The sequence below is a fragment of the Demequina sp. NBRC 110051 genome, from assembly GCF_002090055.1.
In the GTDB taxonomy this organism is placed as follows: Bacteria; Actinomycetota; Actinomycetes; order Actinomycetales; family Demequinaceae; genus Demequina.
The window spans coordinates 1-56,710 of record NZ_BBRH01000020.1 but is presented as its reverse complement, the minus strand read 5'-3'; the positions used below and the strand labels follow the sequence as shown (position 1 = coordinate 56,710).

The 56,710-nt window shown below is 69.9% G+C and carries 56 protein-coding genes and 1 tRNA gene (1 of these 57 cut by a window edge); 12 read left to right on the top strand and 45 right to left on the bottom strand.

The window, feature by feature from the left end; translation table 11 throughout:
• Positions 1–963: the 3' end of a LamG-like jellyroll fold domain-containing protein gene (locus B7K20_RS11940; RefSeq protein WP_234985824.1), read on the top strand. 1,431 nt of this gene lie to the left of the window's left edge; 963 of the gene's 2,394 nt are visible here — the last part of the coding sequence; its start codon lies off the left edge, out of view; its stop codon occupies positions 961–963.
• A gap of 59 nt (positions 964–1,022) precedes the next feature.
• Here the strand turns inward: B7K20_RS11940 and B7K20_RS11935 are convergent, their stop codons facing one another.
• From B7K20_RS11935 to B7K20_RS11855, 17 genes are all read right to left on the bottom strand, one after another.
• The gene (locus B7K20_RS11935; RefSeq protein ID WP_084102745.1) at positions 1,023–1,562 is read right to left on the bottom strand and encodes a GNAT family N-acetyltransferase; all 540 of its coding nucleotides are present in this window, start codon (positions 1,560–1,562) and stop codon (positions 1,023–1,025) included.
• Between the two features lie 90 nt (positions 1,563–1,652).
• Positions 1,653–1,725 (bottom strand) — tRNA-Ala (locus B7K20_RS11930).
• 103 nt (positions 1,726–1,828) lie between these two features.
• The gene (locus tag B7K20_RS11925; protein ID WP_159449408.1) at positions 1,829–2,434 is read right to left on the bottom strand and encodes a histidine phosphatase family protein; all 606 of its coding nucleotides are present in this window, start codon (positions 2,432–2,434) and stop codon (positions 1,829–1,831) included.
• A complete protein-coding gene (locus B7K20_RS11920) occupies positions 2,431–3,054 on the bottom strand; it encodes a histidine phosphatase family protein (protein ID WP_084102743.1) in 624 nt (207 codons plus the stop codon). Before B7K20_RS11920 ends, B7K20_RS11925 begins: the two co-directional genes overlap by 4 nt.
• A 9-nt stretch (positions 3,055–3,063) precedes the next feature.
• Positions 3,064–3,420 (bottom strand): ribosome silencing factor, encoded by a 357-nt coding sequence (gene rsfS, locus B7K20_RS11915; protein ID WP_084102758.1) that lies wholly within the window; start codon positions 3,418–3,420, stop codon positions 3,064–3,066.
• Positions 3,420–5,159, bottom strand: a complete 1,740-nt coding sequence (locus B7K20_RS13110; protein ID WP_159449407.1) for a hypothetical protein — start codon at positions 5,157–5,159, stop codon at positions 3,420–3,422. Before B7K20_RS13110 ends, rsfS begins: the two co-directional genes overlap by 1 nt.
• Complete coding sequence (nadD, locus tag B7K20_RS11900; RefSeq protein ID WP_144018667.1) at positions 5,152–5,748, bottom strand: nicotinate-nucleotide adenylyltransferase; 597 nt, start codon at positions 5,746–5,748, stop codon at positions 5,152–5,154. Before nadD ends, B7K20_RS13110 begins: the two co-directional genes overlap by 8 nt.
• A 26-nt stretch (positions 5,749–5,774) precedes the next feature.
• Positions 5,775–5,924 (bottom strand): hypothetical protein, encoded by a 150-nt coding sequence (locus B7K20_RS13155; RefSeq protein WP_200809095.1) that lies wholly within the window; start codon positions 5,922–5,924, stop codon positions 5,775–5,777.
• 55 nt (positions 5,925–5,979) lie between these two features.
• On the bottom strand, positions 5,980–7,266 hold the full coding sequence (locus tag B7K20_RS11895) for a glutamate-5-semialdehyde dehydrogenase (protein ID WP_084102740.1): 1,287 nt from the start codon (positions 7,264–7,266) through the stop codon (positions 5,980–5,982).
• 77 nt (positions 7,267–7,343) lie between these two features.
• Complete coding sequence (locus tag B7K20_RS11890; RefSeq protein ID WP_234985823.1) at positions 7,344–8,627, bottom strand: sugar ABC transporter permease; 1,284 nt, start codon at positions 8,625–8,627, stop codon at positions 7,344–7,346.
• On the bottom strand, positions 8,624–9,376 hold the full coding sequence (locus B7K20_RS11885) for an ATP-binding cassette domain-containing protein (protein WP_084102739.1): 753 nt from the start codon (positions 9,374–9,376) through the stop codon (positions 8,624–8,626). Before B7K20_RS11885 ends, B7K20_RS11890 begins: the two co-directional genes overlap by 4 nt.
• 119 nt (positions 9,377–9,495) lie before the next feature.
• Positions 9,496–10,620 (bottom strand): sugar ABC transporter substrate-binding protein, encoded by a 1,125-nt coding sequence (locus B7K20_RS11880; RefSeq protein WP_084102738.1) that lies wholly within the window; start codon positions 10,618–10,620, stop codon positions 9,496–9,498.
• Between the two features lie 185 nt (positions 10,621–10,805).
• Positions 10,806–11,921 carry a glutamate 5-kinase gene (gene proB / locus B7K20_RS11875; RefSeq protein WP_200809094.1) on the bottom strand — a complete coding sequence of 372 codons (1,116 nt, stop codon included), beginning with the start codon at positions 11,919–11,921 and terminating at the stop codon, positions 10,806–10,808.
• A gap of 67 nt (positions 11,922–11,988) precedes the next feature.
• On the bottom strand, positions 11,989–13,515 hold the full coding sequence (gene obgE, locus B7K20_RS11870) for a GTPase ObgE (RefSeq protein WP_084102737.1): 1,527 nt from the start codon (positions 13,513–13,515) through the stop codon (positions 11,989–11,991).
• 123 nt (positions 13,516–13,638) lie between these two features.
• On the bottom strand, positions 13,639–13,893 hold the full coding sequence (gene rpmA / locus B7K20_RS11865; protein ID WP_084102736.1) for a 50S ribosomal protein L27: 255 nt from the start codon (positions 13,891–13,893) through the stop codon (positions 13,639–13,641).
• 14 nt (positions 13,894–13,907) lie between these two features.
• Complete coding sequence (rplU, locus tag B7K20_RS11860; protein WP_084102735.1) at positions 13,908–14,216, bottom strand: 50S ribosomal protein L21; 309 nt, start codon at positions 14,214–14,216, stop codon at positions 13,908–13,910.
• A gap of 133 nt (positions 14,217–14,349) precedes the next feature.
• Positions 14,350–16,824, bottom strand: a complete 2,475-nt coding sequence (locus B7K20_RS11855; protein WP_084102734.1) for an Rne/Rng family ribonuclease — start codon at positions 16,822–16,824, stop codon at positions 14,350–14,352.
• Between the two features lie 465 nt (positions 16,825–17,289).
• Between B7K20_RS11855 and B7K20_RS11850 the strand changes: the two genes are divergently transcribed.
• The 5 genes from B7K20_RS11850 to B7K20_RS11830 all read left to right on the top strand — a co-directional run bounded on the left by B7K20_RS11850 (position 17,290) and on the right by B7K20_RS11830 (position 24,743).
• Complete coding sequence (locus tag B7K20_RS11850) at positions 17,290–18,762, top strand: cytochrome ubiquinol oxidase subunit I (RefSeq protein WP_084102733.1); 1,473 nt, start codon at positions 17,290–17,292, stop codon at positions 18,760–18,762.
• Between the two features lie 13 nt (positions 18,763–18,775).
• Positions 18,776–19,816 (top strand): cytochrome d ubiquinol oxidase subunit II, encoded by a 1,041-nt coding sequence (gene cydB / locus B7K20_RS11845; protein WP_084102732.1) that lies wholly within the window; start codon positions 18,776–18,778, stop codon positions 19,814–19,816.
• Positions 19,817–19,877: 61 nt separating this feature from the next.
• Positions 19,878–21,458 (top strand): ABC transporter ATP-binding protein/permease, encoded by a 1,581-nt coding sequence (locus B7K20_RS11840; RefSeq protein WP_084102731.1) that lies wholly within the window; start codon positions 19,878–19,880, stop codon positions 21,456–21,458.
• The gene (cydC, locus tag B7K20_RS11835; RefSeq protein ID WP_159449406.1) at positions 21,455–23,131 is read left to right on the top strand and encodes a thiol reductant ABC exporter subunit CydC; all 1,677 of its coding nucleotides are present in this window, start codon (positions 21,455–21,457) and stop codon (positions 23,129–23,131) included. Before B7K20_RS11840 ends, cydC begins: the two co-directional genes overlap by 4 nt.
• Complete coding sequence (locus B7K20_RS11830) at positions 23,124–24,743, top strand: GAF domain-containing protein (protein ID WP_084102729.1); 1,620 nt, start codon at positions 23,124–23,126, stop codon at positions 24,741–24,743. The genes cydC and B7K20_RS11830 overlap by 8 nt, the downstream gene beginning before the upstream one ends.
• A gap of 3 nt (positions 24,744–24,746) precedes the next feature.
• On the opposite strand, the gene B7K20_RS11825 is transcribed toward B7K20_RS11830, so the two are convergent.
• From B7K20_RS11825 to B7K20_RS11765, 13 genes are all read right to left on the bottom strand, one after another.
• Positions 24,747–25,364: a response regulator gene (locus B7K20_RS11825; RefSeq protein WP_234985822.1), complete on the bottom strand. Its 618-nt coding sequence runs from the start codon at positions 25,362–25,364 to the stop codon at positions 24,747–24,749.
• Positions 25,365–25,398: 34 nt separating this feature from the next.
• Entirely contained in the window at positions 25,399–26,343 is a 945-nt protein-coding gene (mutM, locus tag B7K20_RS11820) for a bifunctional DNA-formamidopyrimidine glycosylase/DNA-(apurinic or apyrimidinic site) lyase (RefSeq protein WP_084102727.1), read from the bottom strand.
• A 14-nt stretch (positions 26,344–26,357) separates the two neighbouring features.
• Positions 26,358–27,071 carry a ribonuclease III gene (gene rnc, locus B7K20_RS11815; RefSeq protein ID WP_144018666.1) on the bottom strand — a complete coding sequence of 238 codons (714 nt, stop codon included), beginning with the start codon at positions 27,069–27,071 and terminating at the stop codon, positions 26,358–26,360.
• 37 nt (positions 27,072–27,108) lie between these two features.
• Positions 27,109–27,303: a 50S ribosomal protein L32 gene (gene rpmF / locus B7K20_RS11810; protein ID WP_084077790.1), complete on the bottom strand. Its 195-nt coding sequence runs from the start codon at positions 27,301–27,303 to the stop codon at positions 27,109–27,111.
• 2 nt (positions 27,304–27,305) lie between these two features.
• Entirely contained in the window at positions 27,306–27,857 is a 552-nt protein-coding gene (locus tag B7K20_RS11805) for a DUF177 domain-containing protein (protein ID WP_084102726.1), read from the bottom strand.
• A gap of 110 nt (positions 27,858–27,967) precedes the next feature.
• Positions 27,968–28,447, bottom strand: a complete 480-nt coding sequence (gene coaD, locus B7K20_RS11800) for a pantetheine-phosphate adenylyltransferase (protein WP_084102725.1) — start codon at positions 28,445–28,447, stop codon at positions 27,968–27,970.
• Positions 28,444–29,019 carry a 16S rRNA (guanine(966)-N(2))-methyltransferase RsmD gene (gene rsmD / locus B7K20_RS11795; protein ID WP_084102724.1) on the bottom strand — a complete coding sequence of 192 codons (576 nt, stop codon included), beginning with the start codon at positions 29,017–29,019 and terminating at the stop codon, positions 28,444–28,446. The genes coaD and rsmD overlap by 4 nt, the downstream gene beginning before the upstream one ends.
• A 21-nt stretch (positions 29,020–29,040) precedes the next feature.
• Positions 29,041–29,910 (bottom strand): hypothetical protein, encoded by an 870-nt coding sequence (locus B7K20_RS11790; RefSeq protein WP_084102723.1) that lies wholly within the window; start codon positions 29,908–29,910, stop codon positions 29,041–29,043.
• A complete protein-coding gene (locus B7K20_RS11785) occupies positions 29,907–30,503 on the bottom strand; it encodes a hypothetical protein (protein ID WP_084102722.1) in 597 nt (198 codons plus the stop codon). Before B7K20_RS11785 ends, B7K20_RS11790 begins: the two co-directional genes overlap by 4 nt.
• Positions 30,500–31,039: a signal peptidase I gene (locus B7K20_RS11780; RefSeq protein ID WP_084102721.1), complete on the bottom strand. Its 540-nt coding sequence runs from the start codon at positions 31,037–31,039 to the stop codon at positions 30,500–30,502. Before B7K20_RS11780 ends, B7K20_RS11785 begins: the two co-directional genes overlap by 4 nt.
• A 22-nt stretch (positions 31,040–31,061) precedes the next feature.
• Complete coding sequence (locus tag B7K20_RS11775; protein ID WP_084102720.1) at positions 31,062–31,610, bottom strand: hypothetical protein; 549 nt, start codon at positions 31,608–31,610, stop codon at positions 31,062–31,064.
• A gap of 129 nt (positions 31,611–31,739) precedes the next feature.
• The gene (locus B7K20_RS11770; protein WP_084102719.1) at positions 31,740–33,962 is read right to left on the bottom strand and encodes an ATP-dependent DNA helicase RecG; all 2,223 of its coding nucleotides are present in this window, start codon (positions 33,960–33,962) and stop codon (positions 31,740–31,742) included.
• Entirely contained in the window at positions 33,959–35,461 is a 1,503-nt protein-coding gene (locus B7K20_RS11765) for a DAK2 domain-containing protein (protein WP_084102718.1), read from the bottom strand. Before B7K20_RS11765 ends, B7K20_RS11770 begins: the two co-directional genes overlap by 4 nt.
• Positions 35,462–35,661: 200 nt before the next feature.
• Between B7K20_RS11765 and rpmB the strand changes: the two genes are divergently transcribed.
• Positions 35,662–35,853 (top strand): 50S ribosomal protein L28, encoded by a 192-nt coding sequence (gene rpmB / locus B7K20_RS11760; RefSeq protein ID WP_061962473.1) that lies wholly within the window; start codon positions 35,662–35,664, stop codon positions 35,851–35,853.
• A 96-nt stretch (positions 35,854–35,949) separates the two neighbouring features.
• Here rpmB and B7K20_RS11755 read toward each other — a convergent pair whose 3' ends face one another.
• A complete protein-coding gene (locus tag B7K20_RS11755) occupies positions 35,950–36,885 on the bottom strand; it encodes a thiamine-phosphate kinase (RefSeq protein ID WP_084102754.1) in 936 nt (311 codons plus the stop codon).
• Positions 36,886–36,942: 57 nt separating this feature from the next.
• On the opposite strand from B7K20_RS11755, the gene B7K20_RS11750 reads away from it, so the two are divergent.
• On the top strand, positions 36,943–37,410 hold the full coding sequence (locus B7K20_RS11750; RefSeq protein WP_084102717.1) for a DUF3515 family protein: 468 nt from the start codon (positions 36,943–36,945) through the stop codon (positions 37,408–37,410).
• 4 nt (positions 37,411–37,414) lie between these two features.
• Here B7K20_RS11750 and B7K20_RS11745 read toward each other — a convergent pair whose 3' ends face one another.
• The 5 genes from B7K20_RS11745 to murA form a co-directional block, all read right to left on the bottom strand.
• On the bottom strand, positions 37,415–42,496 hold the full coding sequence (locus tag B7K20_RS11745; RefSeq protein ID WP_084102716.1) for a PQQ-dependent sugar dehydrogenase: 5,082 nt from the start codon (positions 42,494–42,496) through the stop codon (positions 37,415–37,417).
• Between the two features lie 132 nt (positions 42,497–42,628).
• Complete coding sequence (locus B7K20_RS11740; RefSeq protein ID WP_084102715.1) at positions 42,629–43,720, bottom strand: D-alanine--D-alanine ligase family protein; 1,092 nt, start codon at positions 43,718–43,720, stop codon at positions 42,629–42,631.
• Positions 43,720–44,721, bottom strand: a complete 1,002-nt coding sequence (locus B7K20_RS11735; protein ID WP_084102714.1) for an NAD(P)H-dependent glycerol-3-phosphate dehydrogenase — start codon at positions 44,719–44,721, stop codon at positions 43,720–43,722. The genes B7K20_RS11740 and B7K20_RS11735 overlap by 1 nt, the downstream gene beginning before the upstream one ends.
• Entirely contained in the window at positions 44,718–45,431 is a 714-nt protein-coding gene (locus B7K20_RS11730; RefSeq protein ID WP_084102713.1) for a 1-acyl-sn-glycerol-3-phosphate acyltransferase, read from the bottom strand. The genes B7K20_RS11735 and B7K20_RS11730 overlap by 4 nt, the downstream gene beginning before the upstream one ends.
• A 2-nt stretch (positions 45,432–45,433) precedes the next feature.
• Positions 45,434–46,744: a UDP-N-acetylglucosamine 1-carboxyvinyltransferase gene (murA, locus tag B7K20_RS11725; RefSeq protein WP_144018665.1), complete on the bottom strand. Its 1,311-nt coding sequence runs from the start codon at positions 46,742–46,744 to the stop codon at positions 45,434–45,436.
• A 74-nt stretch (positions 46,745–46,818) separates the two neighbouring features.
• On the opposite strand from murA, the gene B7K20_RS11720 reads away from it, so the two are divergent.
• The gene (locus B7K20_RS11720; protein ID WP_084102711.1) at positions 46,819–47,718 is read left to right on the top strand and encodes a PfkB family carbohydrate kinase; all 900 of its coding nucleotides are present in this window, start codon (positions 46,819–46,821) and stop codon (positions 47,716–47,718) included.
• Here the strand turns inward: B7K20_RS11720 and B7K20_RS11715 are convergent.
• The 5 genes from B7K20_RS11715 to leuC all read right to left on the bottom strand — a co-directional run bounded on the left by B7K20_RS11715 (position 47,715) and on the right by leuC (position 52,752).
• Positions 47,715–48,296 (bottom strand): nucleoside/nucleotide kinase family protein, encoded by a 582-nt coding sequence (locus B7K20_RS11715; protein ID WP_200809093.1) that lies wholly within the window; start codon positions 48,294–48,296, stop codon positions 47,715–47,717. The two genes, B7K20_RS11720 and B7K20_RS11715, sit on opposite strands and share 4 nt — an antisense overlap.
• On the bottom strand, positions 48,293–49,156 hold the full coding sequence (locus B7K20_RS11710) for a type II CAAX prenyl endopeptidase Rce1 family protein (protein ID WP_084102753.1): 864 nt from the start codon (positions 49,154–49,156) through the stop codon (positions 48,293–48,295). Before B7K20_RS11710 ends, B7K20_RS11715 begins: the two co-directional genes overlap by 4 nt.
• Before the next feature lie 142 nt (positions 49,157–49,298).
• Positions 49,299–50,585, bottom strand: a complete 1,287-nt coding sequence (locus B7K20_RS11705) for an MATE family efflux transporter (RefSeq protein WP_159449405.1) — start codon at positions 50,583–50,585, stop codon at positions 49,299–49,301.
• Between the two features lie 83 nt (positions 50,586–50,668).
• Positions 50,669–51,307 (bottom strand): 3-isopropylmalate dehydratase small subunit, encoded by a 639-nt coding sequence (gene leuD / locus B7K20_RS11700; RefSeq protein ID WP_084102709.1) that lies wholly within the window; start codon positions 51,305–51,307, stop codon positions 50,669–50,671.
• An 11-nt stretch (positions 51,308–51,318) separates the two neighbouring features.
• A complete protein-coding gene (leuC, locus tag B7K20_RS11695; RefSeq protein ID WP_084102708.1) occupies positions 51,319–52,752 on the bottom strand; it encodes a 3-isopropylmalate dehydratase large subunit in 1,434 nt (477 codons plus the stop codon).
• Positions 52,753–52,805: 53 nt separating this feature from the next.
• Here leuC and B7K20_RS11690 point away from each other — a divergent pair, with 53 nt between their 5' ends.
• Positions 52,806–53,525, top strand: coding sequence for an IclR family transcriptional regulator (locus B7K20_RS11690; protein WP_084102707.1), 720 nt, complete (start codon positions 52,806–52,808; stop codon positions 53,523–53,525).
• A gap of 63 nt (positions 53,526–53,588) precedes the next feature.
• Positions 53,589–54,125, top strand: coding sequence for a hypothetical protein (locus tag B7K20_RS11685; RefSeq protein ID WP_084102706.1), 537 nt, complete (start codon positions 53,589–53,591; stop codon positions 54,123–54,125).
• A gap of 19 nt (positions 54,126–54,144) precedes the next feature.
• On the opposite strand, the gene B7K20_RS11680 is transcribed toward B7K20_RS11685, so the two are convergent.
• The 4 genes from B7K20_RS11680 to B7K20_RS11665 are packed head-to-tail and all read right to left on the bottom strand — an operon-like array spanning position 54,145 to position 55,861.
• Positions 54,145–54,534, bottom strand: coding sequence for a hypothetical protein (locus tag B7K20_RS11680; protein WP_084102705.1), 390 nt, complete (start codon positions 54,532–54,534; stop codon positions 54,145–54,147).
• Entirely contained in the window at positions 54,531–54,911 is a 381-nt protein-coding gene (locus tag B7K20_RS11675) for a hypothetical protein (protein WP_084102704.1), read from the bottom strand. The genes B7K20_RS11680 and B7K20_RS11675 overlap by 4 nt, the downstream gene beginning before the upstream one ends.
• On the bottom strand, positions 54,908–55,459 hold the full coding sequence (locus B7K20_RS11670; protein ID WP_084102703.1) for an ATP/GTP-binding protein: 552 nt from the start codon (positions 55,457–55,459) through the stop codon (positions 54,908–54,910). Before B7K20_RS11670 ends, B7K20_RS11675 begins: the two co-directional genes overlap by 4 nt.
• Positions 55,460–55,516: 57 nt before the next feature.
• A complete protein-coding gene (locus B7K20_RS11665; RefSeq protein ID WP_234985821.1) occupies positions 55,517–55,861 on the bottom strand; it encodes a hypothetical protein in 345 nt (114 codons plus the stop codon).
• A gap of 217 nt (positions 55,862–56,078) precedes the next feature.
• Between B7K20_RS11665 and B7K20_RS11660 the strand changes: the two genes are divergently transcribed.
• Positions 56,079–56,570 (top strand): thiol-disulfide oxidoreductase DCC family protein, encoded by a 492-nt coding sequence (locus B7K20_RS11660; protein ID WP_084102701.1) that lies wholly within the window; start codon positions 56,079–56,081, stop codon positions 56,568–56,570.
• Positions 56,571–56,710: the final 140 nt, after the last annotated feature.

The following is a 56,710-nucleotide window of genomic DNA, read 5'->3' as shown; positions in this document are numbered from 1 at the left end:
ACCACGACGTTCTCGGTCCTCACTGACAACGGCGCGTCTCTCTGGGGCCGCCAGGTCGACAGCCTGTCGGCGGCCGATGCCGTGGCCGCCGTGGCAGGCGAGCTCACCTTGGGTGACACCACGGCCGTCGTGGCCGACCTGGCGCTGCCGACCACCGGCACCTCGGGCACCACCATCGCGTGGACCTCGTCCGACCCTGCCGTCGTCAGCGCCGCGGGCGAGGTCACCCGACCTGCCGCGGGCCAGGCCGATGCCGTCGTCACTCTGACCGCGACCGTCACCAACGGCGACGTCGTGGAGACGGTCGACTTCGAGGTGACGGTCAAGGCCCGCGCCCTGGGCGGCGTGGTCGGCACGTGGTCCTTCGAGGACACGCTGGCGGACAACGCCGGCGCCCTCGCCGAGCCCACCGTGACCGGCAACCGCGCCAACAACACCGGAGGCGCCGTGTCCTACGTCGCCGACGGCGCGAGCGGCTCCGCCCTCCACCTGGATGGCACCAGCGGCGTGCGCCTGCCGGACGGCCTGGTGCAGGGCGACACGTACTCGGTGAGCATGTGGCTGCGGCCGCAGACGCTGACCCAGTTCACGTCGGCATTCTTCGCGGCGAGCGCCAGTAACCAGTGGCTCAGCATTGTTCCCCAAGGCTGGGACGGCAATACGATGCTGTGGTCCAACGTCGCTCCCGAGCCCTTCTACGACGGCCAGACGGGCCAGCTCATCCCCATCGGCGAGTGGACGCACGTGGCGGTCACGGTCGACGAGGGTGACGTCGTGTTCTACCTCGACGGTGAGGTCGCGCACTCGGGCACCGGCTTCCTCGATGCCCTCACGAGCCCCTCGGCGACGTTTGCCCTGGGCGTGAACTACTGGGACACCCCGTTCCACGGTGACATCGACGAGCTCACGGTCTCCTCGGCGGCACTCACGCCCGCCGAGGTCGCCGCGCTCGCCGGAGCTTAACCCCAGACCACGGAGGGCTGATGCGGTGGGGTGACTCCCGCATCGGCCCTCCGTGCGTGTCACTCGAGAATGCGCTGGAACAGGACGTGGTCCTGCCACGTGCCGGCGATCTGGAGGTAGCGCGGCGCGAGGCCGATGCGTTCGAACCCTGCCCGCGTGAGCACCCCCTGCGACGGCTCGTTGCGCTCCAGCGTCGCGGCCTGGAGTCGGTGAAGCCCCAGATCGTCGCGCGAGAACTCGGCGATGGCGCCGACGGCGGCCGTCATGAGCCCTCGCCCCGTCCATCCCGCGTCGAGCCAATAGCCCAGGTTGGCGCTGAGAAACGGGCCGCGCAGGATGTGCGAGACCGTCGCCTGGCCGATGACCTGCGCACCGTCCGTGAGCACGAAGGCCGCGGCGCTGCTCGTGGCGAACTGCGCCCGCATCTCGGCCACGAAGTCCTCTTGTCGCTCCGTCGTGGCGTATCCCGGCTCACGGATCGGGTCCCAGGGCGCGAGGTGCTCGGCATTGCGTGTCAGCGCGGTGGACAGGGCAACGCCGTCGCCTGTTTCGACAAGGCGCAGGGCCACGTCATCGGCGAGGGCGAAGACAGCAGGCATAGCGCGATGGTACCGAGCCATCGCCTACCCCGGACAAGCGAAAAGCCGCCCCGAAGGGCGGCTTTTCTACGATGCTGTCTCAACACATCGTGGAGCTGAGGGGACTCGAACCCCTGACCCCCTGCATGCCATGCAGGTGCGCTACCAGCTGCGCCACAGCCCCGTGATCTTGCGATCCCGTGCCCCTGAGGGCGAATGAAATACTAGCCCAGATCTCGGCAGAAACCTAATCCGCTCCCCCGACCATCGCATCGGCCGTGAAAACCCTACGGCGCACCGAGCCCGTAGTGCTCCAGATGCCACGCGCCGGACTCCACCTGGGTCACCACCGACCACGACGCGTGCGGCACGTGGCCGAGGATCCGCGACGTGGGCTCCTGGCCGATGAGGTCCAGCAGGCCCAGCATGATCGCCGATCCATGGCTCACCACGACCACCGGAGCGTCCTCACCGGCGAGGGACCGCAGGCCCGCTCCCACGCGCGCGGCCACCTCTGCAGCCTTGCCCCAACCCTCGATGGCCGGGTCCTCGCCCCGGCGCCGCGCGGCGAGTTCATCGGGCCAGTCGCGCTCGATCTCGTCCCAGGTGAGGCCCTCCCAGATGCCGTAGGAGCGCTGCGAGAAAGCCGCATCGGTCTCGACGGGCACGCCGCCCTCCGTGAGCGCCGACAGGGCACGCGCGGAGTGGTGAGCGCGCGCCAGCGGCGACGAGACGATCCGTGCGGGCTGCCCGTGGGTCTCGAGCAGCACGCGACCGGCGGCGGTGGCCTGGGCGTGACCCGCGTCGCCCAGCGGGATGTCGAGGCCGCCCTGCAGGCGGCCCTCGGAGTTATACGCGGTGCGGCTGTGGCGCCACAGGATGAGCGTGGTCACGCGGCCGCCACCGTCGCGGCCGTCACGTGGTGACGGTCGAGCGTCCAGTCGCCGCGCTCTCGCCGGGTGAGCTGCGCCCACGCGGCGTTGCCCAGGTTGCCGATGGTGCGATGCTCGAGCGGCAGGTCCAGCAGACCGTGGAGCCCCACGCGGACACAGCTGCCGTGCGCAAACGCGACCAGGGTGCGCCCCTCGGCCTCGGCGCGATCGGCCCAGTCCTCCAGGCCCGCAACCATGCGTGAGAGGACCAGGTCGTGGTTCTCGAATCCCGGGATGGGGGCGTCGCCGTGGGTCTTCCACTGGACGACCTCGTCGGGCCAGCCCTGCTCGCGCTCCTCAGGAGTGATCCCCTCCCATACGCCATACGCGCGCTCGCGCAGGCGGTCGTCGGAGTGCACCTCGATGCCCATGCGGTCGCCCAAGGCGTGAGCGGTGTGCAATGCACGCTCGAGCGGAGAGGCGACGATCAGCGGCCGCTCCCCCACGCGGGTACTGAGCGCCGCGGCGGCGACCTCCGCCTGCTCGAGGCCCAGTTCCGTGAGCGGAATGTCCGACGAGCCCTGCAGCAGGCCCTCGACATTCCACTGCGTTTGGCCGTGGCGGACGAGGAACACCTGCATGGCGGCGCCTTACGCGTCCAGCGCGACGACCGGGCAGTCCTTGTACAGGCGCTCGAGGTCGTAGAACACGCGCTCCTCCTCGTGCATCACGTGCACGTAGATCTCCGCGAAGTTGATCACGATCCAGCGTCCCTCGCGCTTGCCCTCGCGCGCGAGCACCTTGGCGCCCATCTCGTGAAGAGATTCCTCGACGGCATCCGCGATAGCAGCGACCAGTCGCTCGTTGCTGGCCGAGGCCAAAACGAAGATGTCGGTCAGCGGGGTCTGCTGACTGACATCGAGCGCGAGGACGTTCTCGGCCTTTTTGTCGGTCGCGGCGGCCGCTGCGGCGCGGGCCAGTTCGATCGCTCTATCTGTTGCTGTCATCATCCCAACTCTGCCACGTTCCACACGACCACACCGAGGACGAAGGCCACGGCACCGAGGACGGCCACCTGTGCCCATCCAAAGTGCCTGACTCCACCCGCGGGCCCCAGGTCGGGACGCTCACGGCGCTCCACCTCGATCTGCCCGGTCGGCACCGGCTCCACGGGCGCGAACTCGCCGGTCTGGGTCGACGTCAGCGGACGTACTCCGGACAGGTCGGGACGCGGCAGGGGCTCGCTTTCGAGCTCGTCGGGGTCGATGTCGACCTGGTCCGTCACCTGCGGAATCGCCGAGGTCGACAGCGGGTGGTTGTCCCACACCGACGGCACCGCGGCGGGCAGCACCGAGCTCACGGGCGCGAAGGGCGCCGAGGCCTGGCTCGGTGCGCTCAGCGGCGCAGACGTGTTCGACGGGGCGACGGGCGAGGTGCCGGTGCCCAGGATCGCCTCGAACGAGGGGGCGTCCTGGTCGGCGGCGCTCGGCGCCACGGGCGCATCGGTCTCGAGGGCCGATGCCGGCGTGGGGTTCGCGCTCCACGGCGCCACGGGCGCGGGCTCGGGTTCCGTGACCTCGTGGGCTTCGGGTTGGGTCTCGAACTCGGGCTCGGGCTGTGCGGGCGAACCGGCGGCCGTCACGTGCCACGAGGGGCGCAGCGGCGACTCGCTCGCAGGTGCCTCGGGCTGCGACGCGGCGGCGGGCGCGGCCGGGCTCACGCTCGCCCACGAGGGAGCGAAGGTGTGCTCGTCGGACTCCGTGGTGGCGGACTCGGCATCCTCGGCCGCGGCTGGCTCGGGCTCGGGCTCGGGCTCGGGCTCGGGCTCGGGCTCGGGCTCGGGCTCGGGCTCGGGCTCGGGCTCCGGCTCCGGCTCCGGCTCGGGCGAAGCGTCGCTCGGCTCGTCTGCCTCGGGAGCCGCGTCATCGGCGGACTGGTCCTCACCCGCGTCTGCGGCGGCATGTTCGGCCTGCTGCTCCATCAAGCGACGCTGGAGCGAACCCGGAGGAAAGAGCGCCTCGAACATCTCGGGCGACATGCCCGGAGGCATGCCGAGCGGAGCGGCCGGCGACTCCGACTCAGGCTCGGGCTGCACGTCCGACTCAGCCTCAGCCTCAGAATCAACTTCGGGTTCGGGCTCGGCTCGATCCTCGGACTCGTGGGCCGACTCCACCTCGTCAACGACGACTTCGGACTCGGGCTCGTCCTCGACGACAGTCTCGACGTCCGCGATAGCGTCGGGCGCGGCAACGATGTCGTCCTCAACCGTCGCGTCAGGCTCGGGCTCGGGCTCGGGCTCGGGCTCGGGCTCCGGCTCCGGCTCCGGCTCGGGCTCAGGCTGGGCGGCTTCGGGCTCGCCGGACTCAGCATCCGGCATCACCGAGGCGCGCACAGGCGCCTCGGGCTCGTCCTCGACGACGGGCTGCGCGGCGGTCTCTGCCTCGCGCTGAGCCTGCTCGGCCCGCTCGCGCTCCACGCGCTCCTGCTCGGCGATACGCTCGGGCGTCATCGTGGGGATCTGCCCTGTAGCGAGCATCTCCTCTTCCGCGGTCCACGTCTCGACGGGACTGTTGAGGCGTTCCAGGCGACGGCGCTCGCGACGGCTGAGCATGGTGCCCTCCGTCATCGGCATACCGGCGGTGTCCAGCCCCGCCTCGAGCGGCGTGGTGTCCTCGGTGCGGGCGGCGTCGCGCAGTTCTTGCGCGCGCCGCTCACGGCGTGAGAGCGGTCGGCTCTCGTCAGTCATCGATTCCTCCCGCGTACAGGTCATGCTTCGCGATGTAGTCGGCGACCGCCCGAGGGACCAGGTAGCGGATCGGCGCTCCCGTCCTCACCCGGCGGCGAACATCGGTCGAGGATACCGCCATCGCCGGGACTTCTACCAGCGTGTGTGGCATATCCACGTCCGGCAGCGAGTGGCCCGGGCGGGTTACCCCAATGAAACGTGCGAGCGACGTCAAACGCTCCGCATCTTTCCATTCGTGCAGGCGCGCGAGCGCGTCCGATCCGGTGATGAAAAACCACTCGGCCCCAGGCTCCTGCTCGTGCAAATCGGTGAGCGTGTCGAGGGTGTACGTCACTCCCCCACGCACCACGTCGACGTCGGAGACGGCCAGGCGTTCGTCCCCCTCGACCGCCAGGCGACACATCGCCAGCCTGTGCTCGGGCGCCGCCGCGAGGCTGTCCAGTTTGAACGGCTGGCTATGCACCGGCACCAGCAACACCTGATCCAGGTCGAGCGCCGCCGCGACCTCGGAGGCCGCGGCCAGGTGCCCGTGGTGAATGGGGTCGAACGTTCCTCCCAGGACGCCGATGCGTCGCTGCGAGTGCGGCACGGAAGCGGAGTGGATGCGCGCGGCCGTTAGTGGCGCGTGTGGATGCTGCGGAAGGCGTACGTGATGCCCAGCAGGCCCATCAGGGCGCCGAACGCGATCAGGCCGAATACGGGGGCGGGGAACGGCAGCTCGTTGACGACGTGCTCGGCGGCCTCGGCGATGACGACGGTGCTCACAGGTGGGACTTCCTCTCGTGACGTTGGGTGCGATTATTCCACGGTCGCGAGCGCCTCAGGGGCGCACGTGGCCGTCGCCGTAGGCGATCCACTTGGTGGTGGTGAGCTCCGCCAGTCCCATCGGGCCGCGGGCGTGGAGCTTTTGTGTAGAAATGCCGATTTCCGCTCCCAGCCCGAACTGTGCGCCGTCGGTGAAGCGGGTCGAGGCGTTGACCATCACCGCGGCGGTGTCGAGGCGCGAGGAGAACTGTTCGGCGGCACCGATGTCCTCGGTCACGATTGCCTCGGTGTGGCCGGTCGAGTAGCGCTGAATGTGCGCGATTGCCTCGTCGAGGTCGTCCACGACCTTCACCGCGATGTCGAGGCTGAGGTATTCGGTCGCCCAGTCCTCGTCGGTGGCTCCGACCGTGGGCACGCCCTGGGGAGCGAGGGCCGATGCTGCGGCATCGGCGTGCAGCACCACGTTCGCCTCGTGCAGGGCCGCCAGCACGGCGGGCAAGACGGTCGGGGCCGCGTCGCGGTGCACCAAGAGGGTCTCGGCGGCATTGCAGACGCCTACGCGCTGGGCCTTGGAGTTGAGCACGATCTCGACGGAGCGCTCGAGCGGCGCGGAGGCGTCCAGATACACGTGGCAGTTGCCCTCACCGGTCTCGATGGCGGGCACGGTGGAGTCGCGCACCACCGCCTGGATGAGGTCGCGGCCGCCGCGAGGCACCAGCACGTCGACGAGCCCACGCGCGTTCATCAGCACCCGGGCGCCCTCGCGGCCAAAGGCGTCGATGGACTGCACGGCGTCGCGCGGCAGCCCGGTCGCCTCAAGCGCGTCCTGCAGCACCGCGACGATGACCTCGTTCGAGCTGGCCGCCGCGGAGCCGCCGCGCAGCACGGCGGCGTTGCCCGACTTCAGGGCGAGCCCGGCAGCGTCCACGGTCACGTTGGGGCGCGCCTCATAGATCATGCCGACCACGCCCATGGGCACGGCCTTCTGAATCAGCCGCATGCCGTTGGGCAGCGTGGAGCCGCGCTTTACCTCGCCCACCGGGTCCGGCAGCGCCGCGAGGTAGCGCAGCGCGTCGGCGATGGCGCCAATGCGCTCCTCGGTCAGCGCCAGGCGGTCCAGGAGACCCGGCGACATGTCGTTCGCACGCCCGCGGGTGAGGTCCTGCTCGTTGGCCTCGATGATGCGCGGGGCCTGGGCGACGAGGGCATCGGCCATCGCGGCGAGCGCGGCGTCCTTGACGGTGCGTGTGGCGGTCGCGAGGGCGCGCGAGGCCACCTTGGCGCGCTGGCAGGCCTCGAGAACGGAACGCTCGACGTCGGCAGAAATCGCGGTGTCGGTCATAGGGCCGAGTCTAGTCAGCGTCTGCGGCGCGCGAGGAGGGGCACCGCAGCGTGCGGCGCCCCTCCTCGACGCGGTGGCTACGTGACGGCCACCCCGCCCGAGCGACGCCGCGCCAAGGCGTCGACGGTCGCGGCGAGAATCAGCACGCCGCCGGAGACCGCGAGCACGGTGCCCGCGGGCAAACCGAGCAGGCCCATGCCGTTCTGGATGGTCGCGATGACGAGCGCGCCAATGATCGCGTGCACCAGCCGGCCGCGCCCGCCGAAGAGACTCACGCCGCCGACCACGGCAGCGGCGACGCCGGACAGAACGATCTCGCGCCCCATCCCGGCATCGGCCGACCCCACCCGCGAGACATAGAAGAGTCCCGCCAGCACCGCGACCGTGGAGCACAGCACGAAGGCCGTCCACCGCACCGCCGTCACGTTGATGCCGGCCCTACGCGCGGCCTCCCTGTTGCCGCCGATGGCGTACAGGTAGCGGCCGTAGCGCGTGCGGTCGAGCAAGAACGTGGCGACCATCGCGAACCCCAAGACCACGGGTACGACGATCGGCACGCCGCGGATGGGGATGGCCCCGCTGCCGCGGTCCTGGCTGAGGAACCACACGGCCGCGATGCCCACCACAGTGATGCCCGCGAGCTTGGCCAGCATGATCGACAGCGGCGGATTGGGGGCGCCGGCGGCGCTGCGCCGCGCGCGATCCCACAGCGCGACTCCGGCGAGCAATGCGAGGACTCCGATCAGCATGAGCCACCCGGCCCAGACGGGCAGGTTGGAGGTGTTGAGCGCCTTGATGGGTGCGGGAATCAGCCGGTACGCCCCGGCATCGCCGATGATGACCAGCAGCACTCCCTGCAGCCCCAGGAACATGCCGAGCGTCACGACGAAGGACGGGATGCCTACCCGCGCCACGAAGAAGCCGATGAACCCGCCGATCGCGAGCCCGATCCCCAGCGCTACGGCGAGGGCGACCGGCCACGCGAGCCCATCGGGCTGGGTGAGCCGGACGAACGACGCCATCGAGACGCCGAAGGTCACTCCCGCCGACAGGTCGATCTCGCCCAGGAGCAGGACGAACACGAGCGCCATGCCCAACATCACGAGCGGCGCCGCCTGCGTCAGCAGGTTCGCCATGTTGCGCTGAGACAGAAACAGGTCGTGCGCAAAGCCGAACACGATGAAGAGCACCACCAGGCCGCCGATGGCGGGCAGGGCTCCCATCTCACCGCCGCGTACGCGCCGCACATATGCGCGGAAGTGGTCGCGGACGCCGTCCTCCATCCCCTTGCCCAGCAGGCTGTCCTCTGGCCGGGCCTGAGCGGCCTCGCGCGCCACCGGATTGTCGACGTTCGCGCTCACGCCACCGCCTCCATCGTCTTGGTGCCGGTGATGTAGCCCACCACGTCCTCGCGGGTGGTGTTCGCGACCTCGATCCGCGCGGTCATGGTGCCGAGGTACAGCACGGACACGTCGTCCGCGACCTCGAACACGTCCTGAAGGTTGTGGGAGATCATGATGACGGCCACCCCGTGATCCGCGAGCCGCCTCACGAGCGCCAGCACCTGCGCCGTCTGCGCCACACCGAGCGCCGCCGTCGGCTCGTCGAGAATCACGACCGAGGCCTGCTTGACCACCGCACGCGCGATCGCGACCGTCTGGCGCTGACCGCCGGACAGCGACGACACCTTTTGGCGCAGCGACTTCACGGTCTTCACCGACAGGGACTGCAGCGCCGCGGCCGCCTCGACCTCCATCTGCCCCTCCTCGAATGTCCCCAGCCTGCGCTCCTCACGGCCCAGGAACATGTTTTGGACGATGTCGAGGTTGTCGCACAGCGCAAGGTCTTGGTACACGACCTCGATGCCATGCTTGGCGGCGTCGCGGGGATGGTCGAGCCGTACCGGCTCGCCTCCAAAGAGCACGTCGCCGCCGTCGTAGGGCTGCACGCCCGCGAGGCCCTTGATGAGGGTGGACTTGCCGGCGCCGTTGTCGCCGACGAGGGCGGTGACGCGGCCGGCGTGTGCCGCGAAGTCCACCCCCTTGAGCACGTCGACCGGCCCGAAGGACTTCGTGACCGCGCGCAGCTCGATGATCGGTGGATGAGCCATACACACTCCTTTGTGAGTCAAGGTGGGCGGCCTGTGCCGTGGTCACCACGGCATCGGCCCTCGTCACGCGGCGAGTGTCGGGTGGGCCGCGGACGGCCCACCCGACACTGGCGCTCGCGTCAGGACGCCGGGGTGAGCCCCACCTCGTCGCATGCCGCCATGACATCGCCGGAGCAAATCTCGTCGTACGCGGCGTTGCCGTCATCGATGACCTGCTGAACGCCGTCACGGCCCACCGAGATGGGCTCGACCGCGATGAACGGCGTGCCGTCGTCGAGCGTCATCGACGCCTCGGGCGACTCTCCGTTCAGCAGGGCGATCGCGAGGTCAGAGGCCGCGGCGGCCTCGACCTGGAACGGCTTGTAGACCGTGCCGTATTGCTTGCCGAGCAGCACGTTCTGCAGACCAGCCACCGACGCGTCCTGACCCGAGACGGGAACGGTCAGCCCGTTCTTGTCGAGGATCGAGATCACGCCCGCCGCATTGGTGTCGTTCGCGGCCCACACGGCATCGACCTCGCCGCCCAGGTCGGTCAGCGCCTGCTCGAACGCCGTGGCGGAGTACTCGCCGTCCCACTTGCCCGGAGGCTCGGCGGCCGGAGTGATGCCCGCGTCGGTCATGACGCTGTTGGCGCCCTCGTAGAACATCGCGGCGTTACCGTCGGCGGGGTCGCCGCCGATGTAGACCACGATGGCCTCGGCGGGGTCGATGCCCGCGTCGTTCAGGCCGTCGACGACCATCTGGCCCTCGAGCTCCCCGACCTTCACGTTGTCGAAGGAGACGTAGTAGTCGGCGCCCGCGATGGGACGGTCGTAGGCGATGACGGGGATGCCCTGCGCCTGCGCGTTCTCCATCACGGCCACGGCGGCGCCCTGGTGGTCCACCAGCAGCATCACGCCACAGCCCTGCGTGAGCATCTGCTCGGCGATAGTCGCGTACTTCGACGTGTCACCCTGCGCGTTCTGAATGTCGGCCTCGAAGCCCGCGCCCGTGATGGCCTCCTCGAGGGCGGGACGGTCGCCGTTTTCCCAGCGCGGGGAGGAGACGGCGTCGGGCAGGATGACGCACGCACGGGCATCGACTGCGGCCTGCTCCCCTTCGCCGCCGGTCTCGGTACCCGTCGTCGCGGTCGACTCGGGTTCCTCGGACATCGATTCTTCGCCGGGATCCGACGAGCATCCCGCGAGGACGAGCGCCGTCGCGCTCGCAGCCGTCGCCAGTGCAATCCAGGAATTTTTCTTCATCACGCACCTCTCTGTGCTGCTGAAAAAGAGGGTTGCCCCTCACCACTCGTCATTGAGTGGCCTTTGTCACACTAATCGCGGCGAGGTGCGCCCGGTAGGCCTACTTTCTGACCAGAAGGCTATTTTTGGTTGCAGTTTTGTAACGAGCCCCCACAAATCGAATCGTTGCGGTCGTGAGGGGCGTCTTACATCACCACGAGGTCATCGATGTGGATGAGCTCGCGCGCGTAGTGCTCGCCCAGCGTCGAGCCCAGAACCTCGGTTGTCAGACCCTTCATCGCCAGGGCCTCGTCGGCGCTGAATCCGGCAAAACCACGCGCGACAACGGTGCCGTCGGGACCCACGAGGTCCACGGGCTCGCCCGCCTCGAAGGCTCCGGTGACCTCGGTGACGCCCGCGGCCAGGAGCGAGGCGCGCCTGCCGCGCAGGGCACGCGCGGCGCCCGCGTCGACGATGATGGTGCCGCGCGTGCGCGCGGCGTGGGCCAGCCACTGCAGGCGCGTGGTGTCGCGCTTACCCGTGGGATGAAAAAGGGTGCCGACCCGGCGACCCGCCACGGCATCGGCCGCCTGAGGCGCCGCCGCCAACACAACCGCGATACCAGAGGTGGTCGCGATCGAGGCCGCCTCGAGTTTGGTGATCATGCCGCCGGTGCCCAGCGCGCTACCGCGGCGCGACACGTCCACGCCGCCGATTTCCTCGGGCGAGTGCACCTCGTCGATGCGCTCCGCTCCGGGTGTGCCGGGGGCGGCGGTGTAAAGGCCGTCGACGTCGGTGAGGAGCACAAGTGCATCGGCGTGGACGACGGTGGCGACGAGAGCGGCCAGGCGGTCGTTGTCGCCGAAGCGGATCTCGTCCGTCGCAACGGCGTCGTTCTCGTTCACGATCGGGACGACGCCGAGGTCGAGCAGCCGATTGAAGGCGCGCTGGGCGTTGTTGTAGTGCGAGCGCCTGCCCATGTCGACGGCGGTCAGCAGCACCTGACCCACGGTGATGCCGTGGTCCTCGAAGGCCGCGGTGTAGGCGGCGACAAGCGCGCCCTGACCCACCGACGCCGTCGCCTGCGCCGTCGCCAGGTCCTTGGGGCGAAGGGGAAGCCCCATGGGCGCGAGTCCGGCAGCGATGGCACCCGAGGTGACGAGGACCACCTGCCTGCCCTCGGAACGCACGTGCGCGACCACATCGGCCAGGCGCCTGACGGCGCCGCCAGAGAGGCGCCCGTCCGCTCCGGTCAGCGACGACGAGCCGATCTTCACCACGACACGTCGCGCTCGCGCGATGGACTCCCGCACCTCGGTCACGTCACTCCCTTATCTCCCGCGACTCGACTCGCCGCGCGCCTCTATCCTGGCGCATCGGCGCGGCACCTTAGTCGTCGGCTCCGGGGTCCGTCCAGATTCCCGCGTCGCGCTCGCCGCGCAGCTCGTCGCGCGCGGCGCTCTTGGCGTCCATGCGCTCCTTGTGCTCGGCACGCTTCTGGGCGCGCGTGGCGCGCCCCTCTCCGCGCTCGTGCTGCTCCACACGTAGGTCGGAGCCACGCGAGCCCAGCAGCTCCGCGCCGGTGGCCATGGTGGGCTCCCAGTCGAAGACCACACCGCCCTCGCGCGGCCCGATCAGGACCTCGGAGCCTGGGACGGCGCCAGCGCGGAACAGTGCATCCTCGACGCCGGCCTTCGCGAGCCGGTCGGCGAGGAAGCCGACGGCCTCGTCGTTGGCGAAGTTGGTCTGCTTGACCCAGCGCTCGACCTTCGCGCCGCGTACCTCGAAGTAATCCTCGGCGCCGTCGCGTACGTGGCGCACCGTGAAGCCGCCGTCGTCGACGGCCTTGGGGCGGATGACGATCGGGGCCGCCTCGAGCTCGGGCTCCTCGGCGCGGTGTTCGGCGACCAGCGCTGCGAGGGCAAACGACAGGTCTCGGAGACCCTCGTGGCTGACCGCGCTCACCTCGAACACCGGCATGCCGGTCTCCTCGAGCTCCTCGCGCACCATGGCGGCGAGCTCGCGGCCGTCGGGCACGTCGATCTTGTTGAGGATGATGATCTGGGGCCGCTCCGCGAGCGGGATGCCGCTGATCGCCTCGTCCCCGGTGTAGGCGCGCAACTCACCGGCGATCACCTTGAGGTCCTTCACGGGGTCGCGGTCGGTCTCGAGCGTGGCGGTGTCGAGGACGTGAGCGATCACCGCGCAGCGCTCGATGTGGCGCAGGAAGTGGTGACCCAGGCCCTTGCCCTCGGACGCGCCCTCGATGAGGCCGGGGACATCGGCCATCGTGAAGCGGCCCTCGCCGGCCTGGACCACGCCGAGGTTGGGGACCAGGGTCGTGAACGGGTAGTCGGCAATCTTGGGTCGCACGGCGCTCATGGCGGCGATCAGCGAGGACTTCCCGGCGCTCGGGTAGCCCACGAGCGCGACATCCGCGATCGACTTCAACTCGAGAAGGACTGTGGCCTCCTCGCCGGGCTCGCCGAGCAGCGCAAAGCCGGGCGCCTTGCGCTTGGTCGTGGCGAGGGCGGCGTTGCCCAGCCCCCCGCGGCCGCCCTGGGCGATGACCACCTCGGCGCCGTCGCCGACAAGGTCCGTGATGACCTCACCGTCCTGCGTCTTCACGATGGTGCCGTTCGGCACGCCCAGGCGCAGGTCCTTGGCGTTGGCGCCGTGGCGCATGTCGCCGGCGCCCTGGTTGCCGTTGGGCGCCACCTGATGCGGCGCGTGGTGGTAGTCCAACAGGGTGGTCACCTGGGGGTCCACGAAGAGGACCACGGAGCCGCCACGGCCACCGTTGCCGCCGTCGGGGCCGCCCAGCGGCTTGAACTTCTCGCGGTGGACGGAGGCCACACCGTGGCCACCCTTACCTGCCGTCACGTGGAGCACCACGCGGTCGACGAACGTCGCCATGCTCGTGCCTCCTGTCGGGACTTGCGCAAAAAAGATCAGGAACGGGGCGTCCGTCCCAAGATAGACGTCAGGGGCGCCGCCGGTAACGGCGACGCCCCTGACGGGAAAACTGCGTGAGCGGAATTAGCCCGCTGCGACCACGTCGACGACCTTGCGGCCACGACGGTTGGTGAACTCCACGACGCCGGCCTCGAGGGCGAACAGCGTGTCGTCCTTACCGCGGCCCACGTTGAGGCCGGGGTGGTGGTGGGTACCACGCTGGCGGATGATGATCTCGCCGGCGTTGACGGTCTGGCCGCCAAAGCGCTTCACGCCCAGGTACTGGGGGTTCGAGTCGCGGCCGTTGCGCGAGGAGCTCGCGCCCTTCTTGTGTGCCATGAGTGTCTCCTCGCTTACTTGATACCGGTGACCTTCAGGCGCGTGAGCTCCTGACGGTGACCAATACGCTTGCGGTAGCCGGTCTTGTTCTTGTACTTCAGGATGTCGATCTTCGGGCCGCGCTCGTCACGAATGACCTCGGCGGTCACCTTGACCTTGGCCAGCGCCTTCGCGTCGGAGGTGATCTTGTCACCGTCGACGAGCAGCACCGGGGCGAGCTCGACGGTCGAGCCCTGGTCGGCCTTGAGACGGTCGACGACGAGGATGTCGCCCTCGGAGACCTTCTCCTGGCGGCCACCCGCCTTCACAATCGCGTACACCATGAATCTGTCCTTCAAAGCTTGGGGTTTTTCCTGCCGCTGCCATGCGAGGCGCAGGCAGGTCTCGGCGCTCGCGCGCCGACGTACAAATATACGCCCCGCTCCCCCGCCCGGTCAAACCGGGCGGGGCGCGTGTCTAGTCCTCGCGGACCTCGGGCTCGGCCGATGCCGCGGCGGCCTGGTCGGTCGCCTCGCCTTCGGTCGTGGTGGCGGTCGGTAGTTCCACCTCGGGAACCACCACCTCCGCGGGCACCTCGGTGCCGTGCTCGTCGCCGTGGTGGGCCTTTTCGGCCGCCGCGGCGATGGACGCGAGCGTGGCCTTGACGGCCGCGCGCGCCTCCTCACGGTCGTCGAGGGCGTGGGTCTCACCGTGTGACGCCGCGTGAGCGTGAGTGTCGTCCTGCTCCGGCTGCTTCTTCGCCGGCTGCTGCTGGGCCTGCTGCTGGCCACCGCCGTGGTTGTTGCCGCCGCCGCTGTTGCCGCCGCCGGAGTTGCCTCCGCGACCGCCGCGCCGGCGCGGCTCGGGCTGCTTCTCGCTGGCCTCGGCCACGGGCTCGCCGTGGACCAAGAAGCCGCGGCCCTTACAGTGCTCGCAGGTCTCGGAGAACGCCTCGACCAGGCCCTGGCCCACGCGCTTGCGGGTCATCTGGACCAGGCCCAGCGACGTGACCTCGGCCACCTGGTGCTTGGTGCGGTCGCGCCCCAGGCACTCGATGAGGCGGCGCAGCACGCGGTCGCGGTTGGCCTCGAGCAGCATGTCGACGAAGTCGATGACGATGATGCCGCCGATGTCGCGCAGGCGCAGCTGGCGCACGATCTCCTCGGCCGCCTCAAGGTTGTTGAGCGTCATCGTCTCTTCGAGCGTGCCGCCCTTGCCGACGAACTTGCCCGTGTTGACGTCAATGACGGTCATCGCCTCGGTGCGGTCGATCACGAGTGAGCCACCCGAGGGCAGCCACACCTTGCGGTCCATGCCCTTGGTGAGCATCTCGTCCACCCGGTGCTCGGCGAATACGTCGCCGTCGCCGGTGAACTTGTGCAGGCGCGCCATGAGGTCGGGAGCAACCTGGCCCACGTAGGCGCTCAGGGAGTTCCAGGTGTCGTCACCCTGAATGGTGAGCGACTCGAAGTCCTCATTAAAGATGTCGCGCACCACGCGGATCGCCATGTCCGGCTCGCCGCGCAGCAGTTTGGGAGCCTTGCCGTTCTCGGCCTCGGCCTGGATGTTGTCCCACTGGCGCTTGAGGCGCTCGACATCGGCGCGCAGCTCCTCCTCGGAGGCGCCCTCGGCCGCGGTGCGGACAATCACGCCGGCGTCCGCAGGGATGACCTCGCGCAGCAGCTTCTTGAGACGCGCGCGCTCGGTGTCAGGCAGCTTGCGGCTGATGCCGGTGACGCCGCCCCCGGGCACGTAGACCAGGAAGCGGCCGGCCAGCGAAATCTGCGAGGTGACACGCGCGCCCTTGTGGCCGATGGGGTCCTTGGTGACCTGCACCATGACCGTGTCGCCCTGCTTGAGCGCGAGCTCGATGCGGCGCGGCTTACCTTCGAGGCCCGCGGCGTCCCAGTTCACCTCGCCGGCGTACAGCACGGCGTTGCGGCCGCGGCCCACGTCGACGAACGCGGCCTCCATGCCGGGCAACACGTTCTGCACGCGGCCCAGGTACACGTTGCCGGCCATCGACTGCTGCGCCTGGTGCGACACGTAGTGCTCGACGAGGACGTCGTCCTCGAGCACGGCGATCTGCACGCGGTGGTCCTTCTCGCGCACGATCATGTCGCGCTTGACGGACTCGCGGCGGGCGAGGAACTCGGCCTCGGAGATCACGGGGCGGCGGCGCTGGCCGTCGCGGGACTCGCGGCGGCGCTGGCGCTTGGCCTGCAGGCGCGTGGAGCCCTGAAGCTGGTCGTCGGAACCGGAGCTGGAGCCTGACGAACCGGAGGACGAGGAGCCACCGGAGCTCGAACGCGAGCCGCGACGGCGACGGCGACGGCGCGACGAGCCGGAGCCCTCGCTGTCATCGTCGCCCTCGGACGCGCCGGAGTCGTCTCCGTCCTGCGCGGGAGCGTCGTCGGTGCCGTCGTGGGAGGCGGCATCCTTCGAGGCCGGAGCCTCATCCTCGGCGGGAGCCTCGGAACCATCGGTCTCGGGTGCATCGCCGCCCTCGCCCTGGACGCGCTTCTTGCCGCGTCCGCGGCCACCGCGGCGGCGACGACGCTTGGCGCCGCTGCCGTCGCCGGCATCACCCTCGCCCTCGCCGGCCTGGTCGTGGGAGGAAGCGTTGGGCTTCTCGGTCGGCTCGGCTCCGCCCTCGGGCTTGTCCGCCTGAGCGGGCTGGTCCGCCTTGGGCTTCTTCTTCGCCTTGGGCTTGGCGGGAGCGTCCTGCGACGCGTCGGCGGAGCCGCCGTCGGTCGCGGGCGCCGCCTTCTTGCGGCGCGGCTTCGCGGGCGCGGACCCGCCGTCGGAGGCGGGCTCGCTTGCCTTCGCACGGTCGGCGGCGCTCGCCGGCGGTCCGGCGGGGGCCGATGCCCGGCGCGGTCTGGCCGGCTCGGGCGCCTGGAAGATCACGGCCGTCGTGGGGTTCTCAGGAGTGGTGTTGTCCTCGCTCAACGCGGGTACCTCGGATCAACGCGCCCACACTGCGCGTCGACTATGTCGTCGTTCGTGGTCCACGGTTGTGGCCACCCAAGTCTTCAGGTCGCGGCGGACAGCGGCGCCTGCGTGGAAGCGCCTATCCCCGATGTCTCCGCCTACCGGCTGTAGCCCGGCGGGACCGTGACGGGACTGGCAGCTGCGCATTCGCTGCGTCTGTCGCGCGGTTGGCGCCCCCGTGTGGAGGGACGCGGACCTGCGCACCATTGTGACACACGGGCGCGCGAACGCCATGAAGCCCCTGGCAGCGCGTGTCAGGTGCCTACGGAAGCCAGCCACGGCATCGGCCGTCGTCAAGGAAACGCGAGGTGCCCCAGTCCACCATCGTGACCGAACCGTGACGACACCCGGGACCTAGGTCCCGGCGTCCGAAACGTGGGCTTTCGATTAGGTTCATACCCATGGGATCGGAAGGGGCTCTCAGTGGATGTTCTTGACCTCGCACGGTGGCAATTCGGCATCACCACCGTCTATCACTTTGTCTTGGTGCCGCTCACCATCGGCCTGTCGACGCTTGTCGCGATCATGCAGACCGCGTGGAACGTCACCGGCAAGGAAAAGTACTTCCGACTGACCAAGTTCTACGGCAAGTTGCTGCTGATCAACTTCGCTCTCGGTATCGCCACGGGAATCGTGCAGGAGTTCCAGTTCGGCATGAACTGGTCCGAGTACTCGCGGTTCGTGGGCGACGTGTTCGGCGCCCCGCTCGCGATGGAGGCGCTCGCGGCGTTCTTCCTCGAGTCCACGTTCCTCGGCCTGTGGATCTTTGGCTGGGACCGCCTGCCGCGCAAGATCCACCTGATGACGGTGTGGGCGTTCGCCATCGGCTCGCTGCTGTCGGCCTACTTCATCATCGCCGCGAACTCGTGGATGCAGCACCCCGTCGGTGCCGAGTACAACCCGGAGACGGGCCGCGCCGAGATGACCGACATCTGGGCGGTGCTGACCAACAACACCACCCTGGTCGCCTTCCCCCACGTCATCGCGACCGCGTTCCTGGTCGCCGGCACCTTCGTCGCCGGCATCGCCGTGTGGTGGATGGTGCGTCACGCTCGCAAGGACAAGGATCACGCGGACATCCCGATGTACCGCACCGCCGCGCGCTTTGGCGCCGTCGTCATGCTGATCTCGGGCGCCGCCGTCATCATCACTGGCGACGAGCAGGCCAAGCTCATGTTCGAGCAGCAGCCCATCAAGATGGCGGCGGCCGAGGCACTCATTGAGACGCCCGACGGGCCCGCCCCCTTCTCGATCCTGTCCATCGGCAACCCCGCGGGCGACGATCCGTCCTCGGTCAAGCACGTCATCGAGATCCCCGGACTCACCTCGTTCCTCGCCACGGGCGACTGGAACGGCGAGGTGTTGGGCGTCAACGACCTGCAGGAGATCTACGCGGAGCGATACGGCGCGGTCGACGCCAACGGCGACGAGATCGAGTACCGGCCCAACCTGCTCGTCACGTACTGGTCCTTCCGCCTCATGATCGGCCTCGCGGCCTTCTCCGCGGCCCTGTCCGTCGCGATCCTCTGGTTCACCCGCAAGGGCCGCGCCATCGACCAGCCGTGGATGAGCAAGCTCGCCCTCGTGTCGCTGCCCATGCCGTTCCTCGCGGCGAGCTTTGGCTGGATCTTCACCGAGATGGGCCGCCAGCCGTTCGTGGTCGCACCCAACCCCACGGGCTCCGACCAGATCATGCTCATGACGATGTTCGGCGTCTCGGAGGCCACGTCCGTGGCTGACGTCGTCATCTCGCTGGCCACCTTCACCGTGGTCTACTCCGTCCTCGGCGTGTTCTGGTTCCTGCTGATGAAGCGCTACGTCAACGAGGGCGCCCCCAACCCCGAGCCGGAAGAGGTCTCCACCGACCCCGACCGCCCGCTGTCGTTCGCGTACTAGGAGGCCGACCACCATGGAACTCACACTCGTCTGGTTCATCCTCATCGCGATCCTGTGGACGGGATATTTGGTCCTCGAAGGATTCGACTTCGGCGTCGCCATGCTGCTTGAGAAGGTCGGCAAGGGCGACAAGGGCCGCCGCGTGGCCCTCAACACCATCGGCCCCGTGTGGGACGGCAACGAGGTGTGGCTACTCACCGCCGGTGGAGCCACGTTCGCCGCCTTCCCCGAGTGGTACGCGACGCTGTTCTCCGGCTTCTACCTGCCGCTGCTGCTGATTCTGGTGGCCCTCATCGTGCGTGCGTGCGCCATCGAGTGGCGCGGCAAGATCAACAACGATGTGTGGCGCCAGCGCTGGGACTGGGTCATCATGGGCTCCGCCTGGATTCCGTCCATTCTGTGGGGCGTGGCCTTCGCGAACATCGTCCGCGGCGTGCCGATCGACGAGAGCTTTACCTACACCGGCTCCTTCTGGACGCTCCTGAACCCGTACGCCCTGCTCGGCGGCGCCACCACCCTGGCGCTGTTCCTCAGCCACGGCGCGATCTTCCTGTCGCTCAAGACCTCGGGCGAGGTCCACGACCGCGCCCGCGCCGTCGCCAAGACCATGGCACCCATCGCGCTCGTGATCGCCGCCGTGTTCGCGATCTGGACCCAGATCGCCTACTCGGTCGCGTGGACCTGGGCCGCGGTCGCGGTCGCGGCGGTGAGCCTGGTGCTCGCGTGGATGTGGGGCAACGCCGGCTCATACGGCAAGGCCTTCGCCGCCAACGCCGTGGCGATTGTGGGCGCCGTGGTGCTGATCTTCGGCTCGCTCTACCCCGACGTCATGCCGTCCACCACCGACCCGGCGTTCTCGCTCACCGTCGACAACGCGTCCTCCACCGACTACACGCTGACGGTGATGACGTGGGTCGCGGTGATCTTCGTGCCCATCGTGCTGCTGTACCAGGGCTGGAGCTACTGGGTGTTCCGCCGTCGCCTGTCCACGGACCACATCCCTGAGCACGGTGGCCTGCCCACGCTGCGCATGCCGAAGAAGGTCTCACAGTGACCTCTGCCCCGACCGGGGCGGTGCGTCGACGGCCGATGCTTCACGACCTTCCGTAGGCCGCGTGCGTCCCCTCGATCCCCGCCTCATCCGTCGCATCGGCCCAGCACGGCGCTACATCGCCACCACCGCTGTGCTCGGGCTGGCGATGGCGCTGGCGATTCTGGTGCAGGCGTTGCTCATCGCGCGTGCCCTGGCCCCCGTGCTCGCCCCCGCCCCCCTCACCGAGGACGGGCTGCGGTGGCTGGGGGTGCTGGTGCCGGTCGAGGCGCGCCAGCTCGCGGTCGCGCTCGGCTGGCTGGGCGTCGTCGTCGCGATCCGAGTGCTGCTGACGTGGACCCAGGAGCGGCTCGCGCACCGAGCGGGCGCCCGGGTCATCTCCGAGTTGCGCTCCCAGGTGGTCGCGCATGCGGGCGCGCTCGGGCCGCGCTGGGCCGCCTCGGGCGAGGGAGCCGCCGTCGCCACCACGGTGACGCGAGGCCTCGACTCGCTGCTGCCCTATTTTGTGCGTTACCTGCCGCAGCTGCTCCTGAGCGCCACCGTCACGCCCATCATGATCGTGGTGGTGCTGGGGCTCGACTGGATCTCGGCGGCGATCGTCATCGGCACCCTGCCGCTGGTCCCGATCTTCATGATCCTGGTGGGCCTCACGACGCAGGAACGCTCCGCCAAGCACCTCGAGGCCATGCAGCGCCTCGCGAGCCGCACCCTCGACCTCATCGCGGGCCTGCCCACCCTGCGCGGCCTGGGCCGCGAGCACGGACCAGCCGCGCGCGTGCGTGAACTCGGCGACGCGCAGCGCCGCGCGACGATGGGGTCGCTCAGGATCGCGTTCCTGTCCGGCATGGTGCTCGAGCTGCTCACGACTTTGGCGGTCGCCCTCGTCGCCGTGACGCTGGGCTTCCGCTTAGTGGCAGGAGGGGTCTCCATCGAGACGGCGCTCGCCGTGTTGATCCTGGCTCCCGAGGTCTACCTGCCGCTGCGCATGGTCGGCACGCACTTCCACGCCTCCGCCGACGGCATGGCGGCGGCCGACTCCGCCTTCGCGATCCTCGAGCGCCCCGTCGCCGCGCCCGGCGGCCACGCGCCCGCGCCGGACCTCACGGGGGCGACGCTTGTCGTGGAGGACCTCGCGGTCGCGACTCCCGACGGTCGTCGCCTGGCGCCCGCACGCCTCAGTTTCCAGGCACGCCCCGGCACCGTCACCGCACTCGTGGGCCCCAACGGCGACGGCAAGTCCACGGCGCTCAGCGCGCTGATGGGTCTGTTGACGCCGGATTCGGGCTACGTGGCCGCGCTCACGGCCTCCGGGCGCACCGATGCGCAGGACGTCGACGGCGAGGGTTGGTCGCGCCAGTTTGCCTGGGCACCGCAGCGCCCCGACCTGGGCTCCGAGGGCCGCACCCTGAGCCTGGGCCAGCGTCAGGGCGTCGCCCTCGACCGTGCGCTCGGCGCCGGCCGCCCCGTCGTGGTCCTCGACGAGCCCACGAGCCACCTGGATCGCGCCTCGCGCGACGCCGTGATCGCCCGCATCGTGGCCGCCGCGGGCGCGGGCGCGACCGTCGTCGTCGCCACTCACGAGGAGGACCTCATCGCGGCCGCCGACGTGGTGGTCGAGGTCGCCGCGCTCGAGGTGGCCCGGTGATCCGGCCCGCGCGCGGCGCCCTCCGTTCGCTGCTGCGAGAGTCCGACCTGTCCCGGGGGCGCCTCGCGCTGTCGATCATCAACGGCTCGGCCGCGCTGGGCTCGGCCGTGGGGCTGTCCGCGATCGCGGCGTGGCTCATCGCCCGTGCTGCTGGCATGCCCTCCCCCGCCGACCTGGCGCTGGCGGCCGTCGTGGTGCGCTTCTTCGGCATCGGCCGTGGCCTCTTTCGCTATCTCGAGCGCCTCGCGAGCCACGAGACCGCTCTGCGCGGCGTGGTGAGCCTGCGCGCACGGGTGTATGCGCGCCTCGCGGCCGCACCGGCCGACACCGTGTTGGGCCTCAAGCGGGGTGACGTGCTCGCCCGCATCGGCGGGGACGTGGACGCGGTGGGCGACGCCGTGGTCCGCGCGGTCATCCCGCTCAGCGTCTCCGTCGTCGTCTCCGGCATCTCCGTGGGCATTCTCGGATTTCTTGACCCGCGTGCGGGAGCGGTGCTCGTGGCGGCCATCCTCGTCGCCGGCGTGGGTTCCGCCCTGCTGACGTGGCGTGCCGCGCGGATCGCCGCCGCTCAGGGCGTGGCGGCCGATGCCAGGGTCGCCGAGACCGTCCTGTCCGCACTCGAGGGCGCCGCCGAGCACCGGGTGTGGGGCACGACCGGCGCCGCACACGATGCCCTCGCCGACGCGAACGCCGCGTCCGAGCGCGCGCAGGAGTCTCAGGCCCGTCCCGCCGCCCTCGCGGCCGCGGTCCAGGCCGTCGCCTCGGGCGGTGCCCTCATCGCGTGTCTCGCGATCGCCGTGACCGGTTCACAGTCAGGCATGTACGGCGCCACCACGGCGGCCATGATCGCCCTGGTGCCGCTCGCGGCGTTCGAGGCGGTCGGCGCCGTGCCGGCCGCCACCCAGCAGCTGTTCCGCTCGCGCGAGGCCGCCCGCCGCATCGTCGCGATGGCGCCGGAGGCTGCCCTCGCCTCATCCCCCGCGTCGCCCCGTGGCGGTAGCGACACGGCGGCGGAAGGCCCCTACGCGAACCCCAGCGGTGGATTCTCGGTGACGCTCACCGAGCTCGTCGCCGGCTGGCCCGGCGCCGTCCCCACCCGTCCGGTGACCGCGCAGGTGGAGGCCGGCGGCGTGCTCGCGATTGTGGGCCGCTCGGGCATCGGCAAGACCACCCTGCTGGCGACCCTCGCTGGTGTCCTGCCTCCCGTCTCCGGCGAGGCACGCATCGGCCCCCACCCCGCGCACCGCGACCTGCTGGGGGCCGTGGTGGGAATGACCGCCGAGGACGCCCATGTGTTCGGCACCACCGTGCTCGAAAACCTGCGCGTCGCGCGAGGCGACGTCACGGAGGTGGAGGCGCTCGACGCGCTCGACGCCGTGGGCCTGGCCCCCTGGCTCGAGTCTCTCCCCCGCGGACTCGACACGGACCTGGGCACCGGTGGCGATTCGGTCTCGGGCGGTGAGCGGAGACGCCTTCTTCTCGCCCGCGTCCTCCTCACGCCGCAGCCCGTCGTGCTGATCGACGAGCCCGCCGAGCACCTGGACGTCGCGGGTCGCGAGGCGCTCCGCGCGGTGCTGGCACGGCTGACGAGCGCAGGCCGTACGGTGGTGCTCGTGACCCACCACCTGCAGCTGACGGACCTGGCCGATGTGACGGTGAGCCTCGATGACTGAGCAGCCCCTGTCGTCGTCGGCCCTCACGCTCGCGGACGCGATTATGGCGCTGAACGCCGATCTCGCGCTCGACAAGGTCCTGAACACGCTCCTGGGGTCCGCCCGCACGCTCACGGGCGCTCACTACGCGGCGCTGCACGTGTTCGACTCGCAGGGCGAGTCCGTCGCGTTCCTCACTCAGGGGATTCCCGAGGACACCAAGGAGCTCATCGGCCATCCCCCTGGCCGCGTGGGAGTGCTCGCCAAGATCCCCGCCCAGGGCACCCTGGCGGTCGAGCACATCGACGCCGACCCGGACTTCCGCGGCATGCCGAAGTGGCACCCGCGGCTCGAGAGCTTCCTCGGGACGTCGCTGACCGTGCGCGGGCTGGTCTTTGGCCATCTGTATCTCGCGGACAAGGACAGCGGGCCCTTCGATGAGGAGGACAAGCGCATGATCCTCGCGCTCGCCGCGGGCGCCTCCGTCGCGATCGATCACGCCAAGCTCCACGACGACGCGGTCGCGCGCGAGCGGTGGCTTGAGGCCTCGCAGCGCCTCACCACCCAGATGCTCGCGACAGAGGACGAGGAGGAGGCGCTGCAGGGCATCGTCGACGCCGCCCGCGAGCTCGCCCACGCCCCCACCGCGGCCCTGGTGCTTCCCGGCGTCGACGACGCGTGGGTCATCGAGATGGCCGCGGGCGACTACGCACAGAACATCATTGGGCTCGAGCTTCCGTCGCAGGGCTCGGCGATGGACGTGATCCGCACCTCCACCGGCATCGTCGCCCCCGCTCCCCCTGGCCAGCACGTGCTGCACGAGATCACCGAGTACGGGCCCAGCCTCTACGCGCCGCTCGCCTCCGACGGCGAGACCCTCGGCCTGCTGATGCTGTGGCGCGACAAGGGCGATCAGGAATTCTCCGCGGACGACCTCGAGGTCACGCAGCGCTTTGCACACCAGGCCGCCCTCGCCCTCACCCTTGCCGACCTCAACCAGGCGCGCAGCCATGCGGCGCTGCTCGAGGAGCGCGAGCAGATCGCGGACGACCTGCACGACTTCGTCTCGCAGGAGCTCTTCGCGGCCGCGATGCATCTCGAGGCTCTCTCGGCGGAGGCCTCGAAGAACCAGGAAACCCGCCTCGCGAGCGTCGCCGACCATGTCAAGCGCGCCCAGTACGAGGTGCGTGGCGTGATGCGCAACCTGGCCGGGCAGCGCTCGAGCGAGCCCGCGAGCGACCGCATGCGCCGCGAGATCACCCTCGCGCAGGCCACGCTCGGCTTCACGCCCGACCTCACGGCTGCATGGTCGGACGTCAACGCGGTCGCCGCGGCGGACGCGACCCTTGCCGATGACGCGATCGCGGTGCTGCGAGAACTGCTGTCCAACGTCGCCCGCCACGCCCAGGCCACCGCGGTGCGGCTGTCCATCACAGTGGAGGACGACCGCCTCATCATGGTGGTCGAGGACAACGGCATCGGCCCCGCGGGCGCCACCAAACGCTACTCCGGCACGTCGAACCTGGGTAACCGGGCGCTCAGGCGCAACGGCAGTTTCTCGCTCGAGCCGGTCGACCCCGCGGCCGAGCGCCCGGGCTCGCGCGCGACGTGGAACGTCGAGGTGCGGCGCTAAGCGTCAGCCGCGGAAGGACTGCGCGCGACGCGCGGTCGCCCAGGCGACCACCTGAGTGCGGCGCTTGAGGCCCATCTTCGCGAGCACCGAGGTGACGTGGTTCTTCACGGTCTTCTCGGCGATGCCGAGCTGCTCGGCGATCTCCTTGTTAGCAAGACCGTCGCCCACTGCCTGGAGGATGCGTCGCTCCGTGGGGGTCAGGCGCGCGGTGAGCTCGTCCTCCCCCACCGAGATGTGCTGGCCGTGCTCGCGGCCAGAGGCGGTGTCCAGGACGGCCTTGAGGAGCTCGGCAGATCCCGCAGTCTTGGCCACGAACGCGTCGGCGCCGGCCGCGTGGGCGGCGGTGCGGGCCTCGTCGTCGTCGTAGCTAGTGAGCACCACCACGTGGGTGCCGGGCAGGGACTGACGCACGTGAGCAATCACGTCCAGGCCCGTGCCGTCTCCCAGGCGCAGGTCGGACAGGATGACGTCGGGACGCACAGCATCGGCGCGGCGCACGGCCTGCGCGACCGATCCCGCCTCCGCCACGACCTCGACCCCATCGGCCCGGTCGAGGATGTCGCAGATTCCCCGGCGAACCACCTCGTGGTCGTCCAACACCAGCACGCGTACGTCAGCCATACCCTGCATCGTAGGCGTCACCGGCCGTTCACACCTAGTGCGCGCCCGCGCGCCGCGGAGAGTATCGCCGCTGGCACGTGGCGCACCAGTGCGTCGAGCGGCCGCCAATGGTCTCCCGACGAAGGGGATGGCCGCAGCGTCGGCACGGCTCGCCGCCGCGTCCGTACGCCTCCAGGCCGCGCGCGAAGTAGCCCGACTGCCCGTTCACGTTGACGTACAGCGCGTCAAAACTGGTGCCACCTTGGGCCAGGGCGCTGCGCATCACGTCCTGGGTGGCGCTGAGCAGGGCCGATGCCGTGGCTGGGTTCACGGCATGAGCGGGCCTTTCGGGATTCACCCGAGCGAGCCACAGGGCCTCGTCGGCATAGATGTTGCCGATGCCCGATACGAGGGTCTGGTCGAGGAGCAGCTGCTTGATGCCGCGCCTGCCGGTGCGCCACGCGCGGCTGGCAGCCCGTGCGTCGAGGTGCGGGTCCAGGGCGTCGCGGCCGATGTGCGCGACGGACAGCGGCACCTGCGGGTCCGCCATGCCGTGTCCTCCCGGCAGCCCGTCCGGCGTGTGGAGAAGGTCCTCCACGTGCAGGTACCCGAAGGTGCGTTGGTCGAGGAAGTCGAGCACCAGGTCCTCGCCGGCGCGGTGCAGGGTCATGCGGGCGCGGCAGTGCGGATGCGGCTCGGGTGCATCCGCGGCGGTATGGACGCGGAACTGTCCCGACATGCCCAGGTGAGCGCTGAGTGACTCGCTTGCCCCGGCATCGGCCGGGTCCTCGCTGCGCCTGAGCGGCAGCCAGAGGAACTTGCCCCGCCGCACGGCGCCGGTGATGGTGGCACCGGCGAGGCGCGCGGCGAACTCACTGCCGCCGCCTGGAAGCAGGCGCGCGACCGACTCGCGGCGGACCTCGACGGAGGTCACCGTGGCGTCGGTGACGAAGGGCGCGAGGCCCGCGCGGACGGTCTCGACCTCGGGCAGCTCGGGCATGGAGGCAGCGGCGGCTAGGCGGTGGTCGCGGCGGCGTCCGCGGTGAGCGCTGCGTAGGCGCGCTCGGCGGCCTCCTGCTCGGCATGCTTCTTCGCGCTGCCGACGCCGGTGCCGTAGGCCGTGCCGTCGATCGTGACGGTCGCGGTGAAGGTGCGGGCGTGGTCGGGCCCCTCGCCCTCGCAGGTGTACACGGGCGAACCCATGCCGCGTGCGGCCGAGGCCTCCTGAAGGGAGGTCTTCCAGTCCAGGGCGACCCCGGCATCGGCCGCCCTCACGAGCAGCGGCCCCACCAGACGGTTGACGACCTCGCGAGAGGTGTCGATGCCGTGGGTGAGGTAGATGGCTCCCAGGACGGCCTCGAAGGCGTCACACAGGATGGAGTCCTTGTCGGCGCCGCCGGTCGCGGTCTCGCCCTTGCCCAAGAGGATGCAGGGGCCGAGGTCGATGCCGCGTGCCACCTCGCTGAGGGCCTTCTGCGACACCGTGGCGGCACGCATCTTCGCGAGTTCACCCTCGGGAAGGTCGGGGTGATCGCGGTAGAGCCGGTCGGTGACGATGATGCCGAGCACCGAGTCGCCGAGGAACTCGAGGCGCTCGTTGGTGGGCAGGCCACCGTGTTCGTACGCGAACGACCGGTGCGTGAGCGCGAGGACGAGCAGTTCGGGGTCGATGGAGACACCGAGACGGGCCGCTAGCTCATCGGCTGCGGCCTGTCCCGGGATGCTCAACTGCTCGCCTCGCGTCCGCGTACGGATAAAGGTGTGCTTACGCCTCGTGCTCGGTGCGCAGCGCCTCGGCGTACTGACGACCGTTGTAGGCGCCGCACGACGGGCACGCGGTGTGGGCCAGCTTGTCGGCCTTGCACGACGGGCACGTGGTGAGGTTCGCAGCGGTGGTCTTCCACTGGGCACGGCGGGCACGCGTGTTCGAACGCGACATCTTGCGCTTGGGAACTGCCACGGCTAGCTCTCTTTCTCTTCAGTCAAACTCTGCAGGGCCGACCATCGGGGGTCGATCACCTCGTGGGTGTGGTCCGGGTCATCCTCAAGCCGCGCTCCGCACTGGTCGCACAGACCAGGGCAGTCAGGGCGGCAGAGCGGGGTGAAGGGCAGCGATGTCACCACCGCGTCCCTCACCACGTCCTCGAGGTCCAGGGTCTCCCCATCGAACTCGAACACGTCCTCGGGTTCCTCGTCGTCCTCGTCCTTCGCCATCGGGCTAGTGGTGAACAGCCCCTGCACGGAGGCGTCGACGTCGAGTCGAACCTCGTCCAGGCAGCGTCCACACTCACCCACGGCGAGAGCGTGCACGGTTCCAGAGACCCAGATGCCTTCGGAGAGGGAATCGAGACTCACGTTGAGCTCGATGTCCTTCCCTTCCGGCACGCCGATCACGTCGGTGCCCAGGACCACTGGTGTCGGGAACGTCTCGCTGACCTGGTGCTGAGCACCCGGACGCCGTACCAAATCCCGCACGGGGACGCGATACGGAGAGCCTTCGGGGCGGTGCGTCATGTCGCGCCTCCCTGATGTTTCCGATCCACACTGGACCCAGGCCCGTACCGTCGGCAGGACCGGCGCACTACTTTACGCGATACCAGACCCATTTCTCAACACGAGGTCCCTTACGCGCGCGCGACGGCCCTCGCCACGGCATCGGCCACCCCCGCCGGCACGTACGCCGAGATGTCGCCGCCGTGCCTGGCCACGTCCCTGACGAGCGACGACGCGACGTGACTGAGGGCGTTGTCCCCCACCACGAAGACGGTCTCGATGCCGGTGAGCGAGCGGTTCATCAGTGCCATGGGCCGCTCCGCGTCGAAGTCGGCGCCGCCGCGCAGGCCCTTGACCAGGGCATCGGCACCCACGGTGCGGCAAAAGTCGACGATGAGGCCGTCGGTTCGCACGGCTCTGGCTCCGGGGATGTCGGCGATGGCTGCCGAGGCGAGGCGGACTCGTTCGTCGGCGCCGAGCAGGGGCGTCTTGGTCGAGTTGTGGGCGACGGCGATGATGACCTCGTCGAAGAGCCGCGCGGCGCGGCGCGCGATGTCGACGTGGCCCACGGTGATGGGGTCATAGGTGCCCGGCAGGACGGCGATCGTCATGGCTCGACGCTACCGGGTTGCTCGGGCCGCACGTCGGCATAGTGCAGCCGGGTCTCGCCGTAGTCCTTGACGTCGTAGGCGTCGAGGGTGGCGGGCCAGGTGGGGACGACCGCGCGTGTGGAGCCCTCGAGCACCACGAGGGCGTCGGGGGCGAGCAGGGGCGGGAGGGCCGCGAGCACCGCGTCTACCTCGGCGGCGGGAAGGTCGTAGGGCGGGTCGATGAGGACCAGGTCGAACTCGCCTGCGGCGCGGGCGAGGTAGGGCAGGGCCTTCTCGCGCGCCACCTGGGCGCGGGTGGCAAGGCCGAGGTCGCGCAGGTTCTGCTGCAATACCCGCGCGGCGGCCGTGCTCGCTTCGACGAACACGGCACTCACGGCGCCCCTGCTGAGGGCCTCGATCCCGAGCGCACCGGAGCCGGCGAAGATGTCAAGCACCCGCGTGCCACGCAGCGCATCGGCATGATCGAGCCTGCTAAACAGCGCCTCGCGCACCCGATCGGTGGTGGGACGCGTGCCCTTCGGTGGAACGGCGAGGCGACGCCCGCCGAGCTCGCCCGCGATGATCCTGGTCACGGCGTCCAGCGTAGGTCACGCTCAGGGCAGGACGCCGTGCACGCACACCTCGAGGGTCTGCACGTCGTTACCCTGCAGCGCCATGGCGGTCCCGGACTGGATGTAAATCAGGTTCTCGTTGGGCGGGGCCTGCTGTGTGAAGGTGAACTCGTAGCCAGACGAGGACGATGGGTTGGAGCTCACGTAGTAGACCGTCGCGCCCGACGCGAGATAGGCGTCAATCACCGGCTGGATGTCGACCGTGATACCCCATCCATAGAAGAAGGGATCCTCTGCTTCGTCGATGAGGCCCTCCACCGTGAGGGTCGAGCACACCTGGCCCGCGCTCGTCACGGGGGCGGACAGCGACCAGGTGTACCACTGACCGTTGTCTGGCTCTGGAGGGGGAACCTCGTTGTTGTAGCCGCACACCTCGACCTTCGCGACCTGCCCTGACTGGATCGGGGTGTTGTTGCTGTACTCGCTGAACACGCCCGAGGTATCCGTGTTGCCCACGATGACCAAGGGCGAGGTTCGAGGCTCGACGATTTGACCACCGTTGTTGACCTGGATTTGCGACGGATCATCGTGGTTCCACGGCCGTTCGTCGGGATCCACGGTGATGGACCATTCCACCGGGGTGTCGGACGTGGTGGTGACCTCGACGATCGCGCAACTGGACAGCGGTGACGACACGGTCCAGGTGATGTCGATGATCTCTGTATTGTCGCCCGGGTCGATGCCACCGCCGCCGCCCCCGCCACCGCCGCCCTCGCTCCAGTCGCCCGCCGCGGCCGTCGCCGAGAACCAGGCGTCGTCTGTCCAGGCCGCCTGTGTGACAACCGGAACCGCCGCGAGGGCGCCAAGGCCGAACATGGCGGCGACGAGCGCGAGGCGCGGACGGCGGTTCACGAGGACACACCTTCTCTCTCACGACGAGGACGCGCGAGGGCTATCGCGAAACCGCCCGCCGCGAGGGCGCCGCCCGCGAGCGCGACCACTGCCCAGGGCACAGTGCCTCCGGTGACAGGCAAGGGCACCCCCGTGCCACCACCTTCGCTGTCGACTCCGCCGTCTCCCCCGACGGCCGTGTCCTCGGACTGCAGCGTCACGACACCAAGCGCCGATCCGGTTCCAGCGGAGACCGTCTCGGGCAGCGTGGCCGCCACCTCCAGGGTGTAACTGCCTGGTGCAAAGCGTCCGCCCGTCAGCGGCGGCGCGACGTCCTGGCACTGGCCGTCGCCGCACAACTGGATGTCCCACGCGATCTCCTGGGCAAGACCGTCACGCCTGACCCAATCGGAGCGCACCACGGTGGCGAGCTCGGGGATCTCGACGGCATGGGACCGCGTCACCGTCTCCCCTGGCAGGACCAGACCGAGGTCCACGTCGACGGCGACATCGACCTCCGCACGGGTAGTCCCGATGGATCCAGCAAGGGCGGCGCAGGCGGCCAAGAGGACAGCGATCAGGGCAGCGGCAACGGCCTGCGCGACGCGACTCACGGCGCGCCTCCTGCGGCGCTCGAAGCTTCCGCCGATGGGTCGCGACTCGGGGCAGGGTCGCGTAGAAGGGACAGACCAAGCAGCGCACCGATCGCAATCATGGCGGGGATCACCACGCCCGGGCGACTGATGTCCGCGATGACCTCGCCCAACCCAGGAACCACGGCCGCGACCTCCCAGATGTCTCCGTCCATGTAATACGGCTCGGGATCGTCGACCGGGTTGGCGTCGCCGCGCAGCGTGAGCGCGACGGCGTCACCGTGCGACGCGATTTCGACCACGCGGTGAGTGACCAGCTCCCCAGTCACCGTCGACGGCAGCGACACGATGTCGCCGACCGCTACCTCGGCGACGTCGAGCGGGCGATCCACGATCAGCGCTCCTGTCGGAATCTCGGGCTCCATGGAACCCGAAACGACGATCAACGGCTTGATCCAGCCTGCGGCAGTGGCGAGCCACACCAGACATGTGAGCACGCCAAGGGCGGCGGCGGCCCACAGGGCCGCGCCGCCGAGCGCGCGCAAGATCCGGATCATCGCCAGCCGCGTAGAGCGAGGGTCAGCTCGCGGTGCCGACGACGAGGACGGAGAAAGTCCCCGAGGTGTTGATGTAGGTCTCGGGCCAGGTGTCGTCCGTCGAGACTGTCACGGTGAAGGTAGTGGTGTCGTCGGGAGCGAGCGTGGTGGCACCCAATGCCCCGATGGTGACGCTCGCGGGATCGGTGCCGGTGAAGATGGCACCGAGCAGGTCCTGCGCCACGGGAGTCGCGAGGTCGATGTCCGACGTCCCCGCGTTGAGGAGCCCGAGTTCGACGTCGACACTCGAGCCGGGCACCAGGCCCACGAACGTATCCGCGGGAATCTCGATGACGACATCCTCGCCATCGATTGTCGAGTCCGTCGAGTCAATGCCTTCATCGAGCCACGCGCCGTCAGGCTCCACACGACCTTGGAGATCAAACGTCGCAGCCTCGGCCTCGGCGCTGAACCACACGTCGTCGGTCCACGCGGCGGTCGTCACAGCGGCACCGATGCCCGCCACAGCAATTCCCGCGAGGACGAGTTTGGCGCGGTCGCGCCTCAGCGATCGCGAGTCACGGTCGGTCATGAGCTTCCCCTTACCTCGACAGTGCGCGGCAGCGGGCCACGCGTGGCCTCGGGCACGGGGCCACGCTTTTAATATAGGCAAAACCCCACGAAAAGGGCACCCTCAATGCGAAACCCGCACCGCACGGGATCAGCCGCGCTCGAGGAAGGCCTCTCGCTCGGGATCGAGCCACGCGGCCACGGCCGCATCGAGATCCGGGTGATCCGTCAGCGACGGGTCCGCGTCCACCACGGCGACCGCGAGCGCGCGCGCCTCGTCGATGAGAGGCGCGTCTCGCACCGCGCGCAGCAGTCTCAGCGACGAGCGCCCACCCGACTGCGAGGCGCCCAGCACATCACCCTCGCGGCGCAGCTCAAGGTCCTTCTCGGCGAGGACAAACCCATCGGCCGTGGCCGCGAGCGCATCGAGCCGCTCGTGCGCCGTAGTCCCCGGCGCCGCGCGGCTGACCAGCAGGCACAGCGACGGGAGGTCGGAGCGCCCCACGCGACCACGCAGCTGATGGAGCTGCGAAATGCCGAAGCGCTCGGCGTCGAGCACCACCATCATGGTGGCCTGGGGCACGTCGACGCCCACCTCAATCACCGTGGTCGACACCAGCAGAGGGGCCTCGCCGTTCGCGAAGGCCGCCATCGCCGCGTCCTTGTCATCGGGCGCAAGGCGTCCGTGCATGGCCCCCATGCGCACCCCAGCAAGTTCCGGGCGGCCGGCGAGGTCCTCCAGCGTGGCCGCCACCGAGGCCAACGGCACCGCCGCGTCGGCCGCGGTGTCACCCTCGAGCATGGCAACCGCACCCGCATCGCCCTCGTCGGCCGGCTCTGGCTCGTCCGCATCGATGCGCGGACACACCACGTAGACGCGTCGACCCGCGTCGATCTCCTCGCGCGCCCGCGCCCAGGTGCGCCTCAGCCACGCCTCGTTGTCGGCCGGCACCACGTGGGTCACGACCTCGACGCGCCCCGCAGGGCGCTCCCCGAGCACCGAGGTCTCCAGGTCACCAAACACCGTCATCGCCACCGTGCGCGGAATGGGCGTGGCCGTCATGACGAGCGTGTGGGGCGGATGGTCGCCTCGCTCTCGCAGCGCATCGCGTTGCTCGACGCCAAAGCGATGCTGCTCGTCGACCACCACCAGGCCCAGGTCCGCAAACTGGACGTGCTCGCTTAGCAGCGCATGAGTGCCCACGACGATGCCGGCGGCACCCGAGGCGGCCTCCGCGAGCGCCTGCCTCTTCGCGGTCGCACCCAGCGAGCCCGTCAGCAGCGCCACCCGGGTCGCGCCCTCGGCTCCGGTGAGCATGCCGCCGTCCGCGAGTGGGCCCAGCAGGTCCCTCAGCGACCGTGCGTGCTGTGCGGCGAGCACCTCGGTCGGGGCGAGCAGCGCCGCCTGACCACCGGCATCGATGACCTGCGCCATCGCACGCACCGCCACGACCGTCTTGCCCGCACCCACATCGCCCTGCAGCAACCGCAGCATGGGCCGCGAACGATCGAGATCGGCCGAGATCTCGCGGCCCACCTCCACCTGCGCTCCGGTCAGGGGGAAGGGAAGGCGCGCGTCGATCGCGTCGAGCAGCCCGCCGGAGCGCGCGGGTCGCGGAACGGAGGTGAGCGCCGCATGCGCCGCGCGACGCCTTGCCAGCGCGGTTTGCAGCACAAAGGCCTCCTCGAAGCGCAGGCGTTCCCGGCCCCGTCGGTAGGCGGACTCGTCGTCGGGCGTGTGTACCAGGCGCAACGCCTCGAGTAGCGTGGGCAGGCCCCGTTCTTCGCGCAGCGCCGCGGGCAGGGGGTCGGGCACGTCCGCCTCGGTGAGCGGGTCGAGCACCGTCCGCACGGAGCGGCCAATGCGCCACGTGGGTACCGCCGCCGACGCCGGATAGATGGGGATGGGCCGGGAGGCCTCGAGCATCGCCTCGCCCTCGTCGGCCGCGTCGACGCCCACGATGAGGTAATCGGGATGGGTGAGCTGACGACGGCCGCGATACTCCCCCACGGTGCCGGTGAACAGGCCCGTGCGTCCCGCGCGCAGCTTGTCCTCATGCATGCGCAGCACGCCGGGGCGCTTGGCGAAGAAGGTCAGCTGGAGGGAGGCGGTGCCGTCCGTCACCACGGCCTCGAGCATGGCGCCGCCGCGCGAGCGCATGGACCTCACCCGCGCCTCACGCACCTGCGCCATCACGGTGACGTGCTCCCCCACGGTGAGCGCCCCCATGTCGGTCATGGTGCCCGGCGAGTCGTACCGGCGCGGATAGTGGCGCACCAGGTCTCCGACGGTCGTGAGACCAAGCTTGCTCAGGCCGCCCGCGGTCCGCGCACCCAGCACCGCCTTCAGTGGTTCGGCGAGCCGGTCGCTCACGCGCGCGCCTCCACCCCGATCAGCACGGCCGGCGAGTGCTGCCCGCCGCGGTACACGGTGACATCCGCGCTGGGGGCGGCCGCCCGCACCGACATCTGCACGGCCGTGGCGACGCCCTCGGGAACGCCTGAAGCCAGAATCAGCGACACCACCTCGGTGTCCTCAGTCACCATCGCATCCACATCGTCGTCGAGGGCGTCACCCGTCGAGCGGCCCACGCGGGTGCGGGCGACAGCCGCCGCCATCTCTTCCGCGAGCACCTGACCGGGCGTCAGCAGCGCGGCCGCCGCGACCGCGGCGATCACCTGGCCGTCGTGGTCGGCCTCGAGCACCGTCAGCGCGGGATGGCGACGCCTCTCGGCGAGTTCGCGAGCCGCCGCGCGCAGATGAGGATGTCCCGCGACCACCACGGCGTGTTCGGAAGAGGCGTCTTGTACGGCACGGCGCAGCGCGCGACGCTTCAGCGTCGTGGGATCGGGGACCACGAGCACCACCGCGCCGGCATCGGCCAGCGGCTCCGCCAGCCCCGGGCACACGGTGAGGGCGACGATGCCGGTCGCCGAGCGGTCAGCATCATGCCCCGCGAGGACGTTGCGCGCCACGATCTGGTTGGCGCGGTGGCGAATGCCCAACTCGACGGCGGCGTGCGGCTCATCGGTATGCACGTGGGCCTGCCACAGGTCGTGCGCGCCGGTGACGGCCACCGAGTCGCCCAACGCCTCGAGTTCGGCGGTGAGCGCCTCGCGAATGTCGTCGGCATCACGTGTGACGAACATGACCTCGTACGCGCCACCGTCGTGGCCGTGGAGGCCCTCGGTGGTGACGCGGCGCGCACCGTCCCTCAGCTCCCACGGAACCTCGTCCAAGGTGGCGAGCGCATCGGCCCCGGCGATCGCCTCCGCGAGCGCCTCCAGCTGGAGCACCAGCCCGGCCGCGCCGGCATCGACCACACCGGCGTCGCGCGCGGCGGGCAGGTCGGCGTGCGTGCGCGCGAGCGCGGCCCGCGCCGCCACGACCGCGGCGACGGCAGTGTCCCCCACGGAGGCCTTGGCGCTGGCGGCGGCCGTGGCTCCATCTGCGGCCGCGCGCGCGGTGGTGAGGATGGTGCCCTCGACGGGACTCGCCACGGCGAGGTAGGCGGCATCGGCCGCCTCCGCGAGCGCGGCCGCGAGGTCACCGGCCTTCAGTCGCGCGAGCCCGCCGTGGCGGTCCAGGCGGGCCAAGAAGGTCGTGAGGTATTGGCTGATGATGACGCCCGAGTTGCCGCGTGCGCCAAGCAATGCGCCGCGGGCGAAGGCGGCGACGACCTCGCGATGCGTGGCATCCTCTGGCAGCCGCGTCACGGCGCGGTTACCCTCGTGGAGCGTGAGGTAGATGTTGGTACCCGTGTCGGAATCGGGCACGGGGAACACATTGATCGCATCGAGGCGGCCGCGGGCCGCCTTCATCGCCCGAGCGCCCGAGTCGAGCCACCGGCGAAGGTCGTGCGATGCGGCCATCGATCCCTTTCTTCCCGCCGACGATTGCCGGCCACGTCGCGCCTATGCTGTCATGGAGGACCGACACGGGACATCCACGCACCCCGCATTTGCCCGCAGGGGTCACTGTCAGTTACCCTAGTGCGGTTGCCCGGCGAGGCTGGGCTCTCAAACGTGGCGCGCCGACTCACGGCCGCGCAGGAAACTTTAGGAGAACTATCGTGGCTGCCAACTGCGACGTCTGCGGCAAGGGACCGTCCTTCGGTCACAGCATCTCGCACTCGCACCGCCGCACCAAGCGTCGCTGGAACCCGAACATCCAGCGCGTTCGTGCCGTGGTCGCGGGTACCCCCAAGCGTGTGAACGTCTGCACCTCGTGCCTCAAGGCCGGCAAGGTGCAGCGCGCGGTCTAATCCCCGCGTCTCGCGAGCCGCACGTTCCTCACGGAGCGTGCGGCTTTTGCTTTGCCCGCGGCCGATGCCGTGGCCGGCTCGACCGGCTGGGCCACCTCACGCGAAGTGGTCCCAGCCCGCCACCGTTGGCGCCTCCCCGTCCACGGTGAGCCCCGTGCCCTCCTCGACCATGCCCACCACGGTCCACCCGGCCGGCACCGCCGACTCGCGTGGGAAGCACGCCAGCATGTGGTGGTCCTCTCCCCCGCCCAGGGCCCACGCGAGGGCGTCGGCGTCCAGGGCCTGCGCGGTGAACACCGCAGCCTCGTGGACGGGGATCAGCACCGAGTCGAGGGCGAGGCGAACCTCGGACGCCCGCGCCATCCGTGCTCCGTCGCGCGCGAGCCCATCCGACAGGTCCATCATGGCGCTGGCCCCGTGCAGCGCGGCCTCGAGCCCGGCCCCGATACGGGGCCGGGGCCGCACAAACAGGTCGATCGCGTCCTGGGCGTATCGCACGCCCGCCTCCAGCTGAGCGAGTCCCGCGCGGGCCGCCCCGAGCGGCCCCGAGACCGCGACCACGTCGCCGGCCACGGCATCGGCCCTCGTCACCGGCTCCGTGCCGTGAGTCTCGCCGAGCGCCGTGACCGACACCACGATCTCGCTGCCGCCGGAGAGGTCGCCGCCCACCACGCCAACGCCGTGCGGCTCGCACGCCTCACGCAGGCCGTCGGCGAAGCCAAGCACCCACTCGACGGACGTGTCTCCCGGCAGCGCGAGGGACACCTCGAGGGCGGTCGGCACCGCGCCCATTGCATCGATGTCCGCAAGATTCTGCACCGCGGCGCGCCACCCCACGTCGGCACCCGTCGACCACTCGGTGCGAAAGTGGCGGTTCTCGACGAGCATGTCGGCGCTCACCACCAGATCGCCGTCCACCGCGATCACGGCGGCGTCGTCACCCGAGCCCAGAATCTCCGCGTCCGTCTGGGGCAGGCGCGGGGAGAACAGGGCGATGAGGTCGTCCTCGGACATGTCTGCGACGCGGGTCATGGGACGAGGGTAGGCCACGCGTGCGGCGGGCCCGCACAGCCCGACTACCCTTGTCCCATGCGCATGACCGGTCCCTCGCTCGCCGCTTGGGCGGGCATCGCGGCGGCGGCTCTCACGGGATGCGCACACGCCGTCGTGGTCGAGCCGGCCACCTACGCCGCCGATCCCGATTGCGCCAAGGTGATGCTCGCAATCCCCGAGACCATCGGCGGGCTCGAGCAGCGCGGGACCACCTCGCAGGCCACCCAGGCGTGGGGGGACGAGTACGAGCTCATCGCGCGCTGCGGCGTGGAGCCGCCGGGCCCCACCACCGAACAGTGCGTCAGTGTCACGACGAGTGGTGTCGACGTGGACTGGTTGGTGCGCGAGGAGGACGAGGCGTGGGTCGCCACGGTCTTTGGCCGCTCGCCCGCACTCGAGGTGACGGTCCCGCGAGTGCGGGCGGACGATGCCGTGGCTGAGCTCCTTGCGGAATTTTCCGGGCCCGCGTCGCTCGCCCCGGTGAACAACCTCGCGTGCCGCTAGCGCGTCACCCCAGGTAGGTGGCCGTCACGGAGTCGATGACCTCCTGGTGTTCGGCGGCACTGAGCGCCCTGTCGAACACGAGGACGGCAGCGACGTCCATGTCGAGCGACGGGTTGCCGTCGATCTCGGCGCCCAGCATGATCTGATCGGCCGCGGTGGTGTAGGTGTACGCACCCGCACCGATCTCGGCCCCGTCGCGGTAGTGCACGAACTCCTCGTCGCGGTAGACCACGGACTGGACCAGCCAGCCGGTTCCCGTGCCGGCCACACCCGAGTCGTGGTCGGCACACCACCCCTGGACCGCAAGGTCCCCATCGGTCGCGACGGTGGTGCCGAAGGTCATACCGCAGTACGGCGCTCCCCACGAGAAGCCTCCCCAGCCCACCGAGTCGTAGCGCACCACCGTGACCACGGTGCGGTCGGCCGCACCGAGCGGCATGTCCTGCAGGGAACCGACGCGGCGAAGGGAATCCCCGTCACCGTCGAAGGACACGGCGGGCAGGCCCGAGGGAGTCTGGACGTCGCCGAGCGTCGGATCGCCGGTGACGAGGTCGAGGTCGTTTCCGGCCGTGGACTGGTCGGCCCACGCGCTCACGGTCGGGCCGCTCACCCCTGTAGTTGAGACCAGGCACAGCACGGTGTCGCTTGCGTACGGCACCGCGCATCCCACACCCGGTACCGGCGGCGCCGTGGGAGTGGCCTGTGCGGCGGTCGAGCCCGCGGACTGATTGCCCGTCTCATCCACGGCCGTGACGACGTACGCGTACGCGGTGCCGGCGGTCACGTCGGTGTCGACGTACCCGCTGTCCGTGACGGACGCCAGCGGGGTGTCTGCCTCCGGATCCGGCGTCGCGGGCGCGGCGGCGCGATAGACCAGGTACTCATCCAGATCCGGCTCACCGCTGTCGTCCCACTCCAGGGTCACCTTGGCGATGCCCGCCGTCGCGGTGAGGGCCGCGGGCGCCGCAGGCGGCGTGGTGTCCGGCTCGGGTGCCGCGGGGATAGCGTCCGCCGTCGCCGAGGCCGCGGACTCATGCCCCGCCGCGTCGAACGCCGTCACCGCGTAGGTGTAGCTGACGCCATTGACCACGCCGGTGTCGAGATAGGAGGGCTCGGTGACCGTGGCGATCGGGCTGTCGACCGCGGGGTCGATGGCGCCCGGCTGCTCCGCACGATAGACGTGGTATCCCTCGAGGTCCCCGTTGGCATCGGCCGCCGGGCCCCAGGTCAACGCCACCTGAGCGTCGCCAGGATCAGCCGTCAGACCGGCCGGAACGGTGGGCGGCCCGTCCTCCACCTCGCCGGAGATGTACTTCTCGTCGAGGTAGGCGGTCAGTTGTGCCAGCTCGTCGCCGTCGAGGACCCGGTCGTAGACCACCACCGCGGCCACGTCCATGTCGAGCGTGGGTGCGCCGTCCACCTCGGCACCGAGGATGATGCGATCGGCCGCGGTGTTGAGCGCGACGGTGCCGTCGTCGATCTCGACGCCGTCGCGGTAGTGGGCGAAGGTGCTGCCGTCATAGGTGATGGCCTGCACGAGCCATCCTGCCCCGGTCCCTGCCACGCCCGAATCGTGGTCGGCGCACCATCCCTGGAGGGCAAGGTTGCCAGTGGCGGACACGCCCGTGCCGAACGTCATCCCGCAGTACGGGGCGCCCCACGCGAAGCCACCCCATCCGCCCGAGTCGTAGCTCGCGACCACGGCGACGGTGCGATCGGCGTCACCGAGCGGCATGCCGTTGAGGCCCCCGTCACGCTCGAGCGCGTCGGCGTCACCGTCGAAGGCGATGGCGGGCATGCCGCTGGGCGACGTGGTCATCTCCGGATCGCCATGAGGGTCGTCGAGGTCGTTGCCGCGCCCGGATTGATCCAGCCAGCCTCCGACGTGGTTGGCCCCATCCTTGATGACGTTGAGGTCGGACTCGAGGTGCAGCGCGAGACCGTCGGCCGGGAAGTCCCCGGTGAGCGGCGCGAGGCTGACCGAAAAGTCGACGCTGTCGATCGCGCCGGGGCCCTCGTACTCGCCGTGGGATGCGTCCGCGACGGTCGCGGTGACCGTGTGCGGGCCCTCGGCGACACCGGTGAAGGTGTGGGTGCCGGTGGCTCCCATGACGGTGACGTGCTCGCCGTCGTCGAGGGTGAGGTGGACGTGGTCGCCCGCGGCGAACCCACCGCCGGTCTGCCACGTGACCGCCACGTCGCCTCCGCGCACGGTCTGGCCGTCCGTGGGTGCGGTGATGGTCACGGTGGGTGGCTCGGGCTCCTCGACAATGCCGTCGAGGTAGGCCTGGGCGAAGTAATCCTGAATCTGGGCCTGCTCGGTGGGCGACACCGCGCGGTCGTAGACCAGGATCTCCGCGACATCCATGGCGACCTTGCGGTTGTCGTTCAGCTCCGCGCCCAGGCGGATGCGGTCCGCACCGGTGTCATAGGCCTGGGTCCCGGCGTCGATCTCCACGCCGTCGCGGTAGTGCACCCAGGCGTCGTCGTCGAGCACGATGGACTGGACCAGCCAGCCCTCGCCATCGGCGGGCGAATCGGAATCGGCGTCTCCTGCGCCGCCCCAGCCTTGGATCCCCAGGTCACCGTCGGAGGTGCGCACGGGCCCCCAGGCCTCACCTGTGTAGGGCGCGCCATACGTGAACCCGGCCCAGCCGCCGGTGGTCGAGGATCCGTCGTAACGCACCAGGGCGAAGACGGAGCGGTCCGCGCCGTCCGTGGGCAGCCCCGCAAAGCCTGAGCGTCCCATGCCGTCGTCCACACCGTCGAAGCTCACCACGTTGTGGCCCGCGAGCGCGCCGGTGATGAGGCTCGGTGAGCCCGTGGTGGCCGCGAGCGCATTGCCCGACGAGGTGAGATCCGACCACGCGGTCACGGCGCCCCCGGATGCGGTCACGCCTTGGTCGCCCTGGAGTCGCATGACAAGGCCCTCCGTGACGGGCGCGGCGCACGGGCCGCTCGCCGTGAAGACAGCCGTGAGGGTCGAGTCCACGTCGGGCACCGTGGCGACGTGTGACGCAGCGCCGCCGTCGGACCAGTGATCGAAGACATACCCCTCGCCGTCCAAGCACTGCGGGGTGCGGGCCGTGACGGTGTGTTCGAAGCCGATAAGGGTGTCGTGCACCCACGGCGTGGAGCGCGGCACACTGTCGAGGTTCACGATGAGCCCGGCCGGCTCGGTGGCAAGGGTGAGGTCGACCTTGTCGGGGAACACCTCGACCGTGTCGGTGCCGACCAGGCCGTCGGCGTCCGTCACCGTCAGGGTGACGCGATACCAGGTCTCATTGCTGTAGTCATGCCCGCTCGTGGGAATCTCGAATTCGCCACTGGGGCCATTCGGGATGAGGTCCGCAGGGTGGAAGTGGTTGTCGTGACCAAACTGGACGGTCCACGCATAGTCCGCGTCATCGAGCGTCCCGTCGTCGCTCGCGGACCCAGACACGGCGATGGTGTCACCCGCACGGAAGAGCGCGCCGCCCACCGGCGAGGTGATCTCCACGTCGGGCGCGACGCCCGCTTGGATGCGGATGCTGTCCGAGGCGACCGTGTGAGACCCATCGGAGACGCTGACATACGCGTCGTAGGGGCCGTCCACCGTGTACGTGTGAGACGCCGTCGCTCCCGTCGCGGTGGTCCCGTCCCCGAAGTGCCAGGTGTATTCCACCTGGTCACCCTCGGGATCGGTCGCGCTCGCGGTGAACTCCACGTCGAGCGGTGTGGGGCCCTCGGTGACGTCGGCCGCGGCCGACGTCACCGACGGAGCCTGGTTGCCGCCCTCGTAGACCACGCGGCGAATCTGTCCGGTGGCGATCAGTGCGTAATACAGTGCCCCGTCGCCGCCCTGCTCGATCGAGACCACCGTCGTCGGGTTACCGGGGATCTGCTCCGAGGGTCGGAACGGGAAGTCGCCCGTGACCGTCTCCCCCGACTCGTCGAAGGTGAGGTAGCGAATCATGTGGCGGGTGTAGTCGCCGTAGAAGTACACGCCATCCCAGGCCGCGGGGAACTGAGTGCCGCGGTAGACGAAGCCTCCGGTGAGCGACGCGTTGTTGTCGGCCGAATTCGCGTGTTGGTAGGCGAAGATCGGCTCGGCCTCGTCCCCCGCCACGATGGGGCATTCGGGAAAGTCCGTGTAGGGCGCGGGGCCCTCGCAGTACGGCCACTGGTAGTTGAGTCCGCGATACGCCTCGTCGTACTTCACGAGGTGCACGTCCTCCCATGACTCGGGGACGTCGTTGCCGCCCACCTCGCCGACGAACATGCGGTTGGTCTCGGTGTCCCAGCTGGCACGGAACGGGTTACGCAGACCGTACGCCCAGATGTACGGGTTGGCGCCGCCCGCACCGTCGGCGAACGGGTTGTCGGCAGGCACGGAGCCGTCCGTGGCGACGCGAATGATGCTGCCCGAGGCGTCCGTCAGATCCTGGGCGCGCTCGCCGTCGAACTTGTCGCCGTTGGTCAGCCACAGGTTGCCGTCGGGGCCGATGTCGAGCCCGCCGCCATAGTGGCAGCAGCTGGTGTATCCCGTGGTGTCCTGCCACACCACCATCTCCGATGCCGTGCTCGCGCGGCTCGTCAGTCCCCCGGCGTTCTCGGTGTGGGTGAAGCGGCTGATCCGGCCCTTGCCCGGCGTGGCCGGGTGGTAGTACACGTACAGGTAGCCGTTGGTCTCGAACTGAGGGTCGAGCGCGATGTCGATGAGCCCGCGCTCGGCGGTCACGTCGATGTTGGTGAGCGTCATGTATGCCTGGGTCTGCATCGGCACAGTGCCCGGATTACCGATGAGGATCCGGCCCTCCTTCTCGAGTACGAGCATCCTGCCGTCAGGCAGGAACGCCATTGAGATGGGCTGATTGAGGCCGGCCGTCAATACGGCCTCGTCGGTGAAGCCCTCAAGCGACAGCGGTTCCGCCGGTGTTTCCGCTGGTGCGAGCACCTGCTCCACACTGTCGGGACTGTCCTCGGTCGGCACGGGATCCGCCGCCGTCAGCGTCCCCACCACCGCCGTTATCACCGTGATCACCACCGCCTGGAACAGGCGCAGAAGTGGTGAAGTCCCCCATAGACGCACGCCAAAAAAGCTCATGATGTCGCTTCCCCCCGGAGCTATCAATGTGACCTACGTCACATGTGGGCATCGTAGCGCGAGGGGGCAATCGCGCAAGCGGGGCAGCGAAAATTGCCGGGCGACGGGCCCGGAACTACTCAGGAGACGCGCCTAGCGCAGCCCCACGGGCCGCGCGAGTGCCGTCTCGATGAGGGTCTGTACCAACTGCGGGTATTCGACCCCAGCGGCGGCCCACATGCGTGGGTACATGCTCGTGGGCGTGAAGCCCGGCATGGTGTTGATCTCGTTGATCGTGATCGCGCCGTCCTCGGTGACGAAGACGTCGACGCGGGCGAGCCCTTCGGCGCCCACCGCGCGGAAGGCGGCGATCGCAGTCTCGCGCACGCGGCACTCCACCTCGGGGTCGAGGTCCGCGGTCGAGACCAGGTCGACGGCCGCCTCGTCGAGGTATTTGGCCTCGAAATCGTAGAAGTCGTGGTCGCCGCCCGTGATGATCTCGCCGGGCACGGAGGCACGCGGGCCGTCCACGGTCTCGAGGACGGCAGTCTCGATCTCACGGCCGGACACGGCCTGCTCGATGAGCACCTTGGGATCATGCTTCACGGCATCGGCCACCGCGGCGTCGAGCGCGGACAGGTCCGTCACCTTGGAGATGCCCATCGACGAGCCCGCGCGGGCGGGCTTGACGAACAGCGGCAGGCCCAGCGCCTCCACGTCGTCCATGCGCTCCGCGACGCTGTCGCCGCGCAGCAGGGTGACGTCCGGAGTCACGGGAAGTCCCGCGGCGCGGAAGGCGGTCTTCATGAACTGCTTGTCCATGCCCGCCGCGGACGCCAGCACGCCCGATCCGACGTAGCGCACGTCGACGAGCTCGAGCGCGCCCTGCACGGTGCCGTCCTCGCCATAGGGCCCGTGGAGCACTGGGAAGACCACGTCGATCTCGGCCAGCGGCGCGACGGAACCGTCGGCGTCGAGCACCGACCAGGCGCGCTCCCCCGCTACTGCGGGCGGCAGCACCGTGCCCGCGCCGTCAGCCACCTCGGGCATCTGTCCGTCGCGGATCGTCCAGTCGGCGGGGTCGGCCGAGGCCGGCACCCAACGTCCCTCGCGGGTAATGCCGATCGCGATGACGTCGAAACGCTCGCGGTCGATCGCGCCCAGCACGCCGCCGGCGGTGACGCAGGACACGCCATGTTCGGACGAGCGGCCACCGAAGAGGACCGCCACGGTGGCGCGAGCCATCAGGCCCCCTCGGCCTTGCGCGGGCGAGAGACCAGGGCGTTCAGCACGTCCTGGATGGGGGCGCCGTCGTGGAGCATGGCCACGACCGCGTCGCAGATGGGCACGTCCACGCCGTGCGCACGCGCGAGCTCCTGGATCGACTGGGAGGTCTTGACGCCCTCCGCGGTACCTCCGGTGCGCGCGATCGCGTCCTCGAGGCTGAGCCCTCGACCGATGTGGGCGCCCAGTGTGTGGTTACGCGACAGCGGCGAGGCACACGTCGCGATGAGGTCACCCATGCCCGCGAGCCCCGAGAACGTGTCGGGCTGCGCGCCCAGGGCATTGCCCAGGCGCGTGATCTCGGCAAGCCCGCGCGTGATGACGGTTGCGGTGGTGTTGTGGCCAAAACCCAGCCCGTCCGCGACACCCACGGCGACCGCGATCACGTTCTTGAAGGCTCCGCACAGTTCGACGCCCACGAGGTCGGCGTTCGTGTAGGGCCTGAAGTAGGAGCTGGCCGATGCGCCGGCCACCAGTTCCGTGGCGTGCGTCGCGGTTCCCGCGACCACGGTCGCGGTGGGCTGACGCGAGGCGATCTCGCGCGCAAGGTTCGGCCCGGAGACGACGGTCATACGCTCGTCGGGGACGTTCCAGACCTCGGCGAGTACCTGACTCATGCGCTCGTGAGTGCCGATCTCGATGCCCTTCATGAGCGAGACCACCACGGCATCGGCCGGAACCAGGCTGGCCCAATCGGCGACCACGGAACGCAGGATCTGCGCGGGGAGGGCCACCGCGACGATGTCGGCGCCCTCGAGCGCCTGCGCGATGTCGGTGGTCGCGGTGAGGCCCTCGGGGAGGTCCAGGTCGGGCAGGAAGCGCTGGTTGCGACGCTCGGTGCGGATCTGTTCGGCCACCTCGGCGTCGCGTCCCCAGAGGGTCACGTCGGTGCCGGCATCGGCGAGCACGGCGGCGAACGTGGTGCCCCAGGCACCGGCGCCGAGGACGGCGGCGCGGGTCATCGGCCTCCCCCTTCGCGACGCATATCCCATGCCACGGCGGGGGCCTGTTCGCCCCGAATGTCTTCGAGCATGGCAGTCAGGCTACCCATGATTCGGTCGGTGGCACGCCGCAGGGTGTCGATGTCGCGGTCGGCTCCGCGGAACTCCGTCAGGTCGACGGGTGCGCCCGCGCGGACGACGACCTTTTTGGGCGGGATGAGGTGCGGTCGCTTGCCATAGGGGTCCAGCAGGTGCTGCGCGCCCCACTGTGCGATCGGGACCACGGGCACGTCGTAGTCGAGCGCCATTCGGGCCGCTCCCGTGCGCGCCACCATGGGCCACAGATCCGGGTCGCGCGTGAGGGTGCCCTCGGGGAAGACCGCGATCGAGTCGCCGCGTTCGAGCAGCTTCGCGGCCGCATCGACGGCGTCCTTGGCGCGCGCCGAGCCGCGGTGCACGGGCACCTGGTCGAGGCCACGCAGCCCGCGCCCGGCCAGTGGGATGTCGAACAGCGACGCCTTGGCGAGGAAGTGCGGCGCCTGGCCGTGGTCGTACAGATAGTGCGCGAGCGTGAACGGGTCCGCGTACGTCATGTGGTTCGACACGGCGATGAAGCCGCTGTCAGTCGGCAGGTTCTCGCCGCCGGACCACTCGCGCCGGGTGACGCCGAGCAGAATGGGCTTGATGAAGAACGCGGCGGTCTTGAACCCCGCGGGCATGGGACGGGGCATGATCAGGCGATCTCCGCACCCAGCGCCGTGAGCTTGCCGCGGAAGTTCTCGTAGCCGCGGTCGATGATGTCGATGTTCGATACGGTCGAGGTGCCCTCGGCCGCGAGCGCGGCGATGAGGTACGAGAAGCCTCCGCGCAGGTCCGGCACCTCGATGTCGGCGGCCGCGAGCGGCGTGGGGCCGGAAATCACGGCCGAGTGCTGGAAGTTCAGCTGTCCAAAGCGGCATTGCTTGTCACCCAGGCACTCGCGGAACAGCTGCACCTGCGCGCCCATCTGGTTGAGCGCACCGGTGAAGCCCAGGCGGTTCTCGTAGACGGTCTCGTGGACGATCGACAGACCCTTGGCCTGAGTCAGCGCGACCACCGTGGGCTGCTGCCAGTCCGTCATGAACCCGGGGTGGACGTCGGTCTGCAGCGCGATCGGCTTAAGGTCAGTGCCCGGGTGGTAGAAGCGGATGCCGTCGGCGGTGATGTCGAACTCGCCGCCGACCTTGCGGAACACGTTGAGGAAGTAGCCCATGTGACGCTGCTGAGCGCCGCGCACAAAAATGTCACCCTTCGTGGCGAGCGCCGCGCAGGCCCAGGAGCCGACCTCGATGCGGTCCGTCAGCGCCGTGTGGTCGTAGCCGCGCAGCTCGCTCACTCCCTCGATGGTGAGCGAACGGTCGGTGTCGACCGAGATGATCGCGCCCATGCGCTGGAGGGTGTCGATGAGGTCCTTGATCTCGGGCTCGACGGCGGCGTTGTGCAGCGTGGTGATGCCCTCGGCCATGACCGCGGTCAGCAGCAGCTGCTCGGTGGCACCCACCGAGGGGTACGTCAGCTCGTGCTTGATGCCCTTGAGCCCGTTCGGCGCGCTCAGGTGCAGGCCGTCAGGTCCCTCGGTGACGACGGCGCCAAACTTGGTGAGGATCTCGAGGTGGAAGTCGATGGGTCGGTCGCCAATGCGACAGCCGCCCAGGTCGGGGATCACGGCCTCGCCGATGCGGTGCAGCAGGGGCCCGCACAGCAGGATCGGGATGCGGCTCGAGCCGGCGTGCTGGGCGATCTGGAACGCGTCCGCGGCCGTCAGGTTCGACGTGTCGGCATGGAGGACGCCGGTCTCGACGTCGTAGTCGACGGGGGCGCCGTGCAGGCTCAGCAGCGACGAGACGATCTCGACGTCGCGGATCTGGGGCACGTTGCGCAGGGTCGACGGCGTGGAGCCGAGCAGGGCGGCCACCATCGCCTTGGAGACGAAGTTCTTGGCGCCGCGCACGTGGATCTCGCCACTGAGCGCACGCCCGCCTTGGACGCGAATGGAGTCGGTCATGGGGTCCATCTTCCCTTACCTGGGCTCAGAGTCCTCACCCGGCGCGCTCCAGAGGCGTGGCAGGATCGACTCTCATGACGGGTAGCACGGTGCTGTGTGCGGGGCTGACCACGCTAGACGTGGCGCATCTGGTGGACGGCGTGCCTCCTGCCAATCGCAAGGTGGCCTCGCACGATTTCTTTGTGGCGGCCGGAGGGCCCGCGACGAATGCGGCCGTGGCTGCTGCGCGGCTGAGCGGATCGTCACGCCTGATCACCGCCCTTCCCCACCATGCGCTGAGCGACCTCATCGCCGCCGATCTCGCGGGGTGCGGGGTCTCGCTCGAGGTGGCCGACTCCTCCCCCACCGGACCACCACTCACGGCCGCCATCATGGTGACACGCAGCACCGGCGAGCGTGCCGTCGTGTCGCCCACGGGGAGCGCGGTGGACGTGCCGGGCACGCCCGAGGGCTTCGATCCCGAAGGGTCCGTGGCGGGCGTGGGGGCGCTCCTGATGGACGGCTATCACCGACACCTGTCGCTGCCGTTGGCTCGCGCGGCCCGCGAGCGCGGCATCCCCGTAGCGCTCGATGCGGGCTCCTACAAGCCCCATACCGATGCCCTGCTCGCGGTCACCGACGTCGCGGTGGTCTCGAACGACTTCCACTTCCCCGACCTGGGCCAGGACCACTATGCAACGCTGGGCCGCCTGCTCGAGCGCGGTGCACGGGCGGCCGTGATCAGCCGCGGCGCCGAGCCCCTGCTCGTGTCGACCGGCGGCCCGGTTGTCGAGGTTCCCGTCGATCCCGTCGCGGTGGTCGACACGTTAGGGGCCGGCGATGTACTCCACGGCGCGCTCGCTCACCGCATCGCCACGCTCGGCCTGTCGCTCGATCGCTTGGCCGAGGATCTCGCGTGGGCCTCGCGGGTGGTCGCGGTGTCGCTCGGATCGTTTGGCACACGCGCGTGGCTCGCGCAGGACATGCCGTCCTAAAGGAGCGGCGGCGCCTCGCCGTCCGTGAGGACCCTGTCGGCGGCCGATGCCGTGGCCCGGATCGCTCGGTCGTTAGCCTTGTCGACGGTATCGACCCACGAGACGGCCTCTGGCGCGCTGCGCCCTGTGTCGACGCGGCGGGCAATCAGCCGCTCGCGCGTCACCTCCCACGGGACGTCGAGGAACCACAGTTCGTCCAGGAGAGGCCGCACCCGCTCCCAGCCGCCACCGGAAAGCCCCAGGTAGTTGCCCTCGACGATCACGACAGTCGCGCTCGCAGGGATGACGATGGCGTCGGCCACGGGCTCGTGAGCCTCGCGTGAGTACGCCGGCGCCGTGAGGGCGCGGCGGCCGGGCTCGCGAACGCGCGCAAGGAGCGCGACGAGTCCGTCCACGTCGAAGGTGTCGGGTGCGCCCTTACGGACCGCCAGCCCGCGCCGCTCAAGCTCGGCGTTGCGGAAGTGAAACCCGTCCATGGGGAGGACGACCGCTGAGCCAGCCACGGCATCGGCCATCCGAGCGGCGAGCGTGGATTTGCCCGCCCCTGGCGGGCCCGCCAGGCCGATCACGCGCGTCACGGCGCCGTCACGAACACGTTCAGCAGATCGGGGTGGTGGCCGTGGACGAGGACCGCGAAGACGACTGCATCGAAGAGCAGATGGACGGCAAGGACGTATCCGAGGGACTTGAAGCGCGCGAAGATCCACCCCTGGACCAGAGCGAACGGGATGGTGAGGGCCGGGCCCCACTCGCGGTACCCGAGTTCCCACAGGAAGGACACGAACACCATGGCCTGCAGGACGTTCGCCAGCGGTACCGGAAAGTGGCGGCACAGCAAGGCGAAGACGGTGCAGATGAAGAACAGTTCGTCCCACAGGCCGACGGCGTTGACGCCGACGAAGAGCCGGGCGATGTCGGTGTCGCCGGACAGGTCGGGCCAATTGAGATACGCCCCCGATCCGAGGAAGTAAAAGGGCAGGATCAGGTAGCCGGCCACCACGACGACGCCCAGGTAGATCCACTGCGCCCGGGTCCAGCGCCGGCCCGTCATGACCGGGAACGTGATGATGCGCTGGCGGGTGACCCAGCGGTCCAGCGCCCACGGCACGAGCACGGCGAGGCCTAGCGCGAGGGTGAAGCGCGCCATGCCTGCGTCGGACAGGTCGGCCCTCAGCGAGATGGTCGAGATGATGGCCTGGCCGAGCGCGATCAGGCCCAGGTCGCGCGCGAGGGCGCGATCGACGGCGACGGCGAGGATCAGGCCCACGATCAGCGGGACGTATCCCTCGGGGCGCACGTGCAGGGCGAAGAGCGGGATGGCCGAGCCGCACACCAGGGCGGCCGCGGCCACGCGCAGCCAGTCGCGGGCGTCGCCCGTCCACGCGGGCGCCGCGGGTGCAGGGGACGCGGGTGCGGGGGACGCGACGGCACGGGCCATGCGCGCCAGCATGCCATGCCGCCCCTCCCCACTTCGGTTTGGCCCACACTCGTGACGCATGTTGCCCGGCGTGACCCGCGAGCGGGTCACAGGCTCCTCACCCGTCACAGTGGCCCCAACCGTGGGCCAATCCGATACTGCGTCAGGCGGCGACGCGGCGGGTCAGCGCCGGGTAGGCCGCCAGCAACGTGACCTGGCGCACCACATTGAGGGTGAGGAAGCTGGTCCAGACCAAGCCATTCGACAGGCCCACCGTCGCGGCGCCGATCAGCAGCACGGGCACGAAGACCCCCAGCACGGACACCGCCATGGCGATGAACATCAGACCTGACTGGCCCGCGCCAAGGAAGACGCCGTCGAGCCAGTAGGCGCCCCACGACAGGAGCGGCAGCAGCGCGATCCATATCCAGTAGTCGGTCGCGGCGTCTCGCACGGCGGGCAGGCTCGTGAGGGCCGCGAGGATCAGGTCGCGACCCAGCCAGTACGCGGCGGTGAGGCCGATGCCGATGACGGCCATGGGTATCGCCGACGCCAGCACGGCCGCATGCAGCGAAGGCAGGTCGCCCGCGCCGGCGGAGTGCGCGACGAGCGCCTCGGCGGCATTCGCGTAGCCGTCGAGGGCGTAGGACGCGACGTTCATGAGCTGCAGCATGATCGCGTTGGCGGCGAGGATCTCGGGGCCAAAGTGCGAACCGATCGACGCGACGAACGTGACGACGGAGGTCAGCAGCGCGGTGCGGCCCATCAGCGCCCCATTGAACCGGGCGAGCGCTCCCCAGCCGCGGCGAAGGGTCGCGTCGCGCCAGTCCCGGGCGGTGGAGCGTTGCTCCGGGCTGAGGCGGCGCCACAGCATGATGACCGCGAGGGAAGCACCGATCCACTCGGAGCCGAAGGTGCCCCACGCGGCCCCCGCGGCTCCCCAGCCCGCGCCGCCGACCAGGACCAGGTCCAGCACGATGTTCGCGGCCGCCTGCACGGAAGCCACCAGCAGCGGGATGCGGGTGTTCTTCGCTCCGATGAAGTAGCCCGAGACGATCAGCGTGACGAGGAGTGCCGGCAGCGACAGGCCGCGAATCAGGGTGTAGGTGAGCGCGGCGTCGCGAGCGGGTCCGTCCGGCGCCAAAATGTGCAAGATGCCAGGCACGATCGCCCACATGAGGATCAGCCACGCGAGCGCCATCGCGCCCGCGAGGGCTCCCGCGCGCTGCACGTGCCGCACGGCCCCCACGCCGTCGCCCGCGCCCAGTGCGCGTCCCACCAGCGACGTGGTGCCCGCGCGCAGGAACGAGAAGATCCAAAACAGCGTCGAGATGACGGCGGCGCCGAGCCCCACCGCGCCCAGGTCGGTTGCGGTCGCGAAGTGTCCAAGTGCCGCGGTGTCGACGAGCCCGGCAAGGGGCACGGCGACGTTGGAGGCGATCGCGGGCAACGCAAGCGACGCCGCGGCCCGATGCGGAAGCGGTCGGGCGACGCGGCGTCGCTGCGGCTGAGATGAGGTGCTCGTGAGCGTCCTTACTGGGCGGGCCTGGCGGCCTCGACGACGAACTTCTCGTCGGTCTTCGCCGGGAGGGTCTTCGGGCGCCATGCGTCGCGGGTGCCCTCGAAGGCCGTGATGTCACCCTCGTTCTGCAGGGTCAGGCCGATGTCGTCGAGGCCCTCCATCAGGCGCCAGCGCACGTAGTCGTCGATCTCGAACGGCACGGTGAGTTCGCCGCACGTGGCGGTGCGGTCCTCAAGCGAGACGGTGATCTGCTTGCCGGGCTCGGTCTCGAGCAGCTTCCAGAGCAGCTCGATGTTCTCCTGGCTCACGATGCCGGTGACGAGGCCCTGCTTGCCCGAGTTGCCGCGGAAGATGTCCGCGAAGCGCGAGGCGAGGACGACCTTGAAGCCGTAGTCCTTGAGCGCCCATACGGCGTGCTCACGCGACGAGCCGGTGCCGAAGTCGGGGCCCGCGACGAGCACGGAGCCCGCCTTGTACTCGTCCTGGTTGAGGACGAAGGACTCGTCGCCGCGCCAGGCGGCGAAGAGCGCGTCCTCGAAGCCCGTGCGGGTCACGCGCTTGAGGTAGACGGCGGGGATGATCTGGTCGGTGTCGACGTTCGAGCGCCGCAGCGGGACGCCGATGCCGGTGTGGGTGGTGAACTTCTCCATGGCGGCTTCCTTTACGCGCCGGCGCCGACGAGGACGTCGGCATCGGCCAGGTCGGCGGGGCTGGACAGCGTGCCGCGCACCGCGGTGGCGGCGGCGACGAGGGGGCTCACCAGGTGGGTGCGGCCACCCTTGCCCTGGCGGCCCTCGAAGTTGCGGTTCGAGGTGGACGCGGAGCGCTCCTCGGGCTTCAGCTGGTCGGGGTTCATGCCCAGGCACATGGAGCAACCGGCGTTGCGCCACTCGGCACCGAACTCGATGAAGACCTTGTCGAGGCCCTCCTGCTCGGCCTGCAGGCGCACGCGCGCCGAGCCGGGCACCACGAGCATGCGGGTGTTCGGGGCCTTGGTGCGGCCCTGGATGATCTCCGCGGCGGCGCGCAGGTCCTCGATACGGCCGTTGGTGCACGAGCCCAGGAAGACGGTGTCGATCGCGAGGTCGCGCAGCGGCTGACCGGGCGTGAGGCCCATGTACTTGATGGCGTTCGCGGCGGCCTCGCGCTCGTCGGCGTCCGCGATCTCCGCGGGGTTGGGCACGGTCGCGGACAGCGGCAGTCCCTGGCCGGGGTTGGTGCCCCAGGTCACGAACGGCTCGAGGTCGGCGGCGTTGAGGGTGACCTCGGTGTCGAAGACGGCGTCGTCGTCCGTGGTCAGGGTGCGCCAGTAGTCGACGGCGGCATCCCATTCGGCGCCCTCGGGGGCGTGGGGACGGCCCTTGACGTACTCGAAGGTGGTCTCGTCTGGCGCGATCATGCCGGCGCGAGCGCCCGCCTCGATCGACATGTTGCAGATGGTCATGCGCGCTTCCATCGAGAGCTTGCGGATGGCCTCGCCGCGGTACTCCAGGACGTAGCCCTGGCCACCGCCGGTGCCGATCTTCGCGATGATCGCGAGGATGATGTCCTTCGCGGTCGAGCCCTCGGGCAGCTCGCCCTCGACGTTGATCGCCATGGTCTTGAACGGCTTCAGCGGCAGCGTCTGCGTGGCGAGCACGTGCTCGACCTCGGAGGTACCGATGCCGAACGCGAGCGATCCGAACGCGCCGTGCGTCGAGGTGTGCGAGTCGCCGCACACCACGGTCATGCCCGGCATGGTGAGGCCCAACTGGGGGCCGACCACGTGGACGATGCCCTGGTCGGCGTCACCCAGCGAGTGGATGCGGATGCCGAACTCCTTGGCGTTGTTGCGCAGCGTGTCCACCTGGGTGCGGCTGGTGAGGTCCGCGATCGGCTTGTCGATGTCGAGCGTGGGGGTGTTGTGGTCCTCGGTCGCGATCGTGAGATCGGGACGGCGCACCTGGCGGCCGGCCAGGCGCAGGCCCTCGAAAGCCTGGGGGCTGGTGACCTCGTGGCACATGTGCAGGTCGATGTAGATGAGGTCGGGCGCGCCGTCCTCACCCTTGCGGACCAGGTGGTCCGCCCACAGCTTCTCCGCGAGTGTGGTTCCCATGGTTTCCTCCATACTGCTCGACGTCTCACAATGCGAGACGTTAGTATCGCTCTATGGACAATCATAGCGGCGTGGGCGTCGTTGACAAGACGGCCGCCATCCTCAGTGCCCTCGAGAAGGGGCCGGCCACTCTCGCCGAACTCGTCACCACCACCCATCTTGCGCGCCCCACGGTTCACAGGCTCGCGCTCGCACTTGAACACCACCATCTGGTGGGCCGCGACGCCTCGGGCGCGTTCGTCCTGGGCGACCGGTTCGCTCAGTTGGCCGCCTCTGTGGGTGAGGACCGGCTCGTCTCCGCGGCGCTTCCCGTTCTCACCACGCTGCGCGACCGTACCGGCGAGTCGAGCCAGCTGTACCGCCCCCACGGCGACCAACGCATCTGCATCGCGGCGGTCGACCGCCCCGTGGGTCTGCGCGACTCGATCCCCGTAGGCACCACCATGACGATGACGGCCGGATCTGCCGCCCAGGTGCTGCTGGCATGGGCCGAACCCGAGCGCATGCACGCCGCCCTCGCGCGCGCCGTCTTCAGCGCGGCCGACCTTGAGCGGGTTCGCTCGCGCGGCTTCGCGGAGTCGGCCGGCGAGCGCGAGTCGGGGGTCTCCTCGGTCTCCGCTCCCGTGTGGGGCACCGCGGGCACCGTCATCGCGGCCGTGTCGATCTCCGGCCCCATCGAACGTCTCACGGCCCACCCCGCGGGCGAGCATGCCGACGCCGTCATGGACGCCGCACGCCAACTCTCGGACGTCTTGCGGCGCACGGAACACTAGTAGGCGACGTTGCGGGACCTCGGTCCCGTGCACGCGTGAGCAAACGGGAGTAAACCGGATGTCATGGACACCGTGGTCGTATACGAGTCGATGTGGGGTAACACCGCCGCCATCGCGGAGTCGATCGCGGGCGGTTACGGCGATGGAGCTGTCGCGATGACGACGGACAAGGCCACGCCTGCCGTCCTCGCCCGCGCCCGGCTCGTCGTCGCAGGCGCTCCCGTCCACGCGCTCAACCTCCCCACCGACGCGACCCGTGAATCGGCCCACGCGAAGGACTCCCCCGGCCACGTGCCAGCTGACCTCACCCACCCCACCATGCGCGACTGGCTCGCGACACTTCCGGCCGGACCGCGCTGGTATGCGGCCTTCGAAACGCGCATCGTGGGCCCACTGGGTCACGGCTCGGCGGATGCCATCGCGAAGCGATTCTCGGCGGCCGGCTACGAGGCCATCGACCGGCCTCACAGTTTCACCGTGACCATGCGTCAGCACACGGAGGCCCCCGCCGCGATGCTGCTACCGGGCCAGGAGCAGCACGCGTTCGAATGGGGCATTCACCTGCGCCACCTCGTGACTCACACGCCCGAGTTGGAGTAGAGCGGCCGCGCCCTTCGGCCTACCGGTGCGTCCCTGTGTCCGCAGCAGAGGACGGACTATTTTCGAGTTCCCGGCCGATGCGTCGCACCAGCGGGTAAACGCCGTCGCCCGTGGGCCCCGTATCGGCCACCACAAGCAAGATGGCGTCGGAACCCACGGGGCGCGACACCACTTGCTTCTCGGCTGCGTACACCACGTGCCCCTGCACGCCCTCAAGGCCCATGCCCCGGCCGATCACCGCGGCAGTCGCCGCCGCCATCGCCGCCGCCGCGGCGCCCTTCTCACGTTCCTCCAGCGACGCCGTGTCGAAGTGGGCGACGCCGTCGGCGTGGGCGACGACCACACGGGACACCCCGGGGTGCTCGACGAGCGGCGCCACCATCAGCGCACAGTCCTGCCGCGCGATCATGAGGCGATCCGGGTGTTCGACAAGGCGCGCAAGTGCTCCGCCTCGGCACCGGCGGCGCGCAAAGCCGCGGTGAGGTCCGTCTGGGCGTCCACGAGGATAGCGAGCAGATGGCCCGCATCGATGAGACACACCACGAGTGCCCCCTGCTCGGCGAGAGTGATGTTCGCGCCCGCCACACCCAGGGTGAACGATGTGGCGACCGTTGCGGCGAGCCCGTTGACGGCTGCCGTCAGCGCTGCGCCGCCGTCACGCTCCGCAAGCGGCACGTCGTCATAAAGCGCGATGCCGTCGGCGCGTGCGATGATCACGCGCCGCACCCCCGCAAGGCTTTGGCGCAGGCGCGCGGCAGAGATGAGTCCATGTTTGGGGACGATCATGCGCTCACCCGATCCTCGAGAGCGCCGTCGGCTAGCGCAAGGGCCGCCGTGAGCACGTCGACAACGTCCTCGGCATTGCGGGGGTCGCATGCCATCACGGCAGCGTCCGGCACCCCTACAAAACGAGCGATCTCACCGGCGTCCATCTGAGCGGGATCCCACCTGTTCGCGGCGACCAGGTACGGCACCGACGGCGCGAAATCGGCGAACCGGCGCACCACCGACTTCAACTGAGCAAGGGACTGCAAGCGACTCGCGTCCACGAGCAGCACATAGGCCCCCATACCCTGAGCGAGCAGCGGCCACATGAAGCTGAAGCGTTCCTGGCCCGGTGCGCCAAAAAGCGTGATGGTGCGCCTGGCGCCGATTTCGGACGCGAGCCGCACGGTGCCGTGGTCCATCGCCACGGTGGTCTGCTCCTTCAGGCGTGCCGTGTCATCGGACACCGCCCGCTCGGACGTCAGGAGGTCGTCTGCTGCGGTCGTAACAAAGGTCGTCTTGCCCGCCCCGAAGGGTCCGGCGACGAGGATCTTGGTGATGTCAGTCATGGCGTGACGAGTGTCCGGGGCGACCTCCGCGAGGGTCGCGGGGCCGCCCCCGACGTGTCAGATGTCGAGCGACTGCTCGATGGTCTGGAGCTGGCGGCGCGCCATCGCGAGGTTGGCGCGGTCGCGCGTCAGCACCAGGTAGATGAAGAGCCCCTGGCCCGACGCCGAGCTCACCAAACGGATGAGGTGGAACTGGCTGCCGAGCGTGATAAGGATGTCCTCGATGCGGTCTTCGAGTCCCAGTGAGTCCATCACGCGGAGCTTCGCGCGCACCACTTCGGTATTGCCCGCGGCCGCGAGCTCAAGGTCAACGCCGCCGCCCGCGGTGGCGAGAGTCATTCCCGAGTCGAAGTCGACCAGTGCGGCCGCCATCGCGCCGTCGATCGCCATTGCAGTCGTCATGGATTCATTTGGAGTTGCCATCGTTTTCCCTCCCCAGGGGCGCACCGCGGAATGCCGTGGCGCGATAGACGCCGGCACGCCAGACTTGCGCACCGGCCGCGAAAAAGGCCCCGTCGGATGACGGGGCCTGTCATATCCACTGCGATATCGCTGCAGGGGACGGCGTAACGTTACGTACCAAAAGGGGCAATGTCTACCAGGAGCGATACTCCCGTAAATGAGAAGGGACATAACGGTGCCAGCTCATCGTTCGACGCAGCTACAGCCCCGTCCCATCGTCGTCTTCGACGGCGACTGCGGCCTGTGCAACGGCTTCGTCGCATGGCTGATCCGCCGCGACCCACAGGCACACTTCCTCATCGCGGGCTCCGCAGGGGAGGTCGGTCGCGCCGCACTGTCCGCGATGGGGCTACCGCTAGAGATCGCGCAGTCGACGCTCGTCATTGCGCGGCCCGAGGGGCCCGCGTTGAAGTCCGATGCATCACTCACGGTCGCGGCCGGTCTCACCTGGCCGTGGCGTGTCCTCGCGCGTGCCGCTCGCGCGGTGCCGCGCCGGGCGCGCGACCGCGTGTACGACGCGATTGCCGCACGCCGGCCGCGCCGGCCGGCTGAGGATGCCGCCTGCGGCACTCCCCCGCCGGGGCTTGTCGATCAGTGGCGGGCGAGGCTTGCCTCACTCGAAGACGTCGCCGCGCTCACCGCCCGGTGACCGCGCACCACACACCACACCCGGCGCAACGCACGGCTCAGCGCACAGAGCGGCGAGGTGACGGCCCCGCACCATCATCCGGGGCCGTCACCTCGTCGCCCTGCGCACACATGCGCGCCGGGGAACGCGACCCCCTAGGT

Bases quoted from the DNA above. Each gene is read 5' to 3' on its own strand.
- B7K20_RS11675 (WP_084102704.1), bottom strand. From the start codon at position 54,911: ATGATCGTCCCCAAACATGGACTCATCTCTGCCGCGCGCCTGCGCCAA.
- B7K20_RS11895 (WP_084102740.1), bottom strand. From the start codon at position 7,266: ATGACCGACACCGCGATTTCTGCCGACGTCGAGCGTTCCGTTCTCGAG.
- mutM (WP_084102727.1), bottom strand. From the start codon at position 26,343: ATGCCCGAGCTGCCCGAGGTCGAGACCGTCCGCGCGGGCCTCGCGCCC.
- B7K20_RS11750 (WP_084102717.1), top strand. From the start codon at position 36,943: ATGCGCATGACCGGTCCCTCGCTCGCCGCTTGGGCGGGCATCGCGGCG.
- rpmA (WP_084102736.1), bottom strand. From the start codon at position 13,893: ATGGCACACAAGAAGGGCGCGAGCTCCTCGCGCAACGGCCGCGACTCG.
- B7K20_RS11765 (WP_084102718.1), bottom strand. From the start codon at position 35,461: ATGGCCGCATCGCACGACCTTCGCCGGTGGCTCGACTCGGGCGCTCGG.
- murA (WP_144018665.1), bottom strand. From the start codon at position 46,744: ATGACCGACTCCATTCGCGTCCAAGGCGGGCGTGCGCTCAGTGGCGAG.
- B7K20_RS11665 (WP_234985821.1), bottom strand. From the start codon at position 55,861: ATGACGACTGCAATGGCGATCGACGGCGCGATGGCGGCCGCACTGGTC.
- rplU (WP_084102735.1), bottom strand. From the start codon at position 14,216: ATGGTGTACGCGATTGTGAAGGCGGGTGGCCGCCAGGAGAAGGTCTCC.
- B7K20_RS11880 (WP_084102738.1), bottom strand. From the start codon at position 10,620: ATGAAGAAAAATTCCTGGATTGCACTGGCGACGGCTGCGAGCGCGACG.
- B7K20_RS11780 (WP_084102721.1), bottom strand. From the start codon at position 31,039: ATGATCCGGATCTTGCGCGCGCTCGGCGGCGCGGCCCTGTGGGCCGCC.
- B7K20_RS11710 (WP_084102753.1), bottom strand. From the start codon at position 49,156: ATGGCCCGTGCCGTCGCGTCCCCCGCACCCGCGTCCCCTGCACCCGCG.
- B7K20_RS11685 (WP_084102706.1), top strand. From the start codon at position 53,589: ATGGACACCGTGGTCGTATACGAGTCGATGTGGGGTAACACCGCCGCC.
- coaD (WP_084102725.1), bottom strand. From the start codon at position 28,447: ATGACGATCGCCGTCCTGCCGGGCACCTATGACCCCATCACCGTGGGC.
- cydB (WP_084102732.1), top strand. From the start codon at position 18,776: ATGGAACTCACACTCGTCTGGTTCATCCTCATCGCGATCCTGTGGACG.
- B7K20_RS11730 (WP_084102713.1), bottom strand. From the start codon at position 45,431: ATGCCCCGTCCCATGCCCGCGGGGTTCAAGACCGCCGCGTTCTTCATC.
- B7K20_RS11775 (WP_084102720.1), bottom strand. From the start codon at position 31,610: ATGACCGACCGTGACTCGCGATCGCTGAGGCGCGACCGCGCCAAACTC.
- rsfS (WP_084102758.1), bottom strand. From the start codon at position 3,420: ATGACAGCAACAGATAGAGCGATCGAACTGGCCCGCGCCGCAGCGGCC.
- leuD (WP_084102709.1), bottom strand. From the start codon at position 51,307: ATGGAGAAGTTCACCACCCACACCGGCATCGGCGTCCCGCTGCGGCGC.
- leuC (WP_084102708.1), bottom strand. From the start codon at position 52,752: ATGGGAACCACACTCGCGGAGAAGCTGTGGGCGGACCACCTGGTCCGC.
- B7K20_RS11830 (WP_084102729.1), top strand. From the start codon at position 23,124: ATGACTGAGCAGCCCCTGTCGTCGTCGGCCCTCACGCTCGCGGACGCG.
- obgE (WP_084102737.1), bottom strand. From the start codon at position 13,515: ATGGCGACGTTCGTCGACCGCGTGGTGCTCCACGTGACGGCAGGTAAG.
- B7K20_RS11660 (WP_084102701.1), top strand. From the start codon at position 56,079: ATGAGAAGGGACATAACGGTGCCAGCTCATCGTTCGACGCAGCTACAG.
- B7K20_RS11805 (WP_084102726.1), bottom strand. From the start codon at position 27,857: ATGACGCACCGCCCCGAAGGCTCTCCGTATCGCGTCCCCGTGCGGGAT.
- B7K20_RS11680 (WP_084102705.1), bottom strand. From the start codon at position 54,534: ATGATCGCGCGGCAGGACTGTGCGCTGATGGTGGCGCCGCTCGTCGAG.
- B7K20_RS11885 (WP_084102739.1), bottom strand. From the start codon at position 9,376: ATGGCTCATCCACCGATCATCGAGCTGCGCGCGGTCACGAAGTCCTTC.
- B7K20_RS13110 (WP_159449407.1), bottom strand. From the start codon at position 5,159: ATGACTGACGAGAGCCGACCGCTCTCACGCCGTGAGCGGCGCGCGCAA.
- B7K20_RS11735 (WP_084102714.1), bottom strand. From the start codon at position 44,721: ATGACCCGCGCCGCCGTCCTCGGCGCCGGTGCCTGGGGCACCACGTTC.
- B7K20_RS11755 (WP_084102754.1), bottom strand. From the start codon at position 36,885: ATGACCCGCGTCGCAGACATGTCCGAGGACGACCTCATCGCCCTGTTC.
- B7K20_RS11690 (WP_084102707.1), top strand. From the start codon at position 52,806: ATGGACAATCATAGCGGCGTGGGCGTCGTTGACAAGACGGCCGCCATC.
- B7K20_RS11670 (WP_084102703.1), bottom strand. From the start codon at position 55,459: ATGACTGACATCACCAAGATCCTCGTCGCCGGACCCTTCGGGGCGGGC.
- B7K20_RS11935 (WP_084102745.1), bottom strand. From the start codon at position 1,562: ATGCCTGCTGTCTTCGCCCTCGCCGATGACGTGGCCCTGCGCCTTGTC.
- B7K20_RS11720 (WP_084102711.1), top strand. From the start codon at position 46,819: ATGACGGGTAGCACGGTGCTGTGTGCGGGGCTGACCACGCTAGACGTG.
- B7K20_RS11825 (WP_234985822.1), bottom strand. From the start codon at position 25,364: ATGGCTGACGTACGCGTGCTGGTGTTGGACGACCACGAGGTGGTTCGC.
- B7K20_RS11920 (WP_084102743.1), bottom strand. From the start codon at position 3,054: ATGCAGGTGTTCCTCGTCCGCCACGGCCAAACGCAGTGGAATGTCGAG.
- B7K20_RS11745 (WP_084102716.1), bottom strand. From the start codon at position 42,496: ATGAGCTTTTTTGGCGTGCGTCTATGGGGGACTTCACCACTTCTGCGC.
- B7K20_RS11740 (WP_084102715.1), bottom strand. From the start codon at position 43,720: ATGGCTCGCGCCACCGTGGCGGTCCTCTTCGGTGGCCGCTCGTCCGAA.